48 protein-coding genes, 3 tRNA genes, 3 rRNA genes and 5 pseudogenes (2 of these 59 cut by a window edge) are annotated in these 57,671 nt (G+C 34.0%); 25 read left to right on the top strand and 34 right to left on the bottom strand.

Going from position 1 to position 57,671, the window contains the following annotated elements; all coding sequences use genetic code 11:
- On the top strand, window positions 1-1,405 hold the 3' portion of the coding sequence (gene rny, locus P5P90_RS13820; RefSeq protein ID WP_278035197.1) for a ribonuclease Y. 158 nt of this gene lie to the left of the window's left edge; only the last 1,405 of its 1,563 coding nucleotides appear in the window; the start codon falls outside the window, past its left edge; the stop codon is at window positions 1,403-1,405.
- Between the two features lie 96 nt (window positions 1,406-1,501).
- Here rny and xerD read toward each other — a convergent pair whose 3' ends face one another.
- Complete coding sequence (xerD, locus tag P5P90_RS13815; RefSeq protein ID WP_278035196.1) at window positions 1,502-2,404, bottom strand: site-specific tyrosine recombinase XerD; 903 nt, start codon at window positions 2,402-2,404, stop codon at window positions 1,502-1,504.
- A 75-nt stretch (window positions 2,405-2,479) separates the two neighbouring features.
- Complete coding sequence (locus tag P5P90_RS13810) at window positions 2,480-3,073, bottom strand: porin family protein (protein ID WP_278035195.1); 594 nt, start codon at window positions 3,071-3,073, stop codon at window positions 2,480-2,482.
- 341 nt (window positions 3,074-3,414) lie between these two features.
- Between P5P90_RS13810 and P5P90_RS13805 the strand changes: the two genes are divergently transcribed.
- Complete coding sequence (locus tag P5P90_RS13805; RefSeq protein ID WP_278035194.1) at window positions 3,415-3,969, top strand: porin family protein; 555 nt, start codon at window positions 3,415-3,417, stop codon at window positions 3,967-3,969.
- Window positions 3,970-4,043: 74 nt separating this feature from the next.
- On the top strand, window positions 4,044-4,457 hold the full coding sequence (gene aroQ / locus P5P90_RS13800; RefSeq protein ID WP_278035193.1) for a type II 3-dehydroquinate dehydratase: 414 nt from the start codon (window positions 4,044-4,046) through the stop codon (window positions 4,455-4,457).
- A 62-nt stretch (window positions 4,458-4,519) separates the two neighbouring features.
- Here aroQ and P5P90_RS13795 read toward each other — a convergent pair.
- The 4 genes and pseudogenes from P5P90_RS13795 to P5P90_RS13780 form a co-directional block, all read right to left on the bottom strand.
- Window positions 4,520-5,393, bottom strand: a pseudogene (locus P5P90_RS13795) (cation diffusion facilitator family transporter).
- 4 nt (window positions 5,394-5,397) lie between these two features.
- On the bottom strand, window positions 5,398-6,711 hold the full coding sequence (gene murA / locus P5P90_RS13790) for a UDP-N-acetylglucosamine 1-carboxyvinyltransferase (RefSeq protein ID WP_278035192.1): 1,314 nt from the start codon (window positions 6,709-6,711) through the stop codon (window positions 5,398-5,400).
- Between the two features lie 52 nt (window positions 6,712-6,763).
- Window positions 6,764-7,480: a DUF4290 domain-containing protein gene (locus P5P90_RS13785; RefSeq protein ID WP_278035191.1), complete on the bottom strand. Its 717-nt coding sequence runs from the start codon at window positions 7,478-7,480 to the stop codon at window positions 6,764-6,766.
- A gap of 59 nt (window positions 7,481-7,539) precedes the next feature.
- Window positions 7,540-7,824 (bottom strand): DUF493 family protein, encoded by a 285-nt coding sequence (locus P5P90_RS13780; RefSeq protein ID WP_278035190.1) that lies wholly within the window; start codon window positions 7,822-7,824, stop codon window positions 7,540-7,542.
- Between the two features lie 226 nt (window positions 7,825-8,050).
- On the opposite strand from P5P90_RS13780, the gene P5P90_RS13775 reads away from it, so the two are divergent.
- The 4 genes from P5P90_RS13775 to P5P90_RS13760 all read left to right on the top strand — a co-directional run bounded on the left by P5P90_RS13775 (window position 8,051) and on the right by P5P90_RS13760 (window position 12,032).
- On the top strand, window positions 8,051-9,946 hold the full coding sequence (locus tag P5P90_RS13775; RefSeq protein ID WP_278035189.1) for a RecQ family ATP-dependent DNA helicase: 1,896 nt from the start codon (window positions 8,051-8,053) through the stop codon (window positions 9,944-9,946).
- Window positions 9,946-10,893, top strand: coding sequence for a methionyl-tRNA formyltransferase (fmt, locus tag P5P90_RS13770; RefSeq protein WP_278035188.1), 948 nt, complete (start codon window positions 9,946-9,948; stop codon window positions 10,891-10,893). Before P5P90_RS13775 ends, fmt begins: the two co-directional genes overlap by 1 nt.
- 180 nt (window positions 10,894-11,073) lie before the next feature.
- Entirely contained in the window at window positions 11,074-11,346 is a 273-nt protein-coding gene (locus P5P90_RS13765; RefSeq protein WP_066324007.1) for an HU family DNA-binding protein, read from the top strand.
- Window positions 11,347-11,471: 125 nt separating this feature from the next.
- Complete coding sequence (locus P5P90_RS13760) at window positions 11,472-12,032, top strand: YqgE/AlgH family protein (protein WP_278035187.1); 561 nt, start codon at window positions 11,472-11,474, stop codon at window positions 12,030-12,032.
- On the opposite strand, the gene P5P90_RS13755 is transcribed toward P5P90_RS13760, so the two are convergent.
- Both P5P90_RS13755 and P5P90_RS13750 read right to left on the bottom strand, forming a co-directional pair.
- Complete coding sequence (locus P5P90_RS13755; RefSeq protein WP_278035186.1) at window positions 12,029-12,868, bottom strand: aminotransferase class IV; 840 nt, start codon at window positions 12,866-12,868, stop codon at window positions 12,029-12,031. The two genes, P5P90_RS13760 and P5P90_RS13755, sit on opposite strands and share 4 nt — an antisense overlap.
- A gap of 55 nt (window positions 12,869-12,923) precedes the next feature.
- A complete protein-coding gene (locus P5P90_RS13750; RefSeq protein WP_278035185.1) occupies window positions 12,924-13,316 on the bottom strand; it encodes an START-like domain-containing protein in 393 nt (130 codons plus the stop codon).
- Window positions 13,317-13,469: 153 nt separating this feature from the next.
- Here P5P90_RS13750 and P5P90_RS13745 point away from each other — a divergent pair.
- Window positions 13,470-13,543, top strand: a tRNA-Met gene (locus P5P90_RS13745).
- Window positions 13,544-13,604: 61 nt separating this feature from the next.
- On the opposite strand, the gene P5P90_RS13740 is transcribed toward P5P90_RS13745, so the two are convergent.
- The 5 genes from P5P90_RS13740 to P5P90_RS13720 form a co-directional block, all read right to left on the bottom strand.
- Entirely contained in the window at window positions 13,605-14,864 is a 1,260-nt protein-coding gene (locus P5P90_RS13740) for a tyrosine-type recombinase/integrase (RefSeq protein ID WP_278035184.1), read from the bottom strand.
- Window positions 14,861-15,235, bottom strand: coding sequence for a hypothetical protein (locus tag P5P90_RS13735; protein WP_278035183.1), 375 nt, complete (start codon window positions 15,233-15,235; stop codon window positions 14,861-14,863). The genes P5P90_RS13740 and P5P90_RS13735 overlap by 4 nt, the downstream gene beginning before the upstream one ends.
- Window positions 15,236-15,652: 417 nt before the next feature.
- Window positions 15,653-15,814, bottom strand: coding sequence for a hypothetical protein (locus tag P5P90_RS13730; protein WP_278035182.1), 162 nt, complete (start codon window positions 15,812-15,814; stop codon window positions 15,653-15,655).
- 12 nt (window positions 15,815-15,826) lie between these two features.
- Window positions 15,827-16,129 (bottom strand): hypothetical protein, encoded by a 303-nt coding sequence (locus P5P90_RS13725; RefSeq protein WP_278035181.1) that lies wholly within the window; start codon window positions 16,127-16,129, stop codon window positions 15,827-15,829.
- On the bottom strand, window positions 16,126-16,761 hold the full coding sequence (locus P5P90_RS13720; RefSeq protein WP_278035180.1) for a recombinase family protein: 636 nt from the start codon (window positions 16,759-16,761) through the stop codon (window positions 16,126-16,128). The genes P5P90_RS13725 and P5P90_RS13720 overlap by 4 nt, the downstream gene beginning before the upstream one ends.
- A 253-nt stretch (window positions 16,762-17,014) precedes the next feature.
- Between P5P90_RS13720 and P5P90_RS13715 the strand changes: the two genes are divergently transcribed.
- Window positions 17,015-17,416, top strand: a complete 402-nt coding sequence (locus P5P90_RS13715) for a hypothetical protein (RefSeq protein WP_278035179.1) — start codon at window positions 17,015-17,017, stop codon at window positions 17,414-17,416.
- Here the strand turns inward: P5P90_RS13715 and P5P90_RS13710 are convergent, their stop codons facing one another.
- The 6 genes from P5P90_RS13710 to P5P90_RS13685 are packed head-to-tail and all read right to left on the bottom strand — an operon-like array spanning window position 17,417 to window position 25,704.
- Complete coding sequence (locus P5P90_RS13710; protein ID WP_278035178.1) at window positions 17,417-18,193, bottom strand: hypothetical protein; 777 nt, start codon at window positions 18,191-18,193, stop codon at window positions 17,417-17,419.
- A 30-nt stretch (window positions 18,194-18,223) separates the two neighbouring features.
- Window positions 18,224-18,952, bottom strand: coding sequence for a M48 family metallopeptidase (locus P5P90_RS13705; protein ID WP_278035177.1), 729 nt, complete (start codon window positions 18,950-18,952; stop codon window positions 18,224-18,226).
- Window positions 18,942-21,977 carry a type I restriction endonuclease subunit R gene (locus tag P5P90_RS13700; RefSeq protein WP_278035176.1) on the bottom strand — a complete coding sequence of 1,012 codons (3,036 nt, stop codon included), beginning with the start codon at window positions 21,975-21,977 and terminating at the stop codon, window positions 18,942-18,944. The genes P5P90_RS13705 and P5P90_RS13700 overlap by 11 nt, the downstream gene beginning before the upstream one ends.
- Window positions 21,974-23,092: a restriction endonuclease subunit S gene (locus P5P90_RS13695; RefSeq protein WP_278035175.1), complete on the bottom strand. Its 1,119-nt coding sequence runs from the start codon at window positions 23,090-23,092 to the stop codon at window positions 21,974-21,976. The genes P5P90_RS13700 and P5P90_RS13695 overlap by 4 nt, the downstream gene beginning before the upstream one ends.
- On the bottom strand, window positions 23,083-25,503 hold the full coding sequence (locus P5P90_RS13690) for a type I restriction-modification system subunit M (RefSeq protein ID WP_278035174.1): 2,421 nt from the start codon (window positions 25,501-25,503) through the stop codon (window positions 23,083-23,085). The genes P5P90_RS13695 and P5P90_RS13690 overlap by 10 nt, the downstream gene beginning before the upstream one ends.
- An 18-nt stretch (window positions 25,504-25,521) precedes the next feature.
- Complete coding sequence (locus P5P90_RS13685) at window positions 25,522-25,704, bottom strand: helix-turn-helix domain-containing protein (RefSeq protein WP_278035173.1); 183 nt, start codon at window positions 25,702-25,704, stop codon at window positions 25,522-25,524.
- An 831-nt stretch (window positions 25,705-26,535) separates the two neighbouring features.
- On the opposite strand from P5P90_RS13685, the gene P5P90_RS13680 reads away from it, so the two are divergent.
- Window positions 26,536-28,152, top strand: coding sequence for a hypothetical protein (locus P5P90_RS13680; protein ID WP_278035172.1), 1,617 nt, complete (start codon window positions 26,536-26,538; stop codon window positions 28,150-28,152).
- Between the two features lie 526 nt (window positions 28,153-28,678).
- Here the strand turns inward: P5P90_RS13680 and P5P90_RS13675 are convergent.
- The 4 genes from P5P90_RS13675 to P5P90_RS13660 all read right to left on the bottom strand — a co-directional run bounded on the left by P5P90_RS13675 (window position 28,679) and on the right by P5P90_RS13660 (window position 32,215).
- Window positions 28,679-29,686 carry a 3-oxoacyl-ACP synthase III family protein gene (locus tag P5P90_RS13675; protein ID WP_278035171.1) on the bottom strand — a complete coding sequence of 336 codons (1,008 nt, stop codon included), beginning with the start codon at window positions 29,684-29,686 and terminating at the stop codon, window positions 28,679-28,681.
- A gap of 113 nt (window positions 29,687-29,799) precedes the next feature.
- Window positions 29,800-30,747: an ABC transporter ATP-binding protein gene (locus P5P90_RS13670; RefSeq protein WP_278035170.1), complete on the bottom strand. Its 948-nt coding sequence runs from the start codon at window positions 30,745-30,747 to the stop codon at window positions 29,800-29,802.
- 261 nt (window positions 30,748-31,008) lie between these two features.
- The gene (locus P5P90_RS13665) at window positions 31,009-31,704 is read right to left on the bottom strand and encodes a YiaD family glycine zipper/OmpA-like lipoprotein (RefSeq protein WP_278035169.1); all 696 of its coding nucleotides are present in this window, start codon (window positions 31,702-31,704) and stop codon (window positions 31,009-31,011) included.
- 34 nt (window positions 31,705-31,738) lie between these two features.
- A complete protein-coding gene (locus P5P90_RS13660) occupies window positions 31,739-32,215 on the bottom strand; it encodes a lipocalin family protein (protein ID WP_278035168.1) in 477 nt (158 codons plus the stop codon).
- 183 nt (window positions 32,216-32,398) lie between these two features.
- Between P5P90_RS13660 and htpG the strand changes: the two are divergent.
- The 6 genes and pseudogenes from htpG (at window position 32,399) to P5P90_RS13630 (ending at window position 38,383) form a co-directional block, all read left to right on the top strand.
- Window positions 32,399-34,283, top strand: a pseudogene (gene htpG, locus P5P90_RS13655) (molecular chaperone HtpG).
- Window positions 34,284-34,572: 289 nt separating this feature from the next.
- Window positions 34,573-35,721: an ATP-binding protein gene (locus P5P90_RS13650; protein WP_278035167.1), complete on the top strand. Its 1,149-nt coding sequence runs from the start codon at window positions 34,573-34,575 to the stop codon at window positions 35,719-35,721.
- A gap of 247 nt (window positions 35,722-35,968) precedes the next feature.
- Window positions 35,969-36,217, top strand: a pseudogene (locus P5P90_RS13645) (GIY-YIG nuclease family protein); the annotation flags it as partial.
- A gap of 129 nt (window positions 36,218-36,346) precedes the next feature.
- A complete protein-coding gene (locus tag P5P90_RS13640; protein WP_278035165.1) occupies window positions 36,347-36,799 on the top strand; it encodes a hypothetical protein in 453 nt (150 codons plus the stop codon).
- 365 nt (window positions 36,800-37,164) lie between these two features.
- Window positions 37,165-37,731, top strand: coding sequence for a YdeI/OmpD-associated family protein (locus P5P90_RS13635; protein WP_278035164.1), 567 nt, complete (start codon window positions 37,165-37,167; stop codon window positions 37,729-37,731).
- Between the two features lie 96 nt (window positions 37,732-37,827).
- Window positions 37,828-38,383: pseudogene (locus P5P90_RS13630) on the top strand (DUF4256 domain-containing protein).
- A 24-nt stretch (window positions 38,384-38,407) separates the two neighbouring features.
- Here P5P90_RS13630 and P5P90_RS13625 read toward each other — a convergent pair.
- Window positions 38,408-39,253, bottom strand: coding sequence for an NAD(P)H-hydrate dehydratase (locus P5P90_RS13625; RefSeq protein ID WP_278035163.1), 846 nt, complete (start codon window positions 39,251-39,253; stop codon window positions 38,408-38,410).
- Window positions 39,254-39,436: 183 nt separating this feature from the next.
- Between P5P90_RS13625 and gcvT the strand changes: the two genes are divergently transcribed.
- Together gcvT and P5P90_RS13615 are read left to right on the top strand one after the other, a co-directional pair.
- Entirely contained in the window at window positions 39,437-40,519 is a 1,083-nt protein-coding gene (gene gcvT, locus P5P90_RS13620; protein ID WP_278035162.1) for a glycine cleavage system aminomethyltransferase GcvT, read from the top strand.
- A 54-nt stretch (window positions 40,520-40,573) separates the two neighbouring features.
- Complete coding sequence (locus tag P5P90_RS13615) at window positions 40,574-41,293, top strand: YebC/PmpR family DNA-binding transcriptional regulator (protein WP_278035161.1); 720 nt, start codon at window positions 40,574-40,576, stop codon at window positions 41,291-41,293.
- Between the two features lie 227 nt (window positions 41,294-41,520).
- On the opposite strand, the gene P5P90_RS13610 is transcribed toward P5P90_RS13615, so the two are convergent.
- The 8 genes from P5P90_RS13610 to P5P90_RS13575 all read right to left on the bottom strand — a co-directional run bounded on the left by P5P90_RS13610 (window position 41,521) and on the right by P5P90_RS13575 (window position 48,129).
- Window positions 41,521-42,015, bottom strand: coding sequence for an MATE family efflux transporter (locus P5P90_RS13610; protein WP_479724213.1), 495 nt, complete (start codon window positions 42,013-42,015; stop codon window positions 41,521-41,523).
- A gap of 32 nt (window positions 42,016-42,047) precedes the next feature.
- Window positions 42,048-42,191 carry a hypothetical protein gene (locus tag P5P90_RS13605; protein ID WP_278035159.1) on the bottom strand — a complete coding sequence of 48 codons (144 nt, stop codon included), beginning with the start codon at window positions 42,189-42,191 and terminating at the stop codon, window positions 42,048-42,050.
- A 96-nt stretch (window positions 42,192-42,287) separates the two neighbouring features.
- Window positions 42,288-42,857, bottom strand: a complete 570-nt coding sequence (locus P5P90_RS13600) for an MATE family efflux transporter (RefSeq protein WP_278035158.1) — start codon at window positions 42,855-42,857, stop codon at window positions 42,288-42,290.
- A gap of 77 nt (window positions 42,858-42,934) precedes the next feature.
- A 5S ribosomal RNA gene (rrf, locus tag P5P90_RS13595) occupies window positions 42,935-43,043 on the bottom strand.
- A 148-nt stretch (window positions 43,044-43,191) separates the two neighbouring features.
- Window positions 43,192-46,074, bottom strand: a 23S ribosomal RNA gene (locus P5P90_RS13590).
- Window positions 46,075-46,233: 159 nt separating this feature from the next.
- Window positions 46,234-46,310 (bottom strand) — tRNA-Ala (locus tag P5P90_RS13585).
- A 101-nt stretch (window positions 46,311-46,411) separates the two neighbouring features.
- Window positions 46,412-46,485: transfer RNA gene (locus P5P90_RS13580), tRNA-Ile, on the bottom strand.
- A 130-nt stretch (window positions 46,486-46,615) separates the two neighbouring features.
- Window positions 46,616-48,129: ribosomal RNA gene (locus P5P90_RS13575) — 16S ribosomal RNA — on the bottom strand.
- The 16S, 23S and 5S rRNA genes sit together here with 2 tRNA genes alongside, the layout of an rRNA operon.
- A 930-nt stretch (window positions 48,130-49,059) precedes the next feature.
- On the opposite strand from P5P90_RS13575, the pseudogene thrS reads away from it, so the two are divergent.
- The 7 genes and pseudogenes from thrS (at window position 49,060) to P5P90_RS13540 (ending at window position 55,442) form a co-directional block, all read left to right on the top strand.
- A pseudogene (gene thrS / locus P5P90_RS13570) lies at window positions 49,060-51,005 on the top strand (threonine--tRNA ligase).
- Between the two features lie 22 nt (window positions 51,006-51,027).
- A complete protein-coding gene (gene infC, locus P5P90_RS13565) occupies window positions 51,028-51,576 on the top strand; it encodes a translation initiation factor IF-3 (protein WP_278036537.1) in 549 nt (182 codons plus the stop codon).
- Between the two features lie 89 nt (window positions 51,577-51,665).
- Window positions 51,666-51,863, top strand: coding sequence for a 50S ribosomal protein L35 (gene rpmI, locus P5P90_RS13560; RefSeq protein ID WP_007810722.1), 198 nt, complete (start codon window positions 51,666-51,668; stop codon window positions 51,861-51,863).
- 120 nt (window positions 51,864-51,983) lie between these two features.
- Complete coding sequence (rplT, locus tag P5P90_RS13555) at window positions 51,984-52,328, top strand: 50S ribosomal protein L20 (protein WP_026714940.1); 345 nt, start codon at window positions 51,984-51,986, stop codon at window positions 52,326-52,328.
- A 249-nt stretch (window positions 52,329-52,577) separates the two neighbouring features.
- Entirely contained in the window at window positions 52,578-54,233 is a 1,656-nt protein-coding gene (locus P5P90_RS13550; RefSeq protein WP_278035157.1) for a tetratricopeptide repeat-containing sensor histidine kinase, read from the top strand.
- A gap of 11 nt (window positions 54,234-54,244) precedes the next feature.
- Complete coding sequence (locus tag P5P90_RS14265; protein WP_340696412.1) at window positions 54,245-54,412, top strand: hypothetical protein; 168 nt, start codon at window positions 54,245-54,247, stop codon at window positions 54,410-54,412.
- 625 nt (window positions 54,413-55,037) lie between these two features.
- Window positions 55,038-55,442, top strand: coding sequence for a hypothetical protein (locus P5P90_RS13540; RefSeq protein ID WP_278035156.1), 405 nt, complete (start codon window positions 55,038-55,040; stop codon window positions 55,440-55,442).
- Window positions 55,443-55,445: 3 nt separating this feature from the next.
- Here the strand turns inward: P5P90_RS13540 and P5P90_RS13535 are convergent, their stop codons facing one another.
- On the bottom strand, window positions 55,446-56,708 hold the full coding sequence (locus P5P90_RS13535) for an asparagine synthetase B (RefSeq protein WP_278036536.1): 1,263 nt from the start codon (window positions 56,706-56,708) through the stop codon (window positions 55,446-55,448).
- Window positions 56,709-56,743: 35 nt separating this feature from the next.
- Window positions 56,744-57,671, bottom strand: the 3' portion of a protein-coding gene (gene dnaB, locus P5P90_RS13530; RefSeq protein WP_278035155.1) for a replicative DNA helicase. The gene runs 617 nt beyond the window's last position; 928 of the gene's 1,545 nt are visible here — the last part of the coding sequence; its start codon lies off the right edge, out of view; it ends in the stop codon at window positions 56,744-56,746.

The raw sequence follows: 57,671 nt of genomic DNA, 5'->3' as shown, positions 1-57,671 counted from the left end.
CATAAAAAAAGACAAAATTCTTCAAGCCAAAGAAAAGTTTATCGAATTAAAAGCTGAACACGAACAAGTAATTCTTGCTCGTGATAAAAAAGTGGCTGAAGTAGAAAAAAGAACGAGAGACAAAGAATCTCAAATTTCTAATGAATTATCTAAAGCAAAGAAAATCAACGACGATTTTGAAAGAAAAACAGCCGAATTACAGGCAAAAGTGGAGCATTTAGATAAAAAACAAGCCGAAGTTGATAAACTTCACAAAAGCCAATTGCAACAATTAGAGCTTATCTCTGGATTGTCTGCCGAAGAAGCTAAAGAGCAATTAGTAGAAGGATTAAAAGCGGAAGCTAAGACTAAAGCAATGTCGCATATCCAAGACACTATTGAAGAGGCTAAATTAACTGCGCAACAAGAGGCTAAGAAAATCATTATCAATACAATCCAACGAGTAGGAACAGAAGAAGCTGTAGAAAATTGTGTATCAGTATTCAATATTGAATCGGATGATGTTAAGGGTAGAATTATTGGTCGTGAAGGTAGAAACATTAGAGCTTTAGAAGCGGCTACTGGTGTCGAAATTATTGTTGACGATACTCCAGAAGCTATTATCCTTTCTTGTTTTGATCCAGTTCGTAGAGAAATTGCTCGTTTGTCTTTGCACAAATTAGTAACCGATGGACGTATTCACCCGGCTCGTATCGAAGAAGTAGTTGCTAAAACGGCAAAACAAATTGATGACGAAATTATTGAAGTAGGTAAACGTACCGTAATCGACTTAGGAATTCACGGTTTACACCCAGAATTAATCAAAGTAGTAGGACGCATGAAATACCGTTCTTCTTATGGTCAAAACTTACTACAACACTCACGTGAAGTTTCTAAACTTTGCGGATTGATGGCTGCTGAATTAGGATTAAATGTTAAACTAGCTAAAAGAGCAGGTCTATTACACGATATAGGAAAAGTACCAGATACTGAAAGTGATTTACCTCACGCTTTATTAGGTATGCAATGGGCTGAAAAATACGGTGAGAAAGAAGAAGTTTGCAACGCCATTGGTGCACACCACGATGAAATTGAAATGAAATCATTATTATCTCCAATTATCCAAGTATGTGATGCTATTTCGGGTGCAAGACCAGGCGCAAGAAGACAAGTTTTAGATTCTTACATCCAACGTTTAAAAGATCTTGAAGATGTAGCTTACGGATTCTCAGGGGTTAAAAATGCTTATGCTATTCAAGCAGGTAGAGAATTACGTGTTATCGTAGAAAGTGAAAAAGTTTCAGATGATAACGCTGCTACTTTATCTTTTGAAATCTCACAAAAAATCCAAACAGAAATGACTTATCCAGGTCAGGTTAAAGTAACGGTTATTAGAGAAACAAGAGCAGTAAATATTGCTAAATAAGATTAAAATTTTAATTTTAAAAACTCCAAATTCCAACAATTATAATTGGGATTTGGAGTTTTTTATTGACTGTTAATTTTCATCTTTGGAATGTAATTACATTTTCTTTCTAGGATGAAAATTCTCCAAAACATCAGTCAAAAACTTCCTGTCTAAGTGCAAATAGATTTCTGTTGTTGTAATTGATTCGTGTCCTAACATCAATTGAATCGACCTTAAATCGGCGCCATTTTCTAACAAATGAGTAGCGAACGAATGCCTGAAAGTATGCGGACTAATTTTCTTTTTTAAACCTATTCGAGTAGCCAGATTATTGATAATAGTAAAAACCATTGCTCGCGTCAATTGTTCCCCTCTTCTATTTAAAAACAAAGTATCACTAAATTCTTTTTTAAAAGGGATTTCAGGTCTAACTGAATCTTTATAAATCTGGATATATTTTTTAGTCAAATTGGCGATAGGCACAAACCGTTCCTTATTTCCTTTACCGGTAATCTTGATAAATCCTTCATCAAAAAACAAATCGGATATTTTTAACGAAACCAATTCAGATACTCTAAGTCCACAACCATATAAAGTTTCAAGCATAGCTCTATTACGTTCTCCTTCTTTAGAAGACAAATCGATAGCGGCAATTAAAGCGTCGATTTCTTCCAGTGATAAAGTATCTGGTAATTTTCGAGTAGTTTTTGGTGACTCAATCAACTCCATTGGATTATCTGACCGATAATCTTCAAAAATTAAATAACTAAAAAAACTTTTTAATCCAGAAATAATTCGCGCCTGAGAGCGTGCATTTACCTGACTGGAAATAGCATAAACAAACTGTTGAATCGTTTCTTCTTTAATTTGCAATGGCGAAACTTCTATTTGGTTCGTATCAAGAAACAAACACAAACGCTCAATATCAAAAGAATAATTTGCCACTGTATTCTTTGACAAACCACGTTCAATTTTGAGATACGATTGATAGCTTTTAATATAGAAATTCCAGTTCATCCCACAAATAAACGACTTTTATAGATATAAAAAAACCTCTCAAAAGAGAGGTTTGAAATTTTGAAATTTGAAAAACTATCTTCCCCATTTCCCTCCACCTAGGTAAAAACCTAAATGAATACCTAAATAAGTATTAGACACACTAGCTATTTTTTCACCAGACATATTTTGTAAATCTGATTTAGGAACGAAATTGTACTCCAATCCCATTCTAAATTTACCCCATTCAAAACCACCTCTGATCAAACCTCCCATTTTACCACTTGCATCTAAAGTCGCATCAGAAGATGAATCTATATCGTCAAATTCAACATTCGCAATTGAATAATAACCAACACCTCCACCTAAATAAGGAACAAATGAACTCCCTGAACCATTAAAATAATAATCATAAGTCCCAACATACGAACCATTAGCAGAAATTTTAGCACTAGTAGTTTCTCCTTCAGTTTCTATATCTCTAATCATTGCAGCTCCACCAATACGCAAACCAACATTCATATTGTCTTTTATATTAAATTTTGGTTCAATAGAAAAAAGTAAACCTCCACCTCCATTAGATGGAACAGTATAACCTAAATCCAAACCAACTCTAAATTTTCCTTGTTCTTGAGAATAAACATTTCCTAGAGCAAATGCAGCAATTGCTGTTAAAATAATTTTTTTCATCTTATTAACTTTGTTAATATTTACCCAAAAGTAATAGAATTACTATAAGTTAAAAATTTCAAAAATATAGAAGCGAATAAAAACAACAAAAAAAGAGCTTAACCACAAAAAATAAAAGTCAATATATCAATAACTTACAAATTGAAATATCACCTAATTTAGTGATTTTTCAAAAAAACAGCATTAAAACAAAATTAACGTTTTTACCTACAAAATAATCGCTAATATATTTGAAAAATGAAAAAAATAAAACAATACCGCTGAATTATATAATATTTTTAAACAATAGAAGTTATAACTTGCGTACTCAAATCTATAATTAAATTTAAACTTTTAACACCATGAAAAAAATAATCTTAGTTGCAATAATGCTATTTAGCATTACAACAGTTGTACAAGCGCAATCAATACATTTTGGTATCAAAGGAGGAGCTAACTTTGCAAACCAAAACGGAGATACACCTCCAGCTTTCGAAAGCAAAGAATCAATTACAAGCTATCACGCTGGTTTAGTAGCTGAAGTTAAACTGTTTGACGGTTTTGCAATCCAGCCTGAACTTTTATATTCTACTCAAGGAGCAACTTATAAAAATGCCGTTGAGGAATTTAAAAACGAATTAGGTTATCTTTCTATTCCAGTTGTAGCAAAAATTGGTTTAAGCAAAAGTTTAAATCTGGAATTAGGCCCTCAGGCTTCATTTTTATTGAGTGACAGAAAAAATGTAAATCTGGAAAATCCTGAAACTTTTGAATTTGGTGTAGTAGGAGGTTTAGGTTTAAATATCACAAAAAGTATATTTGTTCAGGCTCGATACGGACTTGGATTGACTGAAGCTTCTAAAGATGCCGATATCAAGAATTCTACAATTCAATTATCAGCAGGACTCATGTTCTAAAAAAACTTAGAAAATATAATAAAAACCGTCCCGATAATTCAGGACGGTTTTTTATTTTTACAAAAAAGATAAAAATGAAAATTAGCATTATAAACGGTCCTAACCTTAACTTATTAGGAAAACGCGAACCTGAAATTTATGGAAGTTTAACTTTTGAAGAGTATTTCGAAGAATTGAAAGCAAAATTCCATTCTATAGAATTCAATTACTTCCAAAGTAATATTGAAGGTGAATTAATCGACAAAATTCAAGAATTTGGGTTTACGTATGATGGTATTATTTTAAATGCAGGAGCTTACACACATACCTCTGTTGGTATAGGTGATGCGGTAAAAGGTATTACAACCCCAGTAGTAGAAGTGCATATTTCGAATACTTTTTCAAGAGAGAGTTTCCGTCATCAATCCTACATTTCTGGAAATGCAAAAGGTGTTGTTTTAGGATTTGGGTTAAAAAGCTATGATTTAGCCATTCAATCTTTTTTATAATAGATGCACAAAACAAAAAAGCGAGTTAGATTTTACTTTTAACTCGCTTTTTTGTGTTTTAATTATTCATCATCTGGTTCTATATGAATCAAGACATGTCCTAATTCTGGAATTTCTTTTCGCAAAGTATCTTTGAGAATATGTGCTAGTTGATGCCCTTCTTTTACGGATATTTCGGCACTTACAATTGCGTGTAAATCTACATGATATTTCATGCCTGATTTTCGAATAAAACACTTTTCGGTATCTATTATTCCTTCTACATTAGAAGCAACTTGACGAACATGTTCGATTAAATCATCATACAAATGTTCATCCATAATTTCGCCTAAAGCAGGACGGAAAATCAAAAAGCTATTGTAAATGATAAAACCAGAGGCAAATAAGGCAGCCCAATCATCTGCAGATTCATAACCTTTTCCCAGAACTAAGGCAATTGAAATTCCTAAAAAAGCTGCCACCGAAGTAATTGCATCACTTCGATGATGCCATGCATCTGCTTTTAATGATGAACTATTAGTTTCTATACTACGTTTCATCACAGTTTGAAAGGAGTATTCTTCTCCAAATAATTATAGCTCCTAAAACAAATAAGGTCCAAGATTTTGGTAAATCATGCGGTGTTTGAATATTAGCGATACTTTCATATGCTATAATAGTTGCCGAAGTAATTAAAAAACCAACGACTAAAAAAGTAATTAATGGTTCAGCTCTTCCATGACCATAAGGATGATTTTCATCGGCAGGTCGATTGGAGTATTTAATTCCAAATAAAACTAAAAAAGAGGCAAAAATATCGGTTGTAGATTCAATTGCATCCGCAATTAAGGCATAAGAATTGCCAAAAAAACCTGCTAAGCCTTTTATAATTGCTAAGCAGGTATTTCCTATTATACTAAAGTAAGTTGCCTCTACGGCTTTTTGTTCTTTATTCATATTTTTATTCTACACGAACAATATTAGCCCCGATAGCTCTTAATCGTTCGTCAATTCGCTCATAACCACGATCGATTTGTTCTATGTTTTGAATGGTGCTTGTTCCTTTTGCAGAAAGTGCAGCAATCAATAATGAAATTCCAGCGCGAATATCTGGTGAAGACATCGTAGTGGCTTTCAAAGTAGATTTGAAATTATGCCCAATAACCACCGCTCTGTGCGGGTCACACAACATGATTTTAGCTCCCATATCAATCAATTTATCCACAAAGAACAATCTACTCTCAAACATTTTTTGGTGGATTAAAACATCTCCCTTAGCCTGTGTAGCAACAACCAGAACAATACTCAATAAATCAGGAGTGAATCCTGGCCATGGTGCATCGGCAATAGTTAGGATAGATCCATCGATATCTGTTTTTACTTCATAACCATTTTCATGAGTTGGAATGTAAATATCATCTCCTCTACGCTCTAAAGTGATACCTAATTTTCTAAATGTATTTGGTATTAAACCTAAATTTTCCCAGCTTACATTTTTTATTGTAATTTCACTTCTTGTCATTGCTGCAAGACCAATCCAGCTACCAATTTCAATCATATCTGGCAAGATACGGTGCTCACAACCACCTAAACGTTCAACTCCTTCAATCGTTAATAAGTTAGAACCAACTCCTGTAATTTTGGCTCCCATTGAGTTCAACATCTTACAAAGTTGTTGCAAGTAAGGCTCACAAGCAGCGTTATAGATAGTCGTTTTTCCTTTTGCTAAAACAGCAGCCATAACAATATTTGCAGTTCCAGTTACAGATGCTTCATCCAATAACATATCGGTTCCTACTAATCCATCGGTAGTTTCTACACCATAAAAATGGTCTTCTCTATTATAACGGAATTTAGCTCCTAAATTGATGAATCCTTCAAAGTGAGTATCTAATCTTCTTCTTCCAATTTTATCACCTCCTGGTTTTGGGATGTACCCTTTTCCAAAACGAGCCAATAATGGTCCAACAATCATAATTGAACCTCTTAAAGCGCCTCCCTCTTTTTTGAAAGCTTCAGTTTCTAAATAACCTACATTAACCTCATCAGATTGAAAAGTATACGACCCGTGAGCATTTTTAGTTATTTTAACCCCTAAATTTCCTAAAAGTGTTATTAATTTATTGATGTCAATAATATCGGGAATGTTGTTGATTGTAACTTTTTCTGAAGTTAAAAGTACAGCGCATAATATTTGTAATGCTTCATTTTTAGCACCTTGTGGAGTAATTTCTCCTTTTAAACGGATTCCTCCTTCAATTTTAAAGATTCCCATATTATCTATCTCAATTTTATTTTTTACTTGTATTATTGGTTAGTAGCAAATTCTATTGCTTCTGATTGTTATTTGAATATTTTTTCCCTTTGCCCCCTTTATTATTCTTATTATTTTGAATTTTAGGTTGCCCTGTAGAAACTTTATTTGACATTCTTTTGTTAGTACGTAACAAATCGGAAGTGTTTATTAACTCTTCTGTACTTAGTAACAAGTTCAATTTTCCTCCTGATAATTCGTAAAGATGTTCAAAAATCACATCATCTTTCACGGTATCTTTGTTCCAACTCAAGTACGATTTTTTCATGTGATTAGCAATCACTTTTACCAATGCACTTTTCATTTCTCCTTCTTCCCATTGGTTAGCAACATCAATCATATATTTGATATTGTTTCCATAATAACGGTATTTAGGGAAATTTTGAGGATATTTCAAAACCTCTGGTTTCAATTGTAACACTTCTCGGGAAGGAATAGGATATGGTGATTCAACATCTAATTTAAAGTCAGACATTATAAAAAGCTGATCCCATAATTTATGTTGAAAGTCAGGTACATCTCTTAAGTGAGGATTTAGTGTTCCCATTACCTGAATAATGTATTTAGCTGCTTTATTTCGTGTTTCGGCGTCTTCAATTTCAGTTGCTTGATCGATAAGCTTTTGTAAATGACGCCCATACTCAGGAATAATCAAATGCGAGCGTTCGGCATTATATTCTAGATGATGTACAACATCATTCGCATTTTCTTTAATATATTTCTGATTCATAATTTGTTTTATTTGAAGCTTAACTACAAAAGCGAGGCTAAAATACTATTATTCCACAATTATAATGAAATGATTCCTTCAATTGTAGAAACTTCGATATATTTATCAATTACGGCCTGAGGGCTTTGCATTTGAACGTCAATTGATACACTAGTAAATTTTCCAGTTTTAGATTGTGTTGTTTTCATTACGGCTCCCATACCATCAAATGCAGCATCTACTTGTTTGATTTTTTCAACATCAGTAGGAACAATAAATTTAAACAAATATATCGCTGGCCAAGAATTACTTTTTTCTAGCTCGGTTCTTAATCTATCAAAAAACTCCTCTGTTTTCTTATCCATTTGTCTTTAAAAATAAAGGCAAATATACGCTTTCAATTCTAAAATCGGAATTATAGCCTATGATTTTTAGTTAAATCATTACTTTGATAGTCGTATTTTTTAAAATTCTAAATTAGTTTAACTAAGTTTGCTTTAAAATCAGTTTTTTAAGGACTAAGTACTATAAATTTGCTTAAAAAAAACTGCCGTTTTTCTCTATAAAAACGAATTAACATTTCTTATTTACATGTCTGAACCGCTACAAATTCTAAAAAAATACTGGAACCACGATAGTTTTAGAACACCACAAAAAGAAATTATCGAAGCGGTTTTAAATGGTCACGATACATTTGCACTAATGCCTACAGGAGGAGGAAAATCGATTTGTTTCCAAATCCCTGCTCTAATGCAAAAAGGAATTTGCTTAGTCATTTCACCCCTTGTAGCTTTGATGAAAGACCAAGTGGCTAATTTACAAAAACGGAACATCAAAGCTATTACACTTACTGGAGGCATTAAATCTGACGAAATAATTGATTTACTTGACAATTGTCAATATGGGAACTATAAATTTCTCTATCTTTCTCCCGAGCGTTTGCAATCGGAATGGATTTTAGAACGAATTAAAAACCTTCCAATCAATTTAATTGCAATTGATGAAGCGCATTGTGTTTCGCAATGGGGACACGATTTCCGCCCTGCCTATCTCAAAATTGCCCATCTAAAAACTCATTTTCCCAAAACTCCTTTCCTTGCACTAACAGCAACCGCAACACCTAGAGTAAAGGAAGATATTATTAAAGAGTTAGGTCTCGAAAACCCATTGTGCTTTGAAAAATCATTCGAAAGAAAGAACATAGCCTATATGGTTTTTGAAATCGAAGACAAACTATTTAGAATTCAACAAATTTTAAAGAAAAACCCACAGCCATCTATTATATATGTCAGAAACCGAAAAGCCTGTAGCGATACCGCTAATCAACTTAATGCCCTAGGATTCAAAGCAACATTTTACCACGGAGGCTTACCTACGAAAGAAAAGAATAAAAACATGCAACACTGGATGGACGAAGAAGTTCAAGTTATGGTTGCCACCAATGCTTTTGGAATGGGAATTGACAAGGCTAATGTAAAAACCGTAATACATATCCAACTTCCGGATAATCTCGAAAATTATTATCAAGAAGCAGGAAGATCAGGAAGAAATGAAGAAAAAGCGTTTGCAATTTTGCTAAGCAGCCCGTCCGATATTACTCAAGCCGAAAATCAGTTTTTATACATTCTTCCAGATAAAACTTTTTTAAAAGAAGTCTTTATCAAAATGTGCAACTATTTCCAAATTGCCTATGGAGAAGGCATCAACGAACAATTTTCATTTAATTTGAATCAATTTTGCCAGAGATATAATTTCCCTATTTTAAAAACATACAATGCTATTCAGTTTCTTGATCGTCAAGGGGTAATTAGTCTATCCCAAGAATTCTCAGAAAAAATAAGTTTGCAATTTATTATCCCTTCCAAAGAAGTCATTCGTTATACAAGTCTCAATCCAAACGACGAAGAAATTATAGTAACTATTCTAAGAGCCTATCCCGGAATTTACGACACCCCAATCAACTTAAATATTCCATTTATTGCAAAAAAATCAAAACATACGGAAGCAGAGGTAGAAATTGCATTGGAAAAATTAAAAGAAAAAGATATCGTTGCCTATCAGTCTAAAAACAATGACACAACATTACTATTTAACGAAATTCGAGAAGATGAACGAACCATTAATCGAATCGCAAAATACCTAGAAAACCAAAATAAATTAAAAAAACAACAATTTGAAGCCGTAATCAATTACATCCAAAAAGACGATTGTTGTAAAAGTCAATTACTTTTAGAATACTTTGGTGAAACCAAAACAACTAGTTGTGGTATATGCTCTTACTGCATTAGCAAAAAAGAGAAAAAAGAATCTAAAGCCACCATCTCTAAAAAAATAGTAGATTTATTGAAAACTGGCGATTTAAGTTCGAGAGAAATTCAAACAAGTTTACATAATCTTTCAGACGATGTTATCTTTGCACTTCAAGAGTTATTAGAAAACGAAATCATTCTAATACTACCAAACAATAAATATAGCTTAAAACAATAATGGAAAAATTACGAATCGTATTTATGGGAACTCCAGACTTTGCAGTAGGAATCCTTGATAGCATACTAAAAAACAATTACGAAGTAGTAGGTGTAATTACCGCTGCTGACAAACCAGCTGGTCGTGGTCAAAAAATTAAGTATTCGGCAGTAAAAGAATATGCTTTAGCAAATAACCTAAACTTATTACAGCCGACAAATTTAAAAGACGAAAGCTTTCTTGCCGAATTAAAATCCTTGAATGCCAATCTACAAGTCGTGGTTGCCTTTAGAATGTTGCCTAAAGTAGTATGGGAAATGCCTAAATTAGGTACTTTTAACCTTCACGCCTCCCTTTTACCTAACTACCGAGGTGCAGCACCCATCAACTGGGCTATTATTAATGGAGAAACTAAAACCGGTGTAACAACATTTTTCATTGATGACAAAATAGACACTGGAGCTATGATTTTAAGTGCCGAAACAGCAATTGAACCAAATGAAAATGTAGGCCAACTTCACGACCGTTTAATACACTTAGGAAGCGAAACTGTAATTAAAACACTAGCCTTACTAGAAAAGGGTCAAGTTCAAACAACTATTCAAACGGATACTGATGATATAAAAACAGCTTACAAACTCAACAAAGAGAACTGTAAGATTGATTGGAACAAATCGGCAACTGAAATCCACAACCTAATAAGAGGTCTAAATCCTTATCCAGCGTCTTGGTGTTTCTTTACCGATAAAAACCAAGAATGGAATGTGAAAATTTATGAATCGAAAATCAGTACTGAATCCCATACCCATGAAGCTGGAACCATCATTAGCTCAAAGAAAGAATTAAAAATAGCTGTAAAAGATGGATTTATTCAGGTATTAAGTTTACAATTTCCAGGTAAAAAGAAAATGACTACTGGTGAATTGCTTAATGGAATTTCATTTTCAGAAGAGGCAAAAGCAGTTTAAGCCCAATAAAAACAGGTAAAACCGCCAAAAACACCCCAAAAAACACGGTGTTATGAACAAAAAAAATAAGTTATTAACAAAATAGCGTAAAATCCGTCAAAGCACTTGCGAGGTCTGTATTTACTGCTAAATTTGTTGTATAACAATTTATTTTTAACCAACAATTAATAACTTTTTATTATGAACAAATCAGAATTAATCGATGCTATCGCTGCTGACGCAGGAATTACTAAAGCAGCTGCAAAATTAGCTTTAGAATCATTTTTAGGTAATGTAGGTGAGACTTTGAAAAAAGGCGGTAAAGTTTCTTTAGTAGGTTTTGGATCTTGGTCAGTTTCTTCAAGAGCTGCTAGAGATGGAAGAAATCCACAAACTGGAAAAACTATTCAAATCGCTGCTAAAAACGTAGTAAAATTCAAAGCTGGAGCTGAATTAGAAGGAGCTATCAACTAAGGTTTTATTTTCAAAACCTAGCCAATATAAAAAACCCTCTATCGAGGGTTTTTTTTGTGCTTTTTACCGATTTTTTTTGGTGTTTTCCATTTTTTTATTAAATTTAATAAAAAAAATCAATTATTATGATTTCAGAACCATTAATAAAAGGACAACTTCTAATTGCTGAACCTTCAATAATTGGAGATTTATCTTTCAATCGTTCTGTGATTTTATTAGCCGATCATGACAAAGACGGATCTGTTGGTTTTATCATTAATAAACCATTGAAATATACCATTCACGATTTAATTCCTGAGATAAATTCAAAATTAAAAATATACAACGGTGGCCCTGTAGAACAAGACAACCTGTATTTCATCCACAATGTACCTAACTTAATTCCTAATAGTATTGAAATTTCAAATGGTATTTATTGGGGTGGTGATTTTGAATCTACTAAAGAACTAATCAATAGCGGACAAATCAACAAAAACAACATTCGCTTTTTCTTAGGTTACACAGGATGGTCAGAAAGCCAACTTCAATCTGAAATGGAAAACAATTCATGGATAATCACATCTAACAGCTATAAAAATAAAATTATAGGCAAATCTTCCACCCATTTTTGGAAAGAACAAATTTTAGAATTAGGTGGCGAATATCTAATATGGTCTAATGCACCCGAAAACCCCTATTTAAACTAAGTAGTTGCTACGATTTGATTTAACTTTTCTACTAATTGCTCTGCTACACTGGTAGTAAATGTTTTTTTTCTGTATTTTGTTATTGGTTGCACACCTTTTATCACATTAGTAATAAATAACTCTTCTGCTTTTTGAAGATCAAAAGGAGAAATAACATCTTCAACAACCTCAATACCTGAAATAGTTTTAGCTAAACCAAGAATCTGTTTGCGCATTACACCATTCAAACAGCCTTCTGACACTGGAGGAGTAATTAATTTTCCGCCCATAACCATAAAAATATTTCCCTGAATAGCTTCAACTACATTTTTAGAATCATTCAGCAACAAACAATTATCCAAACCATTTTCATCGGCATAAATACTTGCGGTAACATTCAGGATTCTATTGGTACTTTTAATAGAAGACAAAAGTTGCTTAGTAATATAAAAATCTTTAAATAAGTCTACTTCATACCCTTTTTTATCAAAAGAATACAAAGCCGTTTCTAAAGCCGTCGCATGCACTAAAAAAGAAACCGATCTGTCCAAAGGAAGATAATAACCTCCATCATTTCTAAAAACAGTAATTCGAGCTCTAGCAGCAGCAGAAATTGCCAATTTATCAGTCAACGATAGCAATTGCTCTTCAAAATATTCCATCGTAAAATTCATTGGAATCTCCATACGAACCACTCGCATCGAAGCCATTAACCTAAAATAATGATCTTCTAGATACAAGACTTTTGAGTTAACAATTTTCACTGTTTCAAAAACAGCATCACCATACAAAAACCCTCTGTTTTGCGTTAAAATATTCGAATCTTGAGTTACTAACGTCCCGTTGAAATTAATCATAAAAAAAGCCCTGAATTTAGTTCAGGGCAAATATAAGTCATATAAATAGAATTCTCTACACAGAACCTAATAGATGTTTTAAATCCGAGATTTGATTTTCCCACAATTGTTTGGCTTCATCAATTTCATCTTCTTCCGCAAAATCTACAATCATCAAAGAAACATCTTTAGTCAATTCATCCTCTAAGATATGCAATTCAAAAAAATAATCGGTATCCTTATTTGCCGAATCTACCCATTTGAATTTTACTTTTTCACCTGATTTTTTCGAAGCTAATCTTGCTTTTTCTTCTGAATCATTCCAAATAAAAGTAAAAAACTCCCCTCTGGAATTAACATCATCAGCAAACCATTCTGCCAAACCAGAAGGAGTAGATATATATTGATACAATAATTGTGGTGAAGAGTTTATAGGAAACTCTATTTCATAACGTACTTTAACATCCATAAAAGACCGATTTATTTTTTTCGAATATATACAATATAATATCTAAAAAAAAACGTTTTTAAAAATATTTTTTTCTGCATTTTTTTCTTGCGTGATATATTTTTATTCCTATCTTTGCACCCGCAATCAGGAACAGTATTGACCTGAACATTTGGCGAGGTAGCTCAGTTGGTTAGAGCGCAGGATTCATAACCCTGAGGTCACGGGTTCAACTCCCGTCTTCGCTACTAAGGAAAGCCCAGTTTAACGACTGGGCTTTTTTATTGGAGTGATGATAAAGAGTGATGATTATACTTCATATACTTTGAAATTTAAAGCCGCTTTTTCAACTGCATTCAAAATTGTACTATCAATATAATGGTCAATCAACACCTGTTCACCTCCATGAGATGTCAATAGCCTTGTATCTTTACCCATAGCTAATCTCAACCAAGTGATGTAGGTTTTTCTTAAGTTTTTTAAAGATACTGACTTAGTAATACCAGCTTCTTTTTTATAGTGAGTAAAAGCTTTTGATAGGTCATTCATTATTGTTATGCTTTTTACCTTACGGTCTGGATACAAAATGAAATCATTTGTTGTCTTCTTTTCGTTGTATCCTAGCTTAATCAATAGTTCAAATAAATCATGATTTATTGGTAAATACTTCACATATTCATCAGTATCTTTTTGTCTATTAACCTTTTTATTATCAATTTTAAAAAACTTAGTACCATCAATTTTAGTTAATATATCACTCCATTTTAGTTCTACGACTTCTTCTCTTCTCCCACCAGTTAATAAAAAAAGTTTAAACCCATCTTTAAGATAGAATCTATACAAATTTTTCTTTTCTCCTTTGCCTCCAAGTTTTACAATAGGATTCGCTGTATCTATTACAGATATTACACTATCAAATTCATCTTTCGTTAAAGTTTCTACATTTTTTTTGATTTTCTTTTTTGAAGTGTAAGATTCAAAAGGGTTCTTCATATTTATATCTTCAATATCAATTAAGAATTTAAAAAAAGCTTTTAATGCTCCCATACACTTATTAAAACTAACTTCACTACCAAAATGACCATTAGCCCATAAGTAAAAACGTGCTACATCATTTTTAGTAACATCAATAATTCTCGTTATTTCTATATTCTTTGCTCCCTTGAAAGAATTACAGAAATATGTGCAAAATCTAATACATTCATCTTTATGTCCTTTTGAAACATCTTTGACGTGCTGAGCAAACTCATAATTACCAGATAAGTATTGATTATACCTTATAACAGCATCAACAATTGAATAATCATTCCCGCTACATGTAGTTTTGACTTTCTGATAATTATTTGCCTTTAATTCTTTTTCAATTAATATGGCTTCAGATACAGCATCTTTATAATCTCTCGACTTTAATACTTTTGTTACTTTTTTGTTTTTTGTGCCACTTATATGGATTCTCACCCTATACTTTTGAATGTCATAGTGATTACAAGAAGGATTATCCAACTTACATTTATGACAGTATATCTTCAACCCAGTATGTGGGTTTTTAGGAAGTTTTAATCTGCTCATGCTGTTAATTTTTCAAATAATTTTTTATCGTTTCCATTCAAACTTTTAATTTTAGTTTTTGGTAAATAGCTTACGTCTTCTCCAAGATTTAACAATACCATTTCGTAAACAGCATTATCTTTTACTGTCTTTTTATATACTTCTTTCCAATTTTCTGGGTATCTATCCATTAAATTAATTACCCAAGGTTTATCTATTTCCACAGCGACATCAATTTCATATACGTAATGTGTTTTTGTATCTGTGTAGATTTTGACACCCTTTTTTTCAAGCCACTTTTTCGTAGCAGTATTATCTTTCGTTTTTATTCTTTCAGCAACCTCAAAAATTGTAAGAATTCTTAAATTTTTTTCTTCATTTATTAATTTCAAAACTCTGTACCACTCAATCTCCAGTGTTTTATTACGAGTGGGGAGAATTATTTTTTAGTCAAGTATGACCATTCCGAAACGTACGAACATGACGAATCAGACACAGATAAAATGCAAAAAGCATAGAATCCCCATAGGCATAGAATGCCCTAATTAAAAAAAGATGTTTGCTGAAACCACTTTTTAGAGACAAAGTGGTGAATAAAATTATACGCTTAAACAGCTTACTGTCCTCATACGAGTTTCTGAGTAAAAAGAGTTACAGGAGCTACATTATATAGTTTATACCCTGTGCATCAATCTATTACAAAGGTACTATTTTCTTTCTATGGTTTCAAGTAGGGATAGTGAAAAAACTTTTATAGAACATGCTAAAACTCTGAATATCAAACAAATAAAATTAACTATTTTTACATGCTATCCTGTATAAAGCTTTCCGTTCACTAAAAGCACTGAAATACCCATCTTTTTCATTATTCTTTCAGATTCAATTCGTGATAACTTATCTGGATTCAGCACCAGAAAATTGTGTTTGGTTTTTTCTAGTTGGTGTGATATTGTAATTCTGGTCTTTTTCATAATAATAACTTTTTAGTTCAAACTAAATTCAAATCCATAATCAACAGTAAGCATTTTTTGTCTAAAAATTATGCATATCATAATTTTTCCATCCTCAACTTCAACAAAGTATTGGTCAACAAATCGGATGTGCCTTCTTAAAAACATTTTCAACTTTGGCACATCAACTGGAATCCTCTCATCATAATAATAAGTAATCAATGTTTGAGAAGGTTTGTAATCCGTTTCATCCATCACGCTTATAACATCAAAAGTTGCAACATTGAATCTTGAAATCATTTCCAAATAAATTCGAGATAGGTTTATGTAATTCATACTTCCAACATTTTACGGTTAACCATTACTTTCTTTACCTTACATACAGTAGCACTGGAAGCTCCTGTTATTTCTGAAATATCCCTTATGCTTAATCCCTTTTGAAGCTTTTTAGCTATTGTCTGGTGGCGTTGCAATAACTTTTCATCAGATTGGACAGCTCCGATTTTTCGACCTTGGAATTTACCCAGTGCTTGTGCTACCTTGATTCCTTCCATTGCTCTGGTTTTGATTTGGTTTCGATTCATCTCAGCTATTGAACCCATACAAGAAATGACCAGCTGAGCCATTGGATTAACATCACCGTTATCTAATAAGGTAGTGAAGCCCTCTTTGATGGATTTCAAGTTGATTTTGTTTTTGGTGAACAGGTCAATAGTGTGAAGTATATCTATGAGATTTCTTCCAAGGCGGTCTATACTATCCACTACCACTGTACAACGTTCAGATTGGTTGGTAATGGTATCAAACATTTTAACAGCTTCTGGTCTTTCCATAAATGGAATGTTCCCTTGGATGCGTTCAACAAATAAATTGTTGGGATTAAAACCTTCATGAGATTTAAATGTCTCGATTTGCCTTGCACTATTCTGAAGAACAGTTGACGTTCTGGAATAAAAATAGTATACCATAGAATTTGTAGTTTAAAGGTTAGAATCGCTTTAATTTTAGAGTCTAAATTATTTTAAAACACTTTGACCTATTTTATTGGGTTGGTCATTTTTAATAATGTTTTAATAATTAACTATGGCCTAAAACTAAAACACTACAAATATTCCAGGCTTTTTTGTAACAAACAAGAAAAACGACTATTATCCTGGATTTCAGTTGAATAAAATATTTTTTTTATGTTTTTTGAGATATTTATTTCTAAAAGAAATAAATATGAAAAACGAGGTGATAAAAACAAAATGCGGTCATGAATTGAAAATTAACGGAATTCAAATTAAGGAAACGTATGGGGATATTTTGGTTGGTGAACCAGAACTTGAAGATAATCTCAGAATTTATGACGGATTAGACGTTCCTTCGAATTGGTTCGTACGAAAATGTGTTTACTCTATGAAGAGTTTTGATTTGGATAAAAAATATTTTTTACCTTATACAGTGCATGTATGGGTGTCATCACACAAAAGTGTGAACGACCCCAAGAAAAAATTTTACGGAAGTGAATTGGTTATTATTGGAACTATTGATAGTATTATTAACTTCTCCGTTCAAGAATTAATTGAAGATGTTATCAAAGACTTTGATTGGGAAAAGTATGCAATTAATTTTAAGATTTAATTATTCCTTCAGAAATGAATCGTTTACACTCAAAATCTTATAGGCTGTTGGTGTTTTTTGAATAGTTAGAATTTCAACATCTACAAGAAAAGCAAAATGGAATGGATTGGATTCCATATCTAACATTGATTTTTTATCTTCTTGATTATCAAAAACTACCTTCAAGGAGTTAGGATGAATTGAATCAATAAAACCTTTATCAATAGATTTAGAAGATTCATCATATTTAGCTGAATCCCAATAAAACAAAACATTTTTTTCAATATTGCTTATTGGTTCTTTTAATTCAGTCTTAAATCTAGCTATCCCATTTTGAATAGCGTTTGCTTCTTGGCTATTATAATTTAAATTAATTGTAACATCGCCAAAATTAAAGTCACCTGTAAATACAATATTTGAACCATTATCTTTGGCAACTGGTTTAATAATATTGCTAAAATTATTACAATCTTTTATATCAAAATCTTTGGGCTTTTCATCACTTTTACCGAGAAAATACTCATATCCCTTTTTTAAAAATTTTGTGAATTCTATAACTGAATTTGAATTCTCAACGAAAGGTATCACAGCTGGAACTAAATCAGAAAGAACTGCAATGACACTTCCATTTTTAATTTCTTTTACATATAATTTTGTTTCAGCTTTTAATCTGAAATTTTCGCTTTCGGATAGAAATTTATAGTATTCATTGCCCAAAGCTTCAAAAGATTCGGTAAAATCTATTAATTCAATTGGACTTTTATTTTCAAAATGGATTGTTAATCTTGCCTCAGACATATTTAATTATTTAATGTATCAGTAATTATTTTAATACCCCCAATCGTTATGCACAATTGGCAATTTATTCAACTCATCACGATGTAACCTCCACTTTGGCATGAATTTATCCATTAAGGAGACGAACCTGTCGTTATGGTTTCTTTCGTGTAAATGAACCAGCTCATGCACTAAAATATACTCCAGACAAATTGGTGGTTTTTTTGCCAACTCTAAGTTTAACCAAATATTTTTAGAATCAGTATTACATGACCCCCATTTCGTTTTCATGTGTTTTACACCCCAATCATTGGTAGAAACCTCTATGATTTTTTCCCATTTATCCAGCAAAGGTTTAATCTGCAACTTTAATTGTTTGCGATACCATTCTCGCATTACAATTGCTTTTTCTTCAGTTGTAGCACCTTCTTTTATTTTTAATATAATTTTTTTAGTCCCTTCAATTTTTACTGAACTATATCCGTTTTTTTCTTGGACTTCTAACAAATATCGTATTCCTTGAAAAAACAAACTTTCGCCAGATACATAATCTCTTTTGGTCTCTCTGGCTTGCTCTTGAAAACTTTTTACATGCTTTTTTATCCATCCCAATTTGCTAATTGCAAACAGTCTAACTACCTCTTCATCCGTTTTCAATGGAACAGCCAATCTTATCCTACCGTGTGGTGGATAGACAGCGAGGTGCATGTTCTTGATGTCTTTTCTAATAACATCAATTTCAATGTTTGAGATATGTAAAAGATTAGAATTAGTACTCATTTTGAGCTTTTATAATTTCCATTATATTCATTGTTTTCTCTGGGTCTCCAACAATATTATTCACTTCAATTCTTAATTTTTTTTCTTTGATGCCACCATCTCGCCAGCCATCTAGTTTATTGTATTTAACTGCTTCATCTAATAAAATGGCTAAATTTTCATCATTGTCTAAATTATCATAAAGTGCTTGTTTAGCTCTGGTATTGATGTTAATTGGATAAGTTTGACTGGATGATGAATTTGATACCTCCTCAGCAAGTTTTTTGATGTTATCCAAATACACCTTATAGTCAATAGTTTCTAGCTTGCGTTGTTTTATCAATTCATCCAACAACTTGGACATTCTTTCGTAATATTTCGGATTCGTTTGTGATTCCTCATTAACTACTTTTCGAACATTATTTTCTATGATTTCAGCAACTGATGTTTGTCGTCCACGCTTTTTATCTTCTGGAGTACCTTCTAATTCATCTCTTAGTTTGATTATCAAATCCACCAGTGATTTGTTCTCAAAATCAGATATTTTTTTACTTGAATTAGCGTTTAGATACATATCCATCAACTGTCGCATCCCTGGCTCGAAACGCTTCAAATCTAAATAATCACCACTTGCTTGCTTGATAGTATCTCTTAAATCAGAATAATACTGAACTTCTTGCTTAATTTTCTCAGCTTCTTGTTCCGTATAATCTAATTTGTGCATTTCGTTGGCAACGTTGGCATACGCTCTAATCAACTTTACAACAGCTTTGTATAATGCGACTCTTTTTTCTTCTGTAGCCTTTATATCATCTGGGTTTTCAGTATCACCACAGAAGAATTTAATAAAACTAGGTTCGTCTTTGGGATGAACAGGTTCACACATGGCTCTTACTGTTTCTAAAGCCGTTTCTAATCTATCTCTACTCTCAGAAATTCTACTCTTTAATAACCCTTTTACATCATCTTTATCAAACATATCAAATGCTTCTGATGTATAATCATTGATTGATTTTTGTAAGCTATGGAATAAATCTTTGTAATCAATTATATAACCATAATCTTTATCTTCAGTATCCACTCTGTTAACACGACAAATAGCTTGAAATAAGCCATGGTCTTGCATACTTTTATCAATATACAAGTAAGTAGCTGAAGGTGCATCAAAACCAGTTAGTAGTTTGTCTACCACAATTAACAGCTTCATTCTAGCTGGCTCTTTTATAAATTGAGCTTTAGCTTCCGCTTCAAATTCTTCAGTTGACTTTCCATTTAACATCTTTGTGTAAACTTCATATTTCATAAGTTTATCCGTTGTGCCTTCGCCAGTTTCTTCCCCTTTAATATCTGATTGATGAGGCTCGTAGGATGTGATTATGGCACAATTCTTGAAATTATTGTTCTGGAAAATTTCGTAATATTTACAAGCTTGGTGTACAGAACTTGATACCAGCATGGCATTTCCTTCTCCAGTACTTAACCTTGGTTTTGTTTCAAAATCAAAAATAATATCAGCTACAATTTTTTCTAATCGAGATTTTGAACCGAGAACTTTTTGAATTGTTCCCCAACGTTTTTTAAGTTCCACTTTGGCAACATCGGTTAATCCTTTCGTTTTTGCATCAAACCATTCATCAATTTTTGTTTGGTCAGTTACAAATTGTTCTACATCTCTTGCTTCATATAGTAAATCCAACACAACACCATCTTCAACAGCTTCATCAAATTTGTAGGGATTACCGATATAAGGTCCGAAAATTTCTATTGATTTTAGTTTGTCTTTTTTAAGTAATGGTGTTCCTGTAAAACCAATAAAAAGAGCATCTGGAAGAATCATTTTCATAGCATCATGCAATTTTCCAGATTGTGTGCGGTGACATTCATCTACAAACACATGGATGTTTCCTTTAGCTTTGAAATCGCTTCCTAAGTTTTCTTTTAGTTCTTTTATGAAGGCTTCAAAATCTCCTTCGTCAGTTTGCCTCCCAAATTTATGAACCAAACTACCAATTAACATTTCTGTTTTTGCATTCAGAACATTGATTAAATCTCTTCCACTTTTGGTTCTGTAGATTCTTTCTTCAATACCTGTGAATAGTTTCTCTATTTGGTCATCTAACTCTTCTCTGTCTGTAATAATTAGCACACGGCTGTCTGCTACGTTTTCTCGAATCCATTTGGCTAACCAAACCATCGTTAAACTTTTTCCCGAACCCTGTGTATGCCAAATAACACCACCTTGTTTGTTTCTGATGTTTTGATGTGCTGCTTTTATGCCAAAATATTGATTAGGACGGCATAATTTCTTCACACCTTTATCAAATACTACAAAGTCATGAATCAACTCTAAAAACCTGTGTTTCTCGCATAATTGAAAAACATGTTTATCTAAAACATAATCAAATGACTTATCACATTCTTCTTTCCATTTTAAAAAGTACTTTTCAGAAGTTTCTATTGTTCCATATTGTAATCCTTGGGTATCGTTACCAGCCAGAACCAATTGAATGGTGGTGAAGAAATTTTGTATAAACTCTGGTTTTTGGTTGTCTAAATTTTGACGAATTCCTTCTTCTACACTTACTTTACTTCTTTTTAATTCTAATATACCTAACGCAATACCATTAACATAAATAACAATGTCTGGTCTTTTATTGTATCTACCCGCTACCGTAACTTCTTCAGCAACTCCAAAATCATTATTTTCGAAATTGTTCCAATCAATTAACCAAACGGTTTCTTTTGGACTTCCTAATTCATCTCTAACCGTAACCCCATAGCGTAATAAACTATAAACTTCTTTATTTGAAGCATATAAACCATTGGATAAGTTAGTAGCTGATTTCACCAATTCATCCACCGCTTTTTGACTAAGAGTTTCAGAATAACCTCTTGAAAGCAAATACTTTTTTAATAGGGTTTCTTCAACAGGAATGGTACGAATTTCTTCATGCCAATCACCAAGATAATTGTATCCTAATTCATTTTGAAATAGCTCTAAAACTCGATTTTGAGAGGTGCGTTCTGATTTGCCAATATTGTTCATACCAACCTCGTTTTACCTGTTAATAATTCTTGCATCATACCTTGTTTTACATTTTGGCATTTTGCTTTTTTAGATTCTAATTTTTCGATTTCTAAATCCATATCGGAAAGAATTTCGGATATTGCTTTTTGTTCTTGTATTTCTGGAACAAAAATTGTTATTTTACTATACTCAGCAATCCATCTTCTTTTGTGGTCATCTCCTAATGAAAAATTTATCATATTCATAGTTGAATAAATAAAATTGATATCCGTTTCTGAGGTAGCTTTTAGCATTTTCATTGCAGACGATTTTACTTTAAATTCAAAGTCAACATATTGTTTTGAAGTGGTAAAATCATCAAAAATAATCACTGGTAAATCGCTGTATATACCTTCTTTTTCATCTGTAAAACCAAGTAAAAAAGTTTTTCCAGCTGTAAGGACAGGAGTTTGACTTTGACCTTCATAATTTGCATTTTTCACAATGTATTTTGTGGGCTGTTCATATTTTAAGCATTCACCCATTTTTTTTTCGACCCAATCACCAGTATACCCTTCTAATCGCTTGCCACCTTTATGTGGTGGTGTGAGCAACTGTTGCATCGCACCCTGTTTGATGGCTTTCTTTTTAGTGATGAGCTTTTCCAAATTGGCTATCAAAGTATCAACATCACTTAATGCCGTGGCTATGGCTTTTTGTTCTTCGAGGGTTTGAGGTATTGAAATATTTATTTTACCCAAAGTATTCTTATTCAAACTGGGAACTCCAGAGGCTTCGTTGAATTCCTTCCAAGGTATCATTAGAAATTTATAATAAATAAACTTTGGAAAAGAATTTACGAAACTATGTGTATAAAATAAAGTATCAACAGTCCAAAACTTCCCAGACAAAAATACAGGCTTGTCTATAGTACCTTTTCTTCCTATGCCTACTGAATCACCGTTATATAAGTAATTATTTACAAACGTCATTAATCCACCAGTACCATATACTGGAATTTCACCTCGTGAAAGATGTTTGTAATCTTGTCCGCTTCCAAATTGTAAAACCTCTTCCAACTTCTTTACATTCCAATCATCTGGAATCAAACCCACTTCTGTTTGTTTAAAACCTTGTTTCTCCATTAACTCCATACCAATCCCATTTTTTCAAGGTGAGCACTTACTTTATCTTCTAGTGTTTTGGTCTCTTTATCCAGCTCTATTAAGGTGTTTTCATATCGTTCGGCTAATTGCTTCACTCTACCTGTTAAACGCTGTGAAATCGCATCAATTTCAGTTTGTATGGAAGCTTTAATACTGGTTAACCATTTGTCATCCACTACAAGCGTTCTAACATCGTCTTCGGTTAACTCTTTGAAAGTTTTTAGTGTTAAATTATCTAATGCTAAGGCTTTTTCTTTTTGGTCTTTTTTCAATTCAGCCTCACGGTTGAAAAGTTTCAACATTTCATTAGCCAATGAAATTGATTCTTTTTCGGCTGGGTTAGATTTATTATCTTTTATAAAAGCTGTAAGGGTGGTTTTCGTAATACTTCCTTTGTCGTTGGTTGCATCTAACAAAATACCTTCTTCTCCAGCGTGTTCTTCTTCAAAAGAAACTATTTCGGCTTGTACGCTTTCTAATTCAGTTTCGATGCTAACTAATTCTTGGTACTCACTTGCCAAAAATCTATTGATAACCAATTCTTTTGGAATAAGGTCACACATCCAACCTTTGTCAACTTCAGTACCTTTTTTGTTCTTTTCTAAAATGCGTTTTACTTTAGCTTCCCATCCATCTTCCACAATCAAATACACGTCATCTTTCATGGTTTCGTTCCAGTAGTCCAACAAGTGTTGGTAAACATCATACGCACCAATTAATGCTTTGTTACTGTAACGTTTCAAAATGTCTTCCGAAATTTCTTTGATAAATTCTTTCGGTTTGGTATCAATTGAAATGGCATTCATTTTAGGATGATTTTCTGTTTTAAAAGCTTCAAACAAACCACTTAGTTCTTGATTGTATTGGATAAAATCGGGATGTTCAAAAATGGTACTTTTTATTTCCGATTTTTCAACGTTTAATTTGGCATATCCTTCACGAATTGGAGTAAACAAATCCTTTCTTAGATTAGGATATACCGTCCAATATTCGTGTAAAGCATCAATATCTTTTTGAGGAATACCACCATTCAAATGCGCATTTAAGTCTTGAATATCTTCTTGTTCTTGCGTATCGATGTAACGAGGAATATTTAGATTGTATTCATTCTTTTCTATCTCACTGTATGGAACCAAACGACTAAATTTATCAATTTCCGATTGAAGGTTAAAGGCATCCACTATTTTATGAATATCCTGTTCTCTTAGCCTGTTTTTGTTGCCATCTTTCATAAAGCCTTTGCTAGCATCCATCATAAAAACACCTTCACGAGATTCCGCATTTTCTTTGTCAATGACTATAACACAAGCTGGTATTCCAGTACCGTAAAACAAGTTGGCTGGTAATCCAATGATACCTTTAATCCATTTGCGTTGCAATAAGTTTTTACGAATTTCTGCTTCTGCATTTCCTCTAAACAAAACCCCATGCGGCAGAATCACAGCACCTTTACCTGTGCTTTTCAGGGATGCAACAATGTGTAATAAAAAAGCATAGTCACCATTCTTTTCTGGTGGTACTCCATAGCCTCTAAATCGTTTAAATTCATCATCCATTGGATTAATACCTGTAACCCAGTTTTTTACTGAAAATGGTGGGTTTGCCACAACAAAGTCAAATCGTTTTAACGTTCCATCGTTCTCTTTGAAGCTAGGTGTTGAGATGGTGTTACCTCCAGAAATAGATGCTTCTGGATATCCATGCAACCACATATTCATGATAGCTAATCCTTTGGTGGCAATATCTTTTTCTTGTCCGTATAAAGTCAAACCATTTGGAGCTTCATCGGCTACCTTTAATAAAAGTGAACCCGAACCACATGTTGGGTCATAGGCTGTATAAGAAGGTTTATCAGCTTTATCAACACTAATTACTTTTGCTAAAATTCGAGACACCTCAGCTGGTGTATAAAATTGTCCTTTACTTTTTCCAGATTCAGTAGCAAAGTGACGCATTAAAAATTCATAGGCATCACCTAATACATCGTCATCTTCGGCACGGTTATTTTTGAAGTTTAAGTTTGGGTTTTCAAAAATGGCTATTAATTTAGATAACGTTTCTACTTTGTCTTTTCCGCTACCTAATTTATCATCATCATTGAAATCAACCAATTCCATAGAACCTTCCAATCCGTTTGCAGAAAATAGCGGTCTTAGAATTTCTTTGTTGATTCGGTCTCCAATATCTGGTTTTCCTTTCAAGGCTACCATATCATCAAATGATGCACCCTCTGGTATTTCAATTAATCCCATTGGATTACCAGCGTACTTATCTGAAATATACTTTACAAAAAGCATTGTAAGTACGTAGTCTTTATATTGAGAGGCATCCATTCCACCTCTTAGTTCATCACAACTTGCCCATAATGAGCTATATAATTCGGATTTTTTAATTGCCATAATTTGTTTGTAATCTTTTTAATTTAATAATTCCTTGGCATCCACCTGCAATAATTTAGCAATCTCGTACAGTACTTCAATACTTGGTTGTCGCTTGTTGGTAACATAACCGTTTACCATGTTATAGCTTTTTCCAAGCTTTTCGGACAGCCAAACTTGCTTTACACCTTTCTCCTTAAGCACCTCTTTTATACGATTCATTTTGTGGGGATTTTTTTGACAATATAGCAATTATTATCTCATAATTTGATATAAATTTTTAATTTAAAGTAAAAAACCAGGCATCGATTGTTAACGTATTGATATATAGTAAGTAAAACATATCCTACAAGCTAATAATTGACATTAGACATGGGAACAGATAGGTGGTCTTCACGTTCAAAAAGGGATTGTTTAACGATTCTTTACTATGTAATTAAGTCAAATTTTAGTCCAAAAAATTCTGGAAAAAAAATTTTAAAAAATATTTTTTTAAACGCCTCATCATACCCCATGCTAGAACAACACGAGGGACGGGCAACAGGGGTGGTAACGGGGGAAGCCCTCCCGTGGGGAGGGAGGTATAACAACCTTTAGGTTCAGCTATATATCATAAGTTACAATTGTAATAATATATAATGTAACATATATTGAATAAAGATAAATATTCACATTATAAATAGATAGTGTTTATTACTATTTAATTATAATCTATCTATTATCTATAATTAACAACTTACCTTCATATATGTTACTTATTTATATGGTAATAGGATAAAGTATAATATCAGCAATAATAGTCTATTACATAATTATAGCAATGATTATAGTATGCTCAATTTCCGCTATTTTAATTTTTTTTATCAATTTGTTATCTTAAACACTTGACACTTTGTTGGATTTTCGATATATTTATTAAAAAGCACAATATGAGAGCATACTCAATAAAACCTTGGTTGCTGGTAGATAGCTTCTACCAGCTTCTCTTACCAAGCAAACAATAAGAGTACTATAACATTCCTAATGTGGAATGACGAGAATAAGAGAATATTAGTGAACATTAAAACCGATTACCTATCACTTACAGGTGATACTGAGGATATTCAAATCCTTCAAAATGACAACAACCTAGCCGAATTAGCATTACAATTCCCAAATGTAAATTCGTTACTTATACCAAAAAAATCAGAATACAACCTACGCAAGTATGTTCCTAAAGCCATGCTTAAAGCAATTGATAGCGATGTTAACGTAGCTATCGAAAAGTGCCTAGTTTTCTTATCCAACTTAGCCAGTACTTTCTATACTGATGACAAGTGGAAATCATTGAAAGCTGATATATTGCATCAACAAACCAAGTCCAATGACAATACCTTTATTTACTCCCGAATTATCGATGTATTAAAGCATGGTACATCCAAAGGTGCGTTTATTGAAGTAAACGATAGTTATCTAGAGCGGGAATATTGCAAAAAGTACCGCTTAACCGATACCTACTTAAAAGCGGGATTGGTTGAGTATATTATTAAAGATGCTGGAATCGTTCAGAATCGTAATAAACTGTTCTTTGAACAATTAAATGAAGCAATGGTACATCCTATTTGTTCCAACCTTGTAAAAATGTATCCTAAGATTGAATTGCCTTCATCAAAAGAACTTTTGGCTATTGGTAAAAATTTGGTAAAACAAGGTCATAAAACCAAAAAAGGAAAAATATTAACCATAAGAAATAAGCATAAAAATGATTATTGGAAGGATTCAGATAATAGGAGTTTTGTTGAAGATAACATATTATTATTTGAGTTTTTAACTTGTAGAGGCTTTATGATTCCTAGTGTTGGCGATGAGAAAAGTGGTGGTCGTGTGGTAGATTCATTCACACTTATGCCCGCTTGGATTCGTGAACAAATTACGGTTAACGGAATCAAATTAGCTGAGTGCGATTACATCGCATTACATCCGAATATAGTCATCAAAATATATAATGGGGAACTAACTTACTTAACGCATCAAAACGTTGCGGAGCGAACAGGTATTGACGTTAAAAGCATAAAAACTGAACACCTAAGTTTCTTTAACAAGCAATGGTTAGCCATGCTTAAATCGCCCTTATTTACATTCTATTCAAGTCAAGAACCCGATATGTTATCACGCATATACAATGACAAAAAAGAGCACGGTTATAAAGTAACATCAGCCAAAATGTTTAGCGTTGAAGTGTCTATTATGACCGATGTAATCAACCACCTCAATACATTAGGAATAAATGTACTATACGTTTACGATGCGTTGCTATGTGAAGAAAAAGACAGAGCCATTGTAGTTGAAACCATGAACAGAATTATACTAGAACACAGTGTCTACACTTGTGTTAAAGTTGATGGTGCGTCACCTTTTGTTAGTCCCGAACCTATAGCAGAACCACAAACAATAGCACTACCAAAATTTGCTTTAGATGAACAAATAAACTTATATGAAGTATTACCGATGTTATCTTATGATGCTGATGACACAATGTCGATAATTTACGATATTGACCACTCAAGGATTACAATGAAAGAACTTGTTAAGTACATATCCAAACTAGCACGTGAACAAAAATATAATGATTATAATGGTGTGCAGATTACGCAAAAAGTAATTACAAATCTTAGGTCTGTTGTTAAATAATAATTAGTGATAGGTATAAAACTTGTATCTGAAGGATTTCTCATACAAATGTAGGTAATGGTCTTTTAGTATCAAAAGAAAAAGGAGTGACGAAAAAGAGTGACTATAACAAACTAAAAAGAAACAAACCAATTTTTCACATTTTTTAAATAGTAATAAAATAAGGGGTTAATGAATCTATAAAAAACATTTTATAGATTCATAACCCTGAGGTCACGGGTTCAACTCCCGTCTTCGCTACTGGATAAGAGAAATGATGAAAATCATTTCTCTTTTTTTACACCCCATAAAATCAAAAGATTAGCAAAAAACAACTTTATAAACTACGTTTTTAAAGACTTTATTTTTCAATAAAATACCTGTTTTTAACATAATTAAGAAACCTTACAATTGGTGCTGTTCCTGTTTTTTTTAACCTAAGAAAAGAAACAATTTATCGAATACCATGAAAAGAAAAGCTAAACTTAGGCTCAAAATTAAAGTACTAAAAAATCAAACTGTAAATTTTTCCAATTTATTTACTGCTTTACCATTTAACAATAGCACTTGCCCAAGTAAACCCACTTCCAAATGCAGCTAAAACAACCGTATCTCCTTCTTTAATTTTTCCTTTTTCCCAAGCTTCCGTTAACGCAATAGGAATTGAAGCCGCCGTGGTATTTCCATATTGCTGCACATTATTATACACTTGATTGTCGGTTAACTTAAACTTACTCTGGATATATTGAGAAATTCTCAAATTAGCCTGATGCGGTATTAGCATATCAATATCTGAAACTGCTAAATGATTTGCTTCTAAAGCTTCCATAATCACTTCTGAAAATCGTACGACAGCATTTTTAAAAACAAACTGTCCATTCATATATGGAAAATAACTTTCGTCATCTGGATTATTATCGGCTAAGATATCATTCACCCATCGCCCTCCCATTCCTGGAGCTGTAAGCACTAATTCTTCCGCATGAATCCCTTCGGAATGCAAATGCGTCGAAAGTATACCTTTGGTCAAATCTTCTTCTCGACTCAAAATCGCGGCACCTGCCCCATCCCCAAAAATTACGGAAACACCTCTTCCTCTGGTAGTCATATCTAATCCTGAAGATTGCACCTCTGAACCAATAACTAAAACATTCTTATACATTCCTGTTTTAATATATTGATCGGCTACAGATAAGGCATATACAAACCCAGAACATTGGTTACGAACATCAAGAGCGCCTACTGTTTTAAGCCCTAAATCCCTTTGTACTAAAACACCTGGACCTGGAAAATAATAATCTGGACTTAAGGTCGCAAAAACAATAAAATCAATATCATTTTTATCAATCCCTGCACGTTCCATAGCAATTTTAGCCGCTTTAACACCCATTGTAGTGGTGGTGTCTTCGCCTTTTACAATATGCCTACGCTCTTTAATTCCGGTTCGTTCCTGAATCCATTCGTCATTGGTATCCATGATTTTAGACAAATCGGCATTAGTAACCACATTGGAAGGCACATAAAAACCTAAACCTGAAATTCTTGAATTATACATAGCAGTATTTTTAGATTAAAAAAATGTGTTTAACATTCTAACCTACAAATTACTACTTTTTGAATAAATAAAAAGATTTTTTACAATTTAATAGCAAAGAAAAAAATGAAAAATCAGCATATTTTTAAATTCACTTCCTGATTGAATTCTAAAGAAGATTCATGTTCAAAAAAAATCACCTTTCTGTCAAAAACTGCTTTGATTAAATAATAACCACCTTTAAAATACGATTGTTTGACTAAAACATTCATAATTCCTTTGCCATCCACTTTTAATTGGTGTGGATACAACAAAAGCAATTCATCATCTTCATCTTTTACATCAATAAGTTGGGACAATTTCAATTCGTTTACTTCCCCAAAAAGTGAAGCAACATATTTATTGATTGGGTTGTTATACAAACTATTAGAATCGGCCTTGTCTACAATTTGCCCATTATACAACACTATGGTTTCATCGGCAAAGGAAAGTGCATCTGTACTGTCATGAGTAGCTACAAGACAAGTAATACCTTGGGCTTTTAAATACGCAAATAGATTACGACGTAAAGCATTTTTTCTAAAATTATCAATATGACTAAACGGTTCGTCTAACAATAAAACCTCTGGCTCTAGGGCTAAAACTCTGGCTAAAGCCACTCGCTGTTGTTGTCCTCCACTTAGATATTTAGCTTTTACATCGGCATATTCAGTCATCTCAACAATCTCAAGCAACTCTTGAACGCGTGCTTTCTTTTTGTCTTGATAAATATTAGACAAATATTTCCCCACATTCTCTGCAACTGTAGTATAAGGCATCAAATCAAAATCCTGTGATAAATATTTCATATATGGCATCCCTGGAACCAAATGAAAACTAGGCCCTAAAACCTCCTCGTTATTCCAGAAAATTTGTCCCTGATCTAAATCATACAAGCCGTAAATTAATTTAAGTAAAGTACTTTTACCACAGCCACTTTCGCCTATAATAGCTATATTTTGTCCTTTATTAACAGTAAAATTGATGTTTTGAACCACTGGTTTTTTGGTATAACCAAAACTAATATTTTGAACTTGGAGCATTTGAAAAGAATGATTTTTTTGAGAGTGCAAAGATAGATTTCTTTCATCTAAAAAAAGAAATAAATATTGTTATAAACCATATAAGTCATGTAAGTTTTTCTCTTCCTAAAAAAAAATAATTAGTTCAGAAAAGTTATTTTCATAAAGGAAAATTTTAAAAAATCAGTGACAATCTGCTAAATCTGTTTTATCTGTGTGCCATTCTCACAAAAAAAAGTCGCCCCATAAGGACGACCTTCATATTTGAGTAAAATTTTCTAATTAGTTTCCAGCTTCTTTTTGAGCGTCGGCTTTCATTTTTTCATTTGCTGTAATAGCAAATTCTACACGACGGTTTTGACTTCTTCCTTCCACTGTACCATTGTCAGCAATTGGATCAGCAATTCCCATCCCTGTAATTGTAAAACGACTCGCTGCCAAACCTTTGCTTATTAAATATTTCTTTACAGAATTAGCACGCTCTCCTGAAAGTTTTAAATTATAATCAGCAGAACCTGTACTATCCGTATATCCAAAAATAGTAATATCAGTATCTGGATATTCATTAAAAACGGTAACTAATTTATCTAAGTTTGCTTTTGCAGAAGCTGTCAATGTAGATTTATTAGTATCAAATCGAACAGCATTTTCATTTAAAACTAATTTTATTCCCTCTCCTACACGTTCAACATCTGCTCCTGGAATAGCTTGGTCAATTTGTCTGGCTTGCTTGTCCATCTTGTTTCCAATAACACCACCGGCAACTCCACCAACTACTCCACCAATAACAGCTCCCATTGCTCCTTTTCCACCTTTACCAAGGTTATTTCCTAAGATCCCACCTAAAATAGCACCTCCAGCAGCTCCTATAGCCGCACCTCTTTGTGTTTTATTTGTATTTTTAATTGACTCACAACTAGCAAAAAGTGAACCCAACACCATGATAAATGCTAATGCTATAACTGATATATTTTTCATAACTTTCTTTTTTTAAATTATTTACTAAAACAAATTAGTTTACACGTTGAAATTGATAAACCACATCTGTTAATTTTCCCCCAACATCAATTTTGTCAATTAATTGAAAAGAACCCTCTGTTAAATTAGCCACACGTAATACATAACCATCTCTAACTTTTCTCGCTTTTTCACCAGCATCTAAGATTTTCAAAACCACTTCTCCGTTTGAATTTACAAACCAAGTAATAGGCGAACTAAAAACTGGGCAATCATATTTAGTTAAAGCCATTTCACCTTTGTTATTATTGGAAATAAACTTCCAAGTACTTCCTTCAAAACATTTCGAATCAGCTAATTGAAATGAATTTACTTTGATATAATTGGAACCTGGGTAAGTTACTGAACTAATAACCCAATTTCCTTTCATCCCTACCTGAGTTCCTCGGTCTAATTTAGTAGCTGTCACCGAAGAAGTTTTGCAAGAAAACAATGTTAATGCAAAAGCTGCAACTAAAAATATTTTTTTCATCGTTAATCGTTTTTATATTAAACTTAGATAAAGATACAATCTAAGTTTTTAGTATTTGTTTCATAATACCATTAATTTATTACAAAATTAAGACATAAGACATTTTGTCACCCTAAATCACATTGGTACTTTATTTGAAGAAAACTGTTTACAAAATGTAAAACATTCTAAAAAATTTTAAATATGACAACTGGAAAAATTAATGTATCAGTGGAGAATATTTTCCCACTAATTAAAAAGTTCTTATACAACGATCACGAGATCTTTTTACGTGAATTAATTTCGAATGGAACAGATGCAACATTAAAATTAAAACACCTTACTAACATTGGTGAAGCCAAAGTAGAATATGGAAACCCAATCCTTGAAGTTAAGGTAGACAAAGAAGGCAAAAAATTACACATCATCGACCAAGGAATTGGTATGACAGCCGAAGAGGTTGAAAAATACATTAACCAATTGGCTTTTTCTGGTGCTGAAGAATTCTTGGAAAAATACAAAGACACCGCAAAAGATTCGGGAATCATTGGACACTTTGGTCTTGGATTCTACTCGGCTTTCATGGTAGCTTCTAAGGTAGAAATCATCACCAAATCATACAAAGACGAACCAGCAGCACACTGGACTTGCGACGGAAGCCCAGAATTCTCTTTAGAACCAGCTGATAAAACAGAGCGTGGTACAGAGATTATCCTTCATATTGCTGATGATTCTTTAGAGTTCCTTGAAGACTACAAAATCAAAGAACTATTGAACAAATACAATAAGTTCATGCCTATTCCAATTAAATTTGGAACAAAAACAGAAACTTTACCTAAACCAGAAGACGCTCCAGAAGATTACAAAGCAGAAACGGTTGAAGTAGACAACATCATCAACAATCCAAATCCAGCTTGGACCAAACAACCTTCTGACTTAAATGAAGAAGATTATAAAGCTTTCTATCACGAATTGTATCCAATGCAATTTGAAGAGCCTTTATTCAATATCCACTTAAATGTAGATTATCCTTTCAACCTAACAGGAATCTTGTATTTCCCTAAATTAGGTGCCGATTTACAAATCCAAAAGGACAAAATCCAATTGTACCAAAACCAAGTGTTTGTTACAGATAATGTAGAAGGAATCGTTCCTGAATTCTTAATGATGCTTCGCGGAGTGGTGGATTCACCAGACATTCCTTTAAACGTTTCTCGTTCAGGATTACAGGCTGATGGTGCTGTGAAGAAAATTTCGAACTACATCACTCGTAAAGTAGCGGATAAATTGAAATCATTATTCAACGAAAACAGAGCCGATTTCGAATCAAAATGGAACGATATCAAAATCGTTTTAGAGTACGGAATGTTATCGGAAGATAAATTCTATGAAAAAGCAGGTGCTTTTGTATTGTACCCAACAGTAAATGACAAATACTATACGCTTGACGAATTAAAAGAAAACCTCAAAGACAAGCAAACCGACAAAGACGGAAAATTGGTTATTTTGTACGCAGGAAACAAAGAAGCACAACATGCTTACATTGAAACAGCCGAAGAAAAAGGATACGAAGTATTGCTTTTAGATTCGCCAATTATCTCGCATTTAATTCAAAAATTAGAAAACGACAATAAAGATCTAACTTTCGTTCGTGTAGATTCTGATCATATTGATAACCTAATCAAGAAAGAAGAAACTACAATTTCTAAACTTTCTGATGAAGAAAAAGAAAGTTTAAAAACATCTTTGGAGAACCTATATCCCTAAAACCTATACGGTTCAATTAGAAGCTTTAGACAGTCAGGCAGCACCATTTATCATCACGCAACCAGAATTCATGCGTAGAATGAAAGAAATGAGTCAAACAGGCGGTGGCGGAATGTTCGGAATGGGGAACATGCCAGAAATGTACAACTTGGTCGTGAACACTAATTCGCCTTTGGCAAGCACCATTTTAAACACTGAAGACAAAACTACTCAGGAAAGCCTTGTAAAACAAGCTTTAGACTTGGCTAAATTGTCACAAAACTTACTAAAAGGAGAAGCCTTAACTGCTTTTGTAAAACGTAGTTTTGAATTGATTAAATAAGCAGAGAACCCATTTTATAACATAAAATGGCGTGAATCGCTTATTCCGAACTTGTTTCGGAATCTCTATAAAATACAAATCCTGCTAGTGCAAACTGGCAGGATTTTTTTTTAGGAGCAGAAAGTTTGATATTCCATTAGTACTTCCCTCCCGCTATCCGTTACAATCTCTTGTGACGCTTTCGCTCTACAAGAGGATTTTCACTACTATCGGGGCTATAGATAGCTTTTCATTTCCAAAATAACTTTTATGAGAATATTTTTATATATTTAAATAAATTATTATCCTTATGAACCTTAAAGAATTAAAAGACGAAATTTCTAATACTATTGATAATTTAAAAAATCATGGGATTTTTCCAAAAGAAAATAACCATTATGATTATAAGTTTGAATTAAATTTCTTTGGATTAACTGATTCTATTGAAATTTTTATGAAAAATTTTGCGAAAGATATTTTATCATTTTCTAATTCAGAAGGAGGTATTGTATTACTCGGAATCAAAGAGAATAAGTCAACAGGACATTTAGAAGATGTTGGTTTAGACTCTAACAACTTTGATTTATTAACAAAAATTGATTTAAACTTAATTTCACAACAATTTGACAAGATTACTAAAACTGGTGTCGACTTAGATTTACAATCATTTCAATCTGGAACTAGAAAATTTTATTATTTGTTAATTGAAAAACAAAATCAAGTTATAATACCCATAAATGATTTTCCTGATTATAAATTAAAAAAAGGTGAAATTATTTATCGTGTTTCAGGTAAAAATGAAACCGCAAATTCTACAACACAAAATTTCAATCGTTTTTTACAAATAAAAGCTAATGAAAAAAATAAAGAATTCATGGAAATATGGTCAAAATTGCTTCCTGAAATGTTCGACATAAATCCTCGAGAAGTCTTAATATTAAATCCAAAAAACAATAAAGTATATGGATATAATTCTAAAGACAATTTACTTTCTAGTAGTGAAATTGATATTGACCAAACAGAAAATGGTGTATTTAATATTATTTTAAATGCAATTTCTGCAGGTGAAATAGGAAAAATTTCTAATGATGAAGGTAAACCAATCTATAAAATAGTTGGAGAAATAAAAAGTAAAACTCCCCGTGACTTTATATATTTTTCATCATTAATCGAAAAAGTAAAATCAAATTCAAACTTCAATTTCACATCAAATCAATTAAAATATGTCTTCAAATTTTTAAATTGGATATCGGATGAAAAACTTCCTATTGAAAATCCGGATGAATCAAAAATTAACTCAGAATTTAATCAATTTATATGGATTGAAACATTAGATACAACTCACAAAATAGTATTTTCAGAAAATGCAATTACACCATTAGTAGAAGCAATTAATGAAAAGAAAAACCATCAAACAATTTTTGGAAAATCATTACAATTAAAATCAAAAAAGAAATAATTTAATAACAAGAATTTGTAATCAGTGACCGTATTGAAAAGCAACTTTGTCGAAATACTGGATGAGATTGCTTCACTGCATTCGCAATGACAATAACCGCCTAGCTGGTCTTTGCGAGCGATAGCGAAGCAATCCCACTAAAAAGTGAAAAAAAACTAAAATACAATCATATCGCCAATAAAATAAAAACATGAAACCAGGATTTGTCTACATCATTACCAATAAATAACAAACGGTAGTTTATGTTGGTGTGACGTCAAATCTTCCACAAAGAATTATAGAACATAAAAACAAGAAATACCCAACATCATTTTCAGCCCGATACGATGTAAACATATTAGTTTACTATGAGCAATTTCAATGGATTGAAGATGCTATAGCTCGTGAAAAACAAATAAAAGCAGGTTCAAGAGCTGCCAAAAACAAATTGATTCAATCTATCAATCCAACATGGAATGATTTATTTGATGCTATTAAAGACATAATGACTGAATAATAATTATTTGTATTTTTAAAATCTATGCAGCAACGAGAAACAACTTTGAAGAAATACTAAATGATATTTCTCTTTCGTCAAAATGATAAGATTGAATTAAAACATTATTAAACACAAACCAAACAATCAATGAGTCTAAGAATATTTACAATTTTGACTTTTATTATTGGAATTGGACTATTTTCCTATTCATTAAGGTTACCTTATTACAAAGACCAAAAAGGTGCTAACAATTTACTCCACAATTCATACAAAATTGACAAAGACGAATACTACAAATTAGATTTAGAACTTAGAACAAGTAAAATAACATTAATGGACTTAGGGGCAGGAATTGTAATCGCTTCAGGTATTATTTTACTTTTTCTATTACTGACAAAAACTAAAACTTTATCCGATTTTAAAAACTTAAAAAGCCTTAACAAACTTTCAATTTTTGTAAGCACAAATCTTGTATGGCTATTGCTTATTCCTGGAACATTTTGGTATTATACGTTTCGTGCTGGACGAGGTGATTATCCTCCATTTGCAGACAGTATAGGAATCCCCATCTATACACAAATTCCATTTTTTTATGCTTAATTATTCCAATGAATCTTTTTATTCTTTTGACTACAATTAATATAACTTTACCAACAAAACTTTTTATAAAAGCAGACACTTACAGCAGAACTGTAATTTTATGGGAAATGTTTTTTGGTTTTTGGCTATTATTAAATCTTATATGCTTTATCGAATTTTTAATTGACGGAGATCACATCTCAATAATAGTAAATCTATTTTTCACATACATATTATTAAATTTAAGAGCAGGAAAAATAGCTAATACAAAAAATATAACTGATAATTTCTCTGCTGTTAGTTAGAATTTGGAATTCATTTTCTTAACAATGCGATTACTGAATAGCTTACAATGAATAAAACTACTGACAACTAAATAAAACCCAATGCTCGAAAAACCAACACTCTATTTTAAAAACGATTCTGAATGGAGAGCCTGGCTTCATGAAAACCATCAAACACACAAAGCGGTCTATCTGATTTTTTACAAAGTAGCCCACGAAGCAGAAAGTATGCGTTGGGAAGAAGCCGTAAAAGTGGCTATTTGCTATGGATGGATAGATTCCACTGTAAAAAAATTAGACGAGGACAGAAGAATCCAATTGTTTACTCCCAGAAAAGACAAAAGTGTTTGGTGTAAAGTCAACAAAAATTACATCGAAGAATTAATTGCTGCCAATCTAATGCACGAAAGCGGTTTGAAAAAAATTGAAACGGCAAAGAAAAATGGTTATTGGGAAAGTCTGGACGCCGTTGAAAATTTAGAAATCCCCGAAGATTTACAAATTGAATTCGATAAAAATCAAGAAGCATTTTCAAACTACAACAACTTTAGCAAAAGTTATAAAAAAGGCTATTTACATTGGTTAAACCAAGCCAAACGGTCAGCAACGCGACAAAGTAGAATTGCTCAAATTATTGATTTGTGCGAGCGAAATTGTAAAAGCAGATAGATATTAATTAACAATACAATTTGTCACAATGAACTTGTCGAAGTGTTTTTAACAAAGTCTTCGACAAAATCAGACTGACAACTCAACTTTTAAATTATGAACAAACTATCTCCAGAAGAAACTTCAACGTTATTAAAAACTTTACAAAACCGTTTTAAAAAAAACATCAAGCGTCATCCAGAATTAGATTGGAACAAAATCCAAACAAAACTGGAAGCTGATCCGAAAAAAATTATGGTCACTCAACCAAATGGAGCTCACAGAAGGAGAACCAGATGTCATTAGTTATGATTCTCAAACAGACGAATATACTTTTTGCGATTGCGCTGCTGAAAGCCCAAAAGGACGTAGAAGTCTTTGTTATGACAAACAAGCCTTAGATTCCCGAAAAGAAAACAAACCCAAAAACAATGTTCTGGATGTTGCTAAAGAAATGGGTGTTTCACTTTTAACAGAAGAAGAATATCGAGAATTACAAAAACTAGGAAATTTTGATAGTAAATCTTCAAGCTGGATTGAAACACCTGCTGCAATTCGAAAACTAGGTGGGGCCATTTTTGCTGATTTCCGTTATGACACTGTTTTTGTATATCATAATGGAGCCGAATCTTATTATGCTGCTAGAGGTTTTCGTGCTTCACTAAAAGTTTAACTATCTTCAAATTCTAAAAAAAAATTACTTTAAACTCAAATAAGCATTTCCTAAATACGCAATAATATCTGAAGCAATGAACGATTGAATCCCTGTTTGAGGGATTGCAATATCAGCGGTTAATCCGTGTAGATACACTCCTATTTTTGCAGCATCAATAGGTTTATACGATTGGGCTAACAAACTCGTAATAATTCCGGTGAGTACATCACCACTTCCTGCAGTGGCCAAAGCAGGATTTCCGGTTGTATTTTTGTAAATAGTGGTTCCATCAACGATATGAGTTGGCGCGCCTTTCATTACTACAATAACATTGTATTGCTTTGAAAACGAAATGGTTTTTTCAAACTTTTCATCTTCGGATTGCCAATTCCCAATCAATCGTTCCAATTCCTTAGGATGAGGCGTTAAAATCGTTTTTGACTGTAAATGACCCCATTCGGATTTGTTTTGAGACAAAATATTCAACGCATCTGCATCAATAACTAACGGAATTCTATTATTCCGAATAAATTCACAAACTGCTTTTTGGGTTTGCTGCTCTAGTCCTATTCCCGGACCAATCCCAATAGCATTGGGCTTAAAATCGAAATTGATATTTGAAATACATTTTTTCTTCTTATCAGTCAAAACCATCACTTCGGGAATCGCAATTTGCAGAATTTCATAACCACATCTTGGCACAAAAGCAGTCACTAAGCCACAGCCTGTTTTCAGAGCGGCTTTAGAAGACAAACATACAGCTCCTATTTTACCATAACTCCCACCTATGAGCAAAGCATGCCCCTGAATTCCTTTATGAGTAGTTACAGCAATGGTTTTATAGTGCTTTAAAATTTCGGCTTTATCTATTAAAATGGTCTGAAACATAATGCTGGATTTAGTGTAACCAAATCTAAATTAGTACTATTTTAAACAAAACTATACGAATATTTCAATTATTTTCTTAAAAAAAAGCATAGTTCAAAGCCTTACAAACTTTGACTTCTACACCTTTGTTACTCAAAATAAAAGCAATAAATTAGCACCATCAAACCTAACACATAAATCATAATGAAAAATACTGCGCTAACGCACATACATGAAGCTTTAGGAGCTAAAATGCTACCATTTGCTGGATACAATATGCCTATTACTTACGAAGGAGTAAATGCCGAACACGAAACAGTGCGCACTGCTGTTGGTGTTTTTGATGTGTCTCACATGGGTGAATTTTTCCTTTCTGGACCTAATGCTTTGGCATTGATCCAAAAAGTGACTTCAAATGATGCGGCTGTATTAACAGATGGAAGAGTACAATATTCTTGTTTACCAAACAATGATGGCGGTATTGTAGACGATTTATTGGTTTACAAAATTAAAGATGAAGAATATTTATTAGTAGTTAATGCTTCTAATATTGAAAAAGACTGGAATTGGATTTCATCTCACAACGATTTAGGTGTAGAAATGGTCAATCGTTCAGACGAGTACTCACTTTTGGCTATCCAAGGACCAAAAGCAGTTGAAGCTTTACAATCATTGACTTCAGTTGATTTAGCTTCTATCAAATATTACCACTTCACAATTGGAAACTTTGCAGGATTTGAAGATGTTATCATCTCTGCAACAGGATATACCGGAGCGGGTGGTTTTGAAATTTATTGCAAAAACGATCAGGCAGAAGCTATTTGGAACAAAGTTTTCGAAGCTGGAGCTCCTTTTGGAATCCAACCAATCGGATTAGCGGCTCGTGATACTTTACGTTTAGAAATGGGATTCTGTTTATACGGAAACGACATTAATGATAGTACTTCTCCAATTGAAGCAGGTTTAGGATGGATTACTAAATTCAACAAAGAATTTACGAATTCTGCTAATTTAAAAGCGCAAAAAGAAGCTGGAGTAAGTCGAAAATTAGTTGGTTTTGAAATGCAAGAAAAAGCAATTCCACGACATGATTACGAAATTGTAGATGCAAACGGAAACAACATCGGAATTGTAACTTCTGGAACTATGGCGCCTTCTTTAAACAAAGGAATCGGAATGGGATATGTAACTACCGAAAACAGTGCTTTAGATAGCGAAATCTTCATCCGCATCCGTAAAAAAGATGTAGCTGCAAAAGTGGTAAAAATGCCATTTTATAAAAACTAATTCTTTGAAAAAACAAGAATAATTGTAATTTTGCAGCGTTAAAAAAATTTAAAAATGGGAAGAGCATTTGAATTTAGAAAAGGAAGAAAAATGAAACGTTGGGCAGCTATGGCCAAAACGTTCACCAGAATTGGTAAAGATATCGTGATGGCTGTTAAAGAAGGCGGTCCAAATCCTGAAACCAATTCTAGATTAAGAGCCGTTATCCAAAATGCCAAGGCAGCCAATATGCCGAAAGACAATGTGGAACGTGCGATTAAAAACGCTTCTAACAAAGACACTGCCAACTATAAAGAAATATTATTCGAAGGATATGCTCCTCACGGAATTGCTATCCTTATCGAAACAGCTTCTGACAACAACAACAGAACGGTTGCCAATATTCGTAGCTATTTCAACAAATGCAACGGTACTATGGGAACGCAAGGTTCGGTAGAATTCATGTTCGACCACACTTGTAACTTCCGCATTCCAAAAGAAGGTTTAGACGCTGAAGAACTAGAATTAGAATTTATCGATTTTGGTGCAGAAGAAGTTTTTGAAGACGAGGACGGAATCTTAATCTATGCTCCTTTCAACAGCTTTGGAACTATCCAAAAAGAATTAGAAAACAGAGGTATCGATATCCTTTCTTCAGGTTTCGAAAGAATTCCTCAGATTACTAAAAAACTGAATGCAGATCAAATTGCTGACGTTGAGAAATTAATCGAAAAAATCGAAGAAGACGATGACGTAATGAACGTTTATCATACAATGGAAGAAGCAGAAGAATAATCTTCATCCAAAATAGTATATCAGAAAGAGTTTAGCAGCAATGTTAAACTCTTTTTTTATGGCGTTTCCGCGTTGCAGAAGGATAGTAAAAAATAGAAAACGAGTGCAGCAACGCGGTCGGGCTTTCCGCTGTATTCCCGATAAAAACTTCGACTAAAAAGCCTCGTTTTACTATCGGGAGATGCCGCTCCAATCCCTAACGCAAAACAACAAACAACAAACAATATTTATTTAACCGTTCTCCACGCCTTATTAAACAACGGATATTCATACGACAACATACAAATCCAGCCCACTAAACAAGCCAAAGCAATTCCTTCAATCCCAAAATACGGAGCCAGAATATAAGCAGAAATCACTCTTCCCAGCATTTGAGCAAAAGTAGCGTTCAAAGTAATTTTCATCTTCCCTAAACCTCTAAAATACCCCTGAATCACATTAGTAATTCCCGGCAGCATATAAAGAAACACCATCACCTTTAAATATTTTACCCCCTCAGTAACAACAGCAACGCCTTCATCCCCTAAAAACAACGAAATAAGCTCTTTGGAAAAGAAAAAAACAATCAGCATAACAAAAATAGAATACAGCACTTCCATTTTAAATCCGGTTCGAAAACCTCTTCTAATGCGGGCAAAATTTCCTTTTCCGTTGTTTTGAGCAATGAAACCGGTAGTACCATGCGCTATATTCTGCTGTACCACCATGACAAAATCATCAATTCTTGTTACGGCATTAAAAGCCGCAATGGAAACTACCCCAACGGATTTACCGCACCCTGAATTAAAAACTTACCCAAATGCAAAGTAATTTGCTGCATTGCCGCCACCGAACTATAATTAACAATTGTTCGCAACAAGCCTTTATCAAAAACAAAATCTTTTGAACTAAAACGCAAAATCGGAATTTGAAATCGCACATAAATAACACAAAACAAAGCAGCTATTGCTTCTGCTATAACAGTTGCCCATGCTGCTCCTGCTACACCTTTCTTTCAAACCACAACAAAAAGTAAATCCAAAACAACATTAAGTAATGCCGAAGCAATTAAAAAATAAAGTGAAGCTTTAGAATTACCCATACTCCTTAATGTAGAAGCATATATATGATAAATAAAGGTAAAGACAAGACCAATAAATATAATTTGAAGATATGTGGTAGCATCGTCTAAAATCGCTAAGGGAATATTTAAAAATAATAGAATAGTTTTGGAAAACAAAAAACCTAAAGCAACCAAAACCAATGTAAAAACTCCGCCAGCTATAAAGGAAGTAGAAACCACTCTTTTTAATTTGGTAAAATCCTGCTCACCAAAAAAACGCCCCATCAATACGGACATCCCTAAGCAAATTCCAATAATCAAAAAAAGAAGCACATTCATCACTGGGCTCGCTGCTCCCAAAGCCGCCAAAGCATTCGCACCAATATAACGCCCCACAATAATTGAATCGACTGCATTATAAGTAAGTACAAAAAAATTACCAATTATTAATGGCAAAGTAAAATGAATAATTTGTGGCACAATAGGTCCACGAGTCATATCAACAAGCTTCTTTTTATTCATTATTTCAAAATAAGCATTGATTCATCTAAACAAATATAAAACAAAAAACCCTATCCGGATTGGATAGGGTTTTTAAAGAAAGGCGACGACATACTCTCCCACAAAATGCAGTACCATCTGCGCAGGCGGGCTTAACTTCTCTGTTCGGGATGGGAAGAGGTGAGCCCCGCCGCAATAACCACCTTAAGGTTGTTCGTTGCTTGGGCAACTTTTAATCATTAATTATCAATTATAAATTGTTAATTATCAATTAAACAATATTTTAACATACTGAGATAAAGAATTTTAATTCATTTAGAAAGTTTCCTCCCCCGATTTACATCGGGGGAAAAGCGTACATAAGCTTACGGATTATTAGTACTACTCGACTATGACATTACTGCCTTTACATCTATAGCCTATCAACGTGGTCATCTCCCACGATCCTTAAAAGAAATCTCATCTTGTGGTGGGTTTCGCGCTTATATGCTTTCAGCGCTTATCCCTTCCAAACGTAGCTACTCTGCAGTGCCCCTGGCGGGACAACAGATACACTAGAGGTTTGTCCAATTCGGTCCTCTCGTACTAGAATCAGATCCACTCAAATTTCTAACGCCCACAGTAGATAGAGACCGAACTGTCTCACGACGTTCTGAACCCAGCTCGCGTGCCACTTTAATGGGCGAACAGCCCAACCCTTGGGACCTTCTCCAGCCCCAGGATGTGACGAGCCGACATCGAGGTGCCAAACCCCCCGTCGATATGAGCTCTTGGGGGAGATCAGCCTGTTATCCCCGGCGTACCTTTTATCCTTTGAGCGATGGCCCTTCCATGCGGAACCACCGGATCACTATGCTCTACTTTCGTACCTGATCGACCTGTATGTCTCTCAGTCAAGCTCCCTTATGCCATTGCACTCTTCGCACGGTTACCAAGCGTACTGAGGGAACCTTTAGAAGCCTCCGTTACTCTTTTGGAGGCGACCACCCCAGTCAAACTACCCACCAAGCAATGTCCCCCGCAGTGCGGGGTTAGGCCTCAGATAAACAAAGGGTTGTATTTCAACAATGACTCCACAACGCCTGGCGACGCCACTTCACAGTCTCCAACCTATCCTACACATCATTTATCCAAGGTCAATACTAAGCTATAGTAAAGGTGCACAGGGTCTTTTCGTCCCACTGCGGGTAAACGGCATCTTCACCGTTACTACAATTTCACCGAGCTCATGGCTGAGACAGTGTCCAGATCGTTACACCATTCGTGCAGGTCGGAACTTACCCGACAAGGAATTTCGCTACCTTAGGACCGTTATAGTTACGGCCGCCGTTTACTGGGGCTTCAATTCAATGCTTCTCCGAAGATAACATCTCCTCTTAACCTTCCAGCACCGGGCAGGTGTCAGGCCCTATACTTCATCTTACGATTTTGCAGAGCCCTGTGTTTTTGATAAACAGTCGCCTGGACCTCTTCACTGCGGCCCTGATTACTCAGGGCGACCCTTCTCCCGAAGTTACGGGTCTATTTTGCCTAATTCCTTAGCCATGAATCTCTCGAGCACCTTAGAATTCTCATCCCAACTACCTGTGTCGGTTTACGGTACGGGTACTAAATACCTGAAGTTTAGAGGTTTTTCTTGGAAGCCCTTAGGCGCACTATCACTTCAACCGAAGTCTCTGTGTACTATCGTATTTCACCAGTTCCTGCGCATTTAACTACAGGACCTATAGCTAGGTACTTTAACGAACTATTCCGTCAGTTCGCGGCGCTTTCATCACTCCGTCACCCCATCACAGTATTTAGTAGTACGGGAATATTAACCCGTTGGCCATCGACTATCCCCTTCGGGTTCGCCTTAGGTCCCGACTAACCCACAGCTGATTAGCATAGCTGTGGAAACCTTAGTCTTTCGGTGTGCGGGTTTCTCGCCCGCATTATCGTTACTTATGCCTACATTTTCTTTTCTAACCAGTCCAGCATGCTTTACAACACACCTTCAACCCTGTTAGAATGCTCCCCTACCACTTTGTATTACTACAAAATCCATAGCTTCGGTAATATGCTTATGCCCGATTATTATCCATGCTCGTCCGCTCGACTAGTGAGCTGTTACGCACTCTTTAAATGAATGGCTGCTTCCAAGCCAACATCCTAGCTGTCTGGGCAGACAAACCGCGTTCTTTCAACTTAGCATATATTTGGGGACCTTAGCTGATGGTCTGGGTTCTTTCCCTCTCGGACTTGGACCTTAGCACCCAAGCCCTCACTGCTGAGAAACATTATATAGCATTCGGAGTTTGTCAGGAATTGGTAGGCGGTGAAGCCCCCGCATCCAATCAGTAGCTCTACCTCTATATAACTTTATGCTCAGCGCTGCACCTAAATGCATTTCGGGGAGTACGAGCTATTTCCGAGTTTGATTGGCCTTTCACCCCTACCCACAGGTCATCCGAAGACTTTTCAACGTCAACCGGTTCGGTCCTCCACTGTGTGTTACCACAGCTTCAACCTGCCCATGGGTAGATCACACGGTTTCGCGTCTAACACTACTGACTAAAGCGCCCTATTCAGACTCGCTTTCGCTACGGATCCATACCTGAAGTACTTATCCTTGCCAGCAACGTTAACTCGTAGGCTCATTATGCAAAAGGCACGCCGTCACTTCACGAAGAAGCTCCGACCGCTTGTAAGCGTATGGTTTCAGGATCTATTTCACTCCGTTATTCACGGTTCTTTTCACCTTTCCTTCACAGTACTGGTTCACTATCGGTCTCTCAGGAGTATTTAGCCTTAGCGGATGGTCCCGCCAAATTCAGACAGGGTTTCACGTGCCCCGCCCTACTCAGGATACCACTATTCTTTACATTCATTACTTATACGAGGCTATCACTCTCTATGGCTCTACTTTCCAGTAAATTCTAATTCTTCATGCAAGAAATGTCGTGGTCCTACAACCCCAACATTGCCGTAACAACATTGGTTTGGGCTAATCCGCGTTCGCTCGCCACTACTTACGGAATCACTTTTGTTTTCTTCTCCTCCGCCTACTTAGATGTTTCAGTTCAGCGGGTTTGCCCACCTATCGGTGTACTATGTCTTCAACATAGTGGGTTGCCCCATTCGGATATCTACGGATCAAGTCTTGTGTGCAGATCCCCGTAGCTTTTCGCAGCTTATCACGTCCTTCTTCGCCTCTGAGAGCCTAGGCATCCCCCATACGCCCTTATTTTGCTTATTGTACTTATAATTATGCCTAATGATAAACATAATTACGTGTTCTTTCTACTTTTTTAATATTTTTATCTCAATATGTCAATGAACTTTAATCAGTTTTAAGATTTTTGTATTAAGTATTAAGACTTATCCTTATACTTTGTACTCTTATCTCTGTACTTCTTGGTGGAGAATAACGGAGTCGAACCGTTGACCTCCTGCGTGCAAGGCAGGCGCTCTAGCCAGCTGAGCTAATCCCCCGTATCTAGTTGTCAGTTAACAGTTATAAGTTAACAGTTTTTTGAAACGGTTCACTTTAAGTGTAACTCAACCTCTAAAATTTCCTATTTAAGTTTAAAAAGTAGTCCCGGGCAGACTCGAACTGCCGACCCCTACATTATCAGTGTAGTACTCTAACCAGCTGAGCTACGAGACTCTGTTTTTTACTTAAATTCTTTATTCTTTTTTTTAAATTAACAGCAAGAGTAATACAATCTTAATTTTTGACCTTTAGTACCTTTTCATCTTTATCCTTAGCCTGCACTTGGCTAAAACTAAGGCTCTAGAAAGGAGGTGTTCCAGCCGCACCTTCCGGTACGGCTACCTTGTTACGACTTAGCCCTAGTTACCAGTTTTACCCTAGGCAGCTCCTTGCGGTCACCGACTTCAGGCACCCCCAGCTTCCATGGCTTGACGGGCGGTGTGTACAAGGCCCGGGAACGTATTCACCGGATCATGGCTGATATCCGATTACTAGCGATTCCAGCTTCACGGAGTCGAGTTGCAGACTCCGATCCGAACTGTGACCGGCTTTATAGATTCGCTCCTGGTCGCCCAGTGGCTGCTCTCTGTACCGGCCATTGTAGCACGTGTGTAGCCCAAGGCGTAAGGGCCGTGATGATTTGACGTCATCCCCACCTTCCTCACAGTTTGCACTGGCAGTCTCGTTAGAGTTCCCGACATGACTCGCTGGCAACTAACAACAGGGGTTGCGCTCGTTATAGGACTTAACCTGACACCTCACGGCACGAGCTGACGACAACCATGCAGCACCTTGTAAATTGTCTTGCGAAAGTTCTGTTTCCAAAACGGTCAATCTACATTTAAGCCTTGGTAAGGTTCCTCGCGTATCATCGAATTAAACCACATGCTCCACCGCTTGTGCGGGCCCCCGTCAATTCCTTTGAGTTTCAGGCTTGCGCCCGTACTCCCCAGGTGGGATACTTATCACTTTCGCTTAGCCACTGAAGTTGCCCCCAACAGCTAGTATCCATCGTTTACGGCGTGGACTACCAGGGTATCTAATCCTGTTCGCTCCCCACGCTTTCGTCCATCAGCGTCAATCAATTAGTAGTAACCTGCCTTCGCAATTGGTATTCCATGTAATCTCTAAGCATTTCACCGCTACACTACATATTCTAGTTACTTCCTAATAATTCAAGTCTAGCAGTATCAATGGCCGTTCCACCGTTGAGCGATGGGCTTTCACCACTGACTTACTAAACCGCCTACGGACCCTTTAAACCCAATGATTCCGGATAACGCTTGGATCCTCCGTATTACCGCGGCTGCTGGCACGGAGTTAGCCGATCCTTATTCTTACGATACCGTCAAGACATTACACGTAATGTTGTTTCTTCTCGTACAAAAGCAGTTTACAATCCATAGGACCGTCATCCTGCACGCGGCATGGCTGGTTCAGACTTGCGTCCATTGACCAATATTCCTCACTGCTGCCTCCCGTAGGAGTCTGGTCCGTGTCTCAGTACCAGTGTGGGGGATCTCCCTCTCAGGACCCCTACCCATCGTAGCCATGGTAAGCCGTTACCTTACCATCTAGCTAATGGGACGCATGCTCATCTTTCACCGTTGGAACTTTAATAGTGGTTTCATGCGAAACTGCTATACTATGAGGTATTAATCCAAATTTCTCTGGGCTATCCCTCTGTGAAAGGTAGATTGCATACGCGTTACGCACCCGTGCGCCGGTCTCTGCCGATAAATCGGCATACCCCTCGACTTGCATGTGTTAAGCCTGCCGCTAGCGTTCATCCTGAGCCAGGATCAAACTCTTCATCGTATATTGTTTGAACTTATAAAAGTTCTTGTTTTATATTGACTCCAAGTTACTATCGGTTTATTCAAATCTCGCGATTCTATTACTCTTATTTTTTTTGTCCCGTTTTTAAAACGAGACGGCTGTCAATTCAATATGTCTAGGAACGTGTCTTTTTGTTTTTCGCTTGTCTCTCAAAGCGGCTGCAAAACTACAACTTATTTCTTTACTCACAAGAAAAATTTAAAGTTTTTTTTTCGATTTATTTACCGAAACTTAACTCCTTTTCTCTTGTCAATATCTCAAATAACTTTGCGTGTTTTACGGGGTGCAAATGTAAATCGCTTTTTCAAATCTCACAAGCTTTTTTCAAACTTTTTTTTCAAACTTTCGTCCGAATCATTCTTCTTAGCCTGCCAGTATTTAATAGAACGTTTTCGCTGTTGCGGGTGCAAAAGTAGAACCTTTATTCGATTAAACAAGACCTTTTTGAAACTATTTTTGGTTTATTTTTTAATCAACTGATAACATGAAGTTTAATTTTTAAGAAATTTTCGGTTTTGTAGGAATTTGGAGTTTAAGACATTACTTTAACCGCAAAGAGCGGAAAGTTTCTTAGCAAAGAACACTAAGAAAAAACAGATATTACTATACTTCATAGTAGAAAAGGAGATTTTAAACACATAAGTCACTTAAGAAAACTAAAGAACACAAAGGATTTTACATTATATAACTGTAGAAACAGCATTTTAAGCAACTGCCCTAGCCCTGATAGAAATGGAAATCCTTATTGTTTTTTTCTTTAAAAACAATAAGATTGAAATGAATAGCGGGAAATAGCTCCTGAAAAACACACCTATACACAATAACCAAAAAGAAACACACTATACTATAATATATATTGTATGTATTTTTTGAATACTATATATTTGCAATCTCAAAATTAAACTAACAATGATTAAGATTACTTTGCCCGATGGGTCAGTTAGAGAGTTTGCACAAGGCACAACTCCAATGGATGTTGCTAAAAGCATTAGCGAAGGATTTGCAAGAAATGTAATTTCAGCTTCTTTCAATGGTACAACTATTGAAACAGTAACACCACTAACAACCGACGGCAGTCTTATATTATATACCTGGAACGATCTGGAAGGTAAAAAAGCTTTCTGGCATTCTACTTCGCATGTAATGGCTCAAGCATTAGAAGAAATGTTCCCAGGAATCAAATTAACTCTTGGACCTGCTATTGCTAACGGATTCTATTATGACGTAGATTTTGAAGACCAAAAAATAACTGAAGCTGATTTCAAGAAAATCGAAGACAGAGTCCTTGAAATTTCTAGAGGTAAACACGAATTTAAACTAAGACCTGTTTCCAAGGCTGAAGCATTAGAGTTATACAAAGACAATGTTTACAAAACTGAGTTGATTACGAATTTAGAAGACGGAACAATAACTTTTTGTGACCACGATACCTTTACCGACTTATGTAGAGGCGGACATATCCCAAATACAGGACTTATCAAAGCCATGAAAGTCATGAGTGTTGCTGGTGCTTATTGGAGAGGTGATGAAAAAAACAAACAATTAACAAGAGTTTATGGTGTTTCATTTCCAAAACAGAAAGACCTAACAGAATATTTAGAATTATTAGAAGAAGCGAAACGTCGCGACCACAGAAAACTGGGCAAAGAGTTAGAATTATTTGCTTTTTCTCAAAAAGTGGGTCAAGGCTTACCTTTATGGCTACCTAAAGGAGCTGCTTTAAGAGACCGATTAGAGCAATTCTTAAAAGAGCTCAAAAAAAAGCAGGTTATGAGCAAGTTGTTACTCCTCATATTGGTCAAAAAGAACTATATGTTACTTCTGGTCATTATGCGAAATATGGCGCGGACAGCTTCCAACCCATAAATACTCCAGCAGAAGGCGAAGAGTTCTTATTAAAACCTATGAACTGTCCTCACCACTGTGAGATTTACAACACAAGACCTTGGTCATACAAAGATTTACCAAAACGTTACGCTGAATTTGGTACTGTTTACAGATACGAGCAATCAGGGGAATTACACGGATTAACACGTGTACGCGGATTTACTCAGGATGATGCTCACATTTTTTGTACTCCGGAACAATTAGACGACGAGTTCAAAAAAGTAATCGACCTTGTATTATATGTCTTTGGTTCATTAGGATTTGAAAACTTCACTGCTCAGGTTTCATTAAGAGATCCAGAAAACAGAGAAAAATACATAGGAACAGACGAAAACTGGGAAAAAGCTGAGAATGCTATTATTAATGCTGCACGTGACAAGGGATTAAATACTGTTGTCGAATACGGTGAAGCAGCTTTCTACGGACCTAAACTGGATTTCATGGTAAAAGATGCTTTAGGGAGACAATGGCAATTAGGAACAATCCAAGTTGACTACAACCTTCCAGAGCGTTTTGAACTAACATACAAAGGATCAGACAATGAACTTCACCGACCAGTGATGATTCACCGTGCTCCTTTTGGTTCTATGGAACGCTTCATAGCAATTTTACTAGAACACACAGCAGGAAATTTCCCCTTATGGTTAATGCCAGAACAGGCTATAATCTTGTCTTTGAGCGAGAAATATGAAAATTATGCCAAAAAAGTTTTAGATTTGCTAGAAAATCACGAAATTCGCGGGCTAATTGACAACCGAAACGAAACAATTGGTAAAAAAATCAGAGATGCGGAGTTGCAAAAAATCCCATTTATGCTGATTGTTGGAGAGGAAGAGGAGAAAAACGGAACAATTTCTATACGCCGCCAAGGTCAAGAAGGAAAAGGAAACATCAGCGTTACAATTGAAGAATTTGTCAGAATTGTAAACGAAGAAATAAACAAGACATTAAAAGTATTTACTGTTTAACTTAAATTTTATAGCCATAGCAATAAGAAACAATAGAGGTTTCCAACCTCGAGTAGAAAAAAAAGATGCGCACAGAATAAACAACCTTATTCGTGTGCCAGAAGTACGACTAGTAGGTGAAAATGTAGAGCCCGGAGTTTTTAAAACAGCAGATGCTTTGCGATTAGCTGATCAACTTGAATTAGATTTAGTCGAAATTTCGCCAAATGCTGATCCACCGGTTTGTAAAATCATGGATTACAAAAAGTTTGTTTATGAGCAGAAAAAACGAGAAAAAATTCTAAAAGCGAAATCCTCACAGGTTGTCGTTAAAGAAATTCGTTTCGGTCCTCAAACAGATGAGCATGATTATGAATTTAAAAGAAAGAACGCAGAGAAATTCCTAAAAGAAGGAGCTAAACTAAAAGCATTTGTTTTCTTTAAAGGACGTTCTATTATTTATAAAGATCAAGGTCAAATCTTATTATTAAGATTAGCAACAGATTTAGAAGAATTTGGTAAAGTAGAAGCTTTACCTGTTCTTGAAGGAAAAAGAATGATTATGTTCATTGCTCCTAAGAAAAAGAAATAGTTAAAGTTTAAAACAATAAGTGTAACCGCTTTTATTTTAAACTAAACATAAAATAAGTAAGTAAGAATAAATTCAAAAAACTAGGAAAAATGCCTAAAATGAAAACAAAATCTAGCGCTAAGAAACGTTTTAAAGTTACTGGCTCTGGAAAGATTAAAAGAAAGCATGCTTTTAAAAGTCACATCTTGACTAAAAAATCTAAGAAACGTAAATTAGCTTTGACACACTCAGCGCTAGTTCACTCTACAGATATGAAAAGTATCAAACAACAATTAAGAATTATCTAATCGACAAAAGTCTTTAGATAAATTTCTTTAGGTTAAAACAATTTAATAACCTTGGAGTATGGCCAATAAGTACCCTTGATTAAATTCGGGTCGCCTGCTACAAAAATAAAAGTAAAAATTATGCCAAGATCGGTAAATTCAGTTGCTAAAAGAGCAAGAAGAAAAAAAATAATGAAACAAGCCAAAGGTTTCTTTGGTCGTCGTAAAAACGTTTGGACAGTAGCTAAAAACGCGGTAGAAAAAGCAATGCTTTATGCTTACCGTGACAGAAAGCAAAACAAAAGAAACTTCCGTTCACTTTGGATTCAACGTATTAACGCTGGAGCTAGATTAGAAGGAATGTCTTATTCTCAATTCATGGGTAAAGTAAAAGCTAACGGAATCGAATTGAACAGAAAAGTTCTTGCAGATTTAGCAATGAACCACCCAGAAGCTTTCAAAGCAGTACTTAACAAAGTAAAATAAACGTTTTATCAACTCAATTTAAGACTACTTACTTATATAGAAAACCTCATCCGCCTATGCGTGATGAGGTTTTTTTATTTACAATAAATTGAATTCAAATACACCCTACTATTTTCAATATAAACCACCTTAAATTTTAACGAAAAATAGTATTTTAGTACTAGATTTCCTTACTATGAATTACCAAAAGTACCCCAAAAAAATTAAATATTTTTTCCCCTTATAATAACTCTTTTCCTTAACGCTAGTGTGCAAAAGAGAGAGCCTATTGATGTATCGAAAGATAAAAAACAAGTTGACAAATACTACCAACTTGCCAATAACTATTATGACAACAATAAATACGATAGCGCCTTTTATTATTCTAACAAAATAAGATTAGATATTAATCCTAAATTGGAGCTAAAAAAATATGCTACTAACATGTTTATTATTGTAGCTTCACAACAAATGAAAGGGGATTATGCTGGTGCTGAAAATTCAATTGTAGAAGCACTTAATTCTTTTGAAAGAATAAACACAAAAAAATACAAGTACAAATTCTACAACCTTTTAGCGTATAACCATATGTCTCAGAAAAATTATAGTGAAGCCCGATTTTACTACAAAAAAACAGCTACCTACTATCTTGACAAAAGAAGAAAACTACTAAGCGTGATAAATATTGGACATACTTATAAAGAAGAAAAACAATACAAGAAAGCTCTTAACATTTTACTTCCTTTATTAAAAGACCAAACAATTCAAAATCATACATATTATAAAGCAGGAATTTTAAATGATATTGGCTATTGCTATTTTAAACTCGGAAACACAATCGCATTGAGCTATCTCAAAAAATCATTAAAATTATTTTCAAACATGGATTCTACAGCAGACAATAACTATGATATAACAGCTAATTATTATTATCTACACGAATACTACTTAGAAAAGGACAAAAAAACAGCTTTACATTATGCCAAATTATTATATCAAAAAGCTACTGAATACAATAATCCCGATGACCGCTTATTAGCATTGAGTCTATTGATTAAAAACACTGAAGGAAGTGAATCTAAAAAATATGCGTTAAAATACATCTCTCTGAATGATAGTATTACCGATATTAGGCAAAAAGCTAAAAATTTCTTTGCAAAACTAAAATTCGATTCTAAAAAAGAGAAAGAAGAGAATATAAAATTAAAAACAGAACGAGAATTACTGACTGCTCAAGAGAGAAACAAAAATATTATAACAACTTTTGTTATCACTATACTATTAATAAATACAGGTTTTATTTATTATTACCTTATCGAAAAAAACAAAAAGGAGAAACTACAAACTGCCTACAATACTGAAACAAGGATTGCAAAAAAACTGCACGATGAATTGGCTAATGAAATCTATCAGACAATTAATTTTGCTGAAACACAAGATTTATCCTCACCGAATGTATCAGAAAAACTGTTAGAGAACTTAGATAACATATATGCAACTACCAGAAATATATCAAGAGAAAACAACTATATAGAAACAGAGCATCTATTTTCTGAAAACTTAAAAGAAATGATCGCTAGCTTTAATAGTAAAACAACAAATATTATAATCAATGGTTTAGAGGAACTTGATTGGACAAGTATTTCTAAATTAAAAAAAATCACCATTTATAGAGTAATTCAGGAACTTTTAGTAAACATGAAAAAACATAGTAAAAGCACACTTGTTCTTATTTCCTTTAAAAGGAAAGAAAATAAATTACACTTTAATTATTACGATAATGGTATAGGAATTGATTTTGAAAAACCTATTAAGAAAAATGGACTTCAAAATATCGAAAATAGAATTTCTACTATCAATGGAAAAATTACATTTGAGAAAAACCAAAATAAAGGATTAAAATCCAATATCACTATTCCAACATAACAATCCTATTTATGTTTCAAAAAGTATTAATAGTAGAAGATTTAGATTCTATCATAGAAACTATAAAAACGACATTAGAAAAATTAGCTATTCCTCAAATTGAACATGTAAAATATAGTGATGACGCTATTCTAAAAATAAAAAAGCCCAACATGACAAAATACCATTTGAACTCATAATAAGCGACCTATCATTTAAAGAAGACCATCGTGAAAACAAAATTAAAAATGGTGAAGAACTAATAACTGCTATAAAAAAAATTCAACCAGAAATAAAAACCATAATATTCTCCATAGAGGACAAATCATTCAAAATAAATTCTCTTTTTAATAATCAAAAAATCAATGCTTATGTTGTAAAAGGTAGAAATAGCATAAACGATTTAAAAACTGCTGTATTAGAAACGTACAAAAACAACACAAGGATTCTCCTACCTGAAGATCAAAAACACTCTTTTAATAAAAAAGCAATAATAGAAATAGAAGCCTATGACATTCAATTACTACAACTATTGTCTAAAGGGTATATAATATCCGAAATTACTACTGAATTCAAAAAATTAGAAATCCAACCAAATAGCAATAGTAGTATTGAAAAAAGAATTAACAAACTCAAAACTTACTTTAAAGCTAACAATAATGTTCATTTAATTGCTATAACAAAAGATTTAGGCTTGATTTAATTGCCATAAACAGAATCTAAATAAAATAACCAAACCAATTTACGGTTTTCCGTAAAAAAACCTCCTTTATTCGTTCTAAATTTGTTCCATACCAAAACAAATTGAAACAATAAACGAAAACTATGATCCCCCTAAATAGTTATTTTAGAGTGTTTTTTATTGGATTACCCATTATTGTAACTTCATGTTTGAATGAAGGAAATCAAAATACCGATAAAGAAAAAACCATACCCTCCTATCTAAAAATAGGTTCATCTACGAAAACAAGTAAAAAAAGTAAAGAACAGCTATACTACCACTCCGAATCAAAAAATAAAAAATTTGATCATGAAATCGTAGGAAAGGACGAAAATGGTAAACTAGTAAGTGGGTATATTAATATCGAATCAGAAATAGGAATAGGCGTAGTCAAAAAAGAAGATGACCCAAATGAAATTGAAATAATCAGCGAACATATCAATTCTAACAGCATAATGGCAACTGACATAAATGGATTTCAATACAGATTAAAATTCGATGATGAATAATCTTTAAGTCTTTTGTTTTTTCTTTCTGGCAGCCGGAAATAATACATTATTCAAAATCAGGCGATACCCTGGTGAATTAGGATGCAAATCTAAAACTGTGGGAGCATCTCCTACTTTATGTTGGTAATCTTCAGGGTCATGACCTCCATAAAAGCTAAACATCCCTTTTCCTTTTTGTCCATGAATATAACGTACTTCTCCATTTAGCTCACAGCTTCCAAGATTAAGAACATTAGTTTTAATTAGATTTGCATCAAAAGAAGTGGTTTGCCCCATAAAACCTTTAATAAGCTGCGTATGATTTTGACATAACATACTCGGAATTGGATCCCATTTGGCCGAAAATTCCATTATGGTGAAATAATCTTTTTCCATCGGCACAACCCTTTTTTCGGTCATATCAATATCAGAAAACTCATAACGATCTGGTCTACGTTCTAAAATAAAATCTTTAAAAGCAAAAGAATTACCATAATTAAGTTGAGATTGGTAATTAGGAGAACTTGGGTCACCATCAAACATCGATTCACATATATCGATATTATCAGCAGCTAAAGCAATATCAAAACTATCAGTTGCAGAACACATTGCAAACATAAAGCCTCCGCCTACTACAAAATCTCTAATTTTTTTTGCAACAGCCCCTTTTTCTTGAGATACTTTTGAAAACCCTAATTTCTGAACTAAGTTTTCAGCCTCTTTTTTTTGTTCGATATACCAGGGAGCATTTCGATAGGAACCATAAAATTTACCATATTGACCAGTAAAATCTTCATGATGTAAATGCAACCAATCATAGAGTACTAATTGGTCACTTAAAACTTCTTCATCATAAATTGCCGTAAAAGGAATTTCGGCATAAGTTAATACCAGTGTAACTGCATCGTCCCAGGGCTGTTTGCCTTTAGGAGTATAAACAGCTATTTTGGGGACTTTTTCCAAAATAACATACTCCATATTTTGAGAAGGACTTGCTATTTCGTCTAAAATAGATTGTTGTTCAGCATCTGAAATCAGTTCAAAACTCACACCTCTAATCTGACATTCTTTTCGAATTTCAGGAGCATCAGGTAATAAAAAGGAACCTCCACGATAATTGAGCAGCCAACTAGCTTTATACTTTTTTTCTAAACACCAATAGGTGATTCCGTATGCTTTTAAGTGATTTTGCTGCGTAGTTTCATCCATTGGCAACAAAATAAAAGAAGCTTTCACTGAGAAAGAAACTAAAACAAAAGTTAAAAAAGCTATTTTTCTAAAAAGCATGAGATGTTTTAATTTCAAATATAACTTATTTTAGCTTAAAACGGCATATCATCATCATCATCGTCATTTAAATTACTTCCAAAAGCCTCATGAGGAGATGGTAAATTTTTAGTAATAAACGAATTATCGTCTTGATTCATAGAAGACGGTAAATCATCATCATATCCGCTATTATAATCATCTAAATTATCAAACTTTCCTAAATGTCCTAAGAATTTTAAACGAACGTTTTCAATTCCTCCATTACGGTGTTTTGCAATCATAATTTCGGCTTGACCAGCTGTTGGAGCAGCCTCATCATCATCCCATTCCTCAATTTTATAGTACTCTGGACGATACAAAAACGATACAATATCAGCATCTTGCTCAATAGCTCCCGATTCACGTAAGTCAGATAATAACGGCCTTTTACTTGAACCACGAGTTTCTACAGCACGCGATAATTGTGAAAGTGCAATTACAGGCACATTTAATTCTTTGGCTAAAGCTTTTAGGTTTCGAGAAATTGTAGATATTTCCTGCTCACGGTTCCCTCCTCCTTTTTGATTTCCACCCGCTGTCATCAACTGCAAATAATCTATAATAATTATCTTAATTCCATGTTGCGAAGCTAAACGTCTGGCTTTTGCTCTTAAATCAAAGATAGAAAGCGAAGGAGTATCATCAATAAACAATGGTGCTTTTTCTAAATCTTTAACTTTGGTACTTAACATAGTCCACTCATGCGGTTCTAATTTACCAGTACGTAATTTTTCAGAAGACAAACCTGTTTCGGAAGAAATCAAACGAGTAATTAACTGAACTGACGCCATCTCTAGTGAAAAAATAGCCACACCATGACCGTAATCGATAGCCATATTTCGAGCCATTGACAATACAAATGCGGTTTTACCCATCGCAGGTCGCGCAGCAATAATAATCAAGTCACTTGGTTGCCATCCTGAAGTTAATTTATCCAAATTA

Origin of the sequence: Flavobacterium nitratireducens (assembly GCF_029625335.1) — a bacterium.
In the GTDB taxonomy this organism is placed as follows: domain Bacteria; phylum Bacteroidota; class Bacteroidia; order Flavobacteriales; family Flavobacteriaceae; genus Flavobacterium; species Flavobacterium nitratireducens.
The sequence above is the reverse complement of the archived record's forward strand: the minus strand, read 5'-3'. Positions and strand labels throughout refer to the sequence as shown.

Excerpts from the sequence above, each read along its gene's own strand:
- xerD (WP_278035196.1), bottom strand. The coding sequence starts at position 2,404 with ATGAACTGGAATTTCTATATTAAAAGCTATCAATCGTATCTCAAAATT.
- P5P90_RS13810 (WP_278035195.1), bottom strand. The coding sequence starts at position 3,073 with ATGAAAAAAATTATTTTAACAGCAATTGCTGCATTTGCTCTAGGAAAT.
- P5P90_RS13805 (WP_278035194.1), top strand. The coding sequence starts at position 3,415 with ATGAAAAAAATAATCTTAGTTGCAATAATGCTATTTAGCATTACAACA.
- aroQ (WP_278035193.1), top strand. The coding sequence starts at position 4,044 with ATGAAAATTAGCATTATAAACGGTCCTAACCTTAACTTATTAGGAAAA.
- murA (WP_278035192.1), bottom strand. The coding sequence starts at position 6,711 with ATGGGAATCTTTAAAATTGAAGGAGGAATCCGTTTAAAAGGAGAAATT.
- P5P90_RS13785 (WP_278035191.1), bottom strand. The coding sequence starts at position 7,480 with ATGAATCAGAAATATATTAAAGAAAATGCGAATGATGTTGTACATCAT.
- P5P90_RS13780 (WP_278035190.1), bottom strand. The coding sequence starts at position 7,824 with ATGGATAAGAAAACAGAGGAGTTTTTTGATAGATTAAGAACCGAGCTA.
- P5P90_RS13775 (WP_278035189.1), top strand. The coding sequence starts at position 8,051 with ATGTCTGAACCGCTACAAATTCTAAAAAAATACTGGAACCACGATAGT.
- fmt (WP_278035188.1), top strand. The coding sequence starts at position 9,946 with ATGGAAAAATTACGAATCGTATTTATGGGAACTCCAGACTTTGCAGTA.
- P5P90_RS13765 (WP_066324007.1), top strand. The coding sequence starts at position 11,074 with ATGAACAAATCAGAATTAATCGATGCTATCGCTGCTGACGCAGGAATT.
- P5P90_RS13760 (WP_278035187.1), top strand. The coding sequence starts at position 11,472 with ATGATTTCAGAACCATTAATAAAAGGACAACTTCTAATTGCTGAACCT.
- P5P90_RS13755 (WP_278035186.1), bottom strand. The coding sequence starts at position 12,868 with ATGATTAATTTCAACGGGACGTTAGTAACTCAAGATTCGAATATTTTA.
- P5P90_RS13750 (WP_278035185.1), bottom strand. The coding sequence starts at position 13,316 with ATGGATGTTAAAGTACGTTATGAAATAGAGTTTCCTATAAACTCTTCA.
- P5P90_RS13740 (WP_278035184.1), bottom strand. The coding sequence starts at position 14,864 with ATGAGCAGATTAAAACTTCCTAAAAACCCACATACTGGGTTGAAGATA.
- P5P90_RS13730 (WP_278035182.1), bottom strand. The coding sequence starts at position 15,814 with ATGAAAAAGACCAGAATTACAATATCACACCAACTAGAAAAAACCAAA.
- P5P90_RS13725 (WP_278035181.1), bottom strand. The coding sequence starts at position 16,129 with ATGAATTACATAAACCTATCTCGAATTTATTTGGAAATGATTTCAAGA.
- P5P90_RS13720 (WP_278035180.1), bottom strand. The coding sequence starts at position 16,761 with ATGGTATACTATTTTTATTCCAGAACGTCAACTGTTCTTCAGAATAGT.
- P5P90_RS13715 (WP_278035179.1), top strand. The coding sequence starts at position 17,015 with ATGAAAAACGAGGTGATAAAAACAAAATGCGGTCATGAATTGAAAATT.
- P5P90_RS13710 (WP_278035178.1), bottom strand. The coding sequence starts at position 18,193 with ATGTCTGAGGCAAGATTAACAATCCATTTTGAAAATAAAAGTCCAATT.
- P5P90_RS13705 (WP_278035177.1), bottom strand. The coding sequence starts at position 18,952 with ATGAGTACTAATTCTAATCTTTTACATATCTCAAACATTGAAATTGAT.
- P5P90_RS13700 (WP_278035176.1), bottom strand. The coding sequence starts at position 21,977 with ATGAACAATATTGGCAAATCAGAACGCACCTCTCAAAATCGAGTTTTA.
- P5P90_RS13695 (WP_278035175.1), bottom strand. The coding sequence starts at position 23,092 with ATGGAGTTAATGGAGAAACAAGGTTTTAAACAAACAGAAGTGGGTTTG.
- P5P90_RS13690 (WP_278035174.1), bottom strand. The coding sequence starts at position 25,503 with ATGGCAATTAAAAAATCCGAATTATATAGCTCATTATGGGCAAGTTGT.
- P5P90_RS13685 (WP_278035173.1), bottom strand. The coding sequence starts at position 25,704 with ATGAATCGTATAAAAGAGGTGCTTAAGGAGAAAGGTGTAAAGCAAGTT.
- P5P90_RS13675 (WP_278035171.1), bottom strand. The coding sequence starts at position 29,686 with ATGTATAATTCAAGAATTTCAGGTTTAGGTTTTTATGTGCCTTCCAAT.
- P5P90_RS13670 (WP_278035170.1), bottom strand. The coding sequence starts at position 30,747 with ATGCTCCAAGTTCAAAATATTAGTTTTGGTTATACCAAAAAACCAGTG.
- P5P90_RS13665 (WP_278035169.1), bottom strand. The coding sequence starts at position 31,704 with ATGAAAAATATATCAGTTATAGCATTAGCATTTATCATGGTGTTGGGT.
- P5P90_RS13660 (WP_278035168.1), bottom strand. The coding sequence starts at position 32,215 with ATGAAAAAAATATTTTTAGTTGCAGCTTTTGCATTAACATTGTTTTCT.
- P5P90_RS13650 (WP_278035167.1), top strand. The coding sequence starts at position 34,573 with ATGAACCTTAAAGAATTAAAAGACGAAATTTCTAATACTATTGATAAT.
- P5P90_RS13640 (WP_278035165.1), top strand. The coding sequence starts at position 36,347 with ATGAGTCTAAGAATATTTACAATTTTGACTTTTATTATTGGAATTGGA.
- P5P90_RS13635 (WP_278035164.1), top strand. The coding sequence starts at position 37,165 with ATGCTCGAAAAACCAACACTCTATTTTAAAAACGATTCTGAATGGAGA.
- P5P90_RS13625 (WP_278035163.1), bottom strand. The coding sequence starts at position 39,253 with ATGTTTCAGACCATTTTAATAGATAAAGCCGAAATTTTAAAGCACTAT.
- gcvT (WP_278035162.1), top strand. The coding sequence starts at position 39,437 with ATGAAAAATACTGCGCTAACGCACATACATGAAGCTTTAGGAGCTAAA.
- P5P90_RS13615 (WP_278035161.1), top strand. The coding sequence starts at position 40,574 with ATGGGAAGAGCATTTGAATTTAGAAAAGGAAGAAAAATGAAACGTTGG.
- P5P90_RS13600 (WP_278035158.1), bottom strand. The coding sequence starts at position 42,857 with ATGAATAAAAAGAAGCTTGTTGATATGACTCGTGGACCTATTGTGCCA.
- rpmI (WP_007810722.1), top strand. The coding sequence starts at position 51,666 with ATGCCTAAAATGAAAACAAAATCTAGCGCTAAGAAACGTTTTAAAGTT.
- rplT (WP_026714940.1), top strand. The coding sequence starts at position 51,984 with ATGCCAAGATCGGTAAATTCAGTTGCTAAAAGAGCAAGAAGAAAAAAA.
- P5P90_RS14265 (WP_340696412.1), top strand. The coding sequence starts at position 54,245 with ATGTTTCAAAAAGTATTAATAGTAGAAGATTTAGATTCTATCATAGAA.
- P5P90_RS13540 (WP_278035156.1), top strand. The coding sequence starts at position 55,038 with ATGATCCCCCTAAATAGTTATTTTAGAGTGTTTTTTATTGGATTACCC.
- P5P90_RS13535 (WP_278036536.1), bottom strand. The coding sequence starts at position 56,708 with ATGCTTTTTAGAAAAATAGCTTTTTTAACTTTTGTTTTAGTTTCTTTC.